Here is a 57671-nt window from a genome sequence, read left to right as displayed (position 1 = left end):
AAACCAGCGTATTTCACTTATAAAGAAAGTTTGGAACCTGTTCGCGTTAATTTGCGAAGCGACCGCTGGAAGGTTTACGAGAGAGAGTCACTGGAAATAGAAGCGTGGCTTTTGAACGATACAGCAAAGGAATATGGGAAGTGCCGAATTGTGGCGACATTGCGAGACGATTCAAGGGACTACGCACATTACGAAATAGCCAGTCCATTACCAATGGCTTCATCGCTGTATGCGGGTTCGATTCGGTTCTCTGTGCCTTCCGTCCATGATAGACAGAAATTGTATGTGGATGCGGAATTGATAGATGAAGACGGGCATGTAATCAACGCGGAACGATTTGCTTTTGAGGCTTTTGCAAGGACGAGAATCCAGAAACCCCAGAAGGTCGTTTTTCTCGATGCAGCGTCAGAGCTGCTCGGTTCACTGCTGGATGTTGCTGGAGAGAGTTATACGGGTGAGGCGCAGGAGGATTGCACACTTGTTGTATCTTCCCCAGAAGCATTCAACACCGAGCGGACAGCTATCCTCTCCAAAGTTCGTCATGGCGCAACCGCTGTATGTATTCTGAAGCACGGTGACAATGGTACATGGGATCTTGATGATACACAAATTCAAACGGTGAAATTACGAGAAGTGTATACGCTTTCTATGCAAGTTGAAGGTCTTAACATGCCTAGCGTAAAACCAGACGATTACGCCTACTTTTACAATTTGACGACAGATCGGCTGGATGGAATGACCAATAGCCATTTGCAGGGCGAGGGAATAGAACCTATTGTTTTTGCCTACCAGGCTCATTCGGAGACACCGGGGAAGCGGAAGCTCCCTGTCGTAGGATTGAAACGTGTGGGCAAAGGTCTCATGTTCTTCATTTGCCTGCCATTAGCTGGCAGAGTCGGATTTAATCCAACACTTGACCGCCTGCTGGTTACCTTGATGAGTGAGAAAGGAGTGAGCCCAGAGTGTTGTACGCCATTGTTAGCCGCAGTCAGAAGCGACGAGCAGAGATAGCAGTCACGCAAGAAGGCTTACAGCTCACTCTTAGATCAGAGGGTGAGCACTCACCCTTCTTCACAGGGCAGCTGGATGAGATGTTTTGTTATTCCACGGGAAAACCGTGGCAGCTGAATACACCGGGGCTTTCCAATGTGGAAGTGACGGAAGAGTCCGGTTTGCTTCAGATCAGCGGTTCATTAGAAGCATTGTACGTTACGCTGAGTCTGACTTTTGACGAGAATGATCTCTTGCGCGTGCATGTGAGTTGGGAGAATCGAAGTGATCATTTAATTAGTGAAACAGCCGTAGGCCTCCTTTTCGCACTTCCGAAGCGAAGCAAGGAAAAGGTGACGATCCCCCACCTGATTTACAATAATAATCCTTCCTCTGATCCGAAGCGGATCGTTCCAAGGCTTGGTGTGGGGCCGGGCAATGGCTATATCTGCGAAGAGCACCGGCTGCCAATTCCCTGCGTGAATGTGGAGTGGGAGGAAGAGGAGACACGATTTTTTTCCTTGTTCTCCATCCCTGACTATGTGGAAACGAAGGATGGAGTTGTGCATTATGGCTCGCTCGGAGCGATTCAAGAGGAAAGTCGCAGCCTAGCAGTCGCGCTAAGCGGCGTTCTCATGTTTAACGGTGAGAAAGATACTTATTTTATAGCTAAAAACATAACGGCACCTTATCCCGAAGGATATATGGATTTCGCACAAGGCAGCACGTTAACCAAAATGTATGCGCTGGATTGGGGAATAGCAGATCGTCCAGGGCATGCGTTTCGTGAAATTGTTCGTAAAAGCATACCGCTTTTCGCGCCAGTGGGGAAGAGTCCGCTATCTCTGGATGAGATGATCAGACTTAAGACGAACGCGATGGATGATCGTTATAGAACCGGGGAGCGGGGTGCCGCAGGCTACGTGAAGTTTACCGATGCCAATCAGAACGGAAATGTCTCCAAGCATCCGCTGCATTATATGTACGGTTGGACGGGGCAGTGCTTGAAGCTGGCTTGGTGCGATGCCAAGTTAGGCATTGAAAGCGGACAGGAAGAACGAGTCCTTAGATGTGTTCGTGCCGTTGATTTTTATGTATCGCAGAGCCGTACCCAAGTGCCGGGTGTGAGACACAGCATGTACCGCCTAGATGAAGGAGTTTGGGACGACTTTTACTGGAACAAGCAGCCTGTTGTCTCAAGCCGGGCTTACGGTGAAACGATCGCTGATTTGGCGGAAATTGCGCTGCTATTTCGTGAAAGCGGTCTAGAAGTTCCGCAAGGCTGGACCCAGGCTCTACGCGAATCCGCAGAATTCTTACTTGGCGGAGCTCTTCCGGCAGGTATCTATCCTTCCGCATGGCTAATGGATGGCCTACCAGCAGATGACATGATAACGGCAGCGGGTCTACCTTGTTTGATCGCTCTCGTGAAAACGTATGGGATCACCATGGAGAAAAAATATTTAGAATTCGCTGGAACGATGATGCAGCGCTATTACGAACTGCATGTCGAGACGTTCGAACGGCCGTTTGCTCGCTCTACTCTTGATGCTAAGTGTGAGGACAAAGAAGCAGGCATGTATTTTTTCCTGGCTGCCTACGAACTGTTTCTTTTGACTAGGGATGAACGGTATCAGGAATGGGCTGAAATCTCTGCGGATTGGCTGTTAACTTTCGTTTATGTGTGGAATCCGGCATACAATCAGGGCTCAGCGTTCCGGAACACGGATTTTAGTGCGGTTGGATGGCCTGGCGTCAGTGTACAAAACCATCATTTGGATGTATTTTTTCCAACCTACGAGTTTTGGAAATTTGGCCGTTTAACAGGCAAGGAGCAATATGAACGGTGGGGAAGAGTGTCACTGGATGCGATGGGACAGGGCATTTGTACGAAGCCGGGCGAATGGGGATTTACGGTTATCGGTGAGCAAGGAGAAGGTTTTTTTCAAACCTACTGGAATCACCGGGGACACAGCAATAAATGGAACCCATCATGGGTCATTGCGCTAGTTTTAAATAACGCTTTGCGTTTCAGGGATACACTCGGTTGAAGGTGAAAGATAGGAGGGCATTTCGATGAGAGAGAAAGAAATTCCGGATTGGGAGAACCTAGAGGTGCTTGGGCGCAGCATGGAGCCTTCCAATACTGGTTACATGCCATATGCAGATGTAGAAACGGCGCTTCTTGGTGAGCGAGCGCTTTCGCCATACTTCCAATCGCTAAATGGGAGCTGGAAATTTCAGTACGCTTTAAGTCCGTCGGAGGCGCCAGAGAACTTCTACGACCCTTCTTACAAGACCGATGATTGGTCGGCCATGCCCGTTCCTGGCAATTGGCAGATGCAGGGAGTTGGACGGCCGCATTATTCCAGCAGCTATTATCCGTTTCCCATTGATCCGCCGCATGTTCCAAACGATAACCCAACTGGCTGCTACCGTAGAAGCTTTCATCTACCGGATACCTGGGAGGATCGGCAAGTGTTCCTCGTGTTTGAAGGTGTTGATTCCGCTTTTCATGTCTGGGTGAATGGGATATTGGCCGGATATGGGCAAGGCAGCCACATGCATAGCGAATTTAGCGTGACTTCAATGCTGAAAGAGGGAGAGAACACGGTTGCCGTACAGGTCTATCAATGGAGCGATGGCAGCTATTTGGAGGATCAGGACAAATGGCGGCTAAGCGGTATTTTCAGAGACGTGTATTTGAAAGCAACACCTGATGTGCATATCCAAGATGTTTCTGTACAGACCAGCTTCAGTGAAAATAAGCAAGATGCAGAACTTAGCCTTCGGATGTCGGTTGCATGTTTTTCAAATCGAGCGGCACACAACCATACAGTAAACGTTTCACTGATGGACGAAAAGCGCCAAATGATTTACACCGGAAAAACCGATGCCTTCTCGCTAACGGATAATAAATTGCTCAACATGCACATTCCCATCACGGCTCCACACAAATGGTCAGCGGAGGTTCCGTATTTATACGCGTTAGTTTTGGTGTTGGAGGACGAGACAGGGGTTTCGCTAGAATCTGTAAGCGTTTCCGTTGGTTTTCGCGATATAGCTATCCGAAGCGGGCGGCTTCTTATCAACGGCACTCCCGTTACGCTCAAAGGAGTAAACCGCAATGAGTTCCACTCCGATCTCGGATATGCCATACCGCTGGAGGCCATGGTCGAGGATATCCGCCTCATGAAGCAGCACAACATGAATGCCGTGCGCACATCGCATTATCCGAATGATACACGATGGCTTGATCTTTGCGACAGTTATGGGCTTTATGTCATCGATGAAGCGGATCTCGAAACCCATGGCTGTCATTTTATTGGCAATGAAAGCCATCTCGCCCAGGATGAACGATGGAAAGAAGCGTTCGTCGACCGTGCCCGCCGCATGGTGGAGAGGGATAAAAATCATCCATCCATCATCATCTGGTCTCTTGGGAATGAATCAGGTTATGGAGCTAATCATGATGCGATGGCTGACTGGGTACGGGCAGCAGATCCGACTCGTCCGATTCATTATGAACGGGCCAAAGATGCTGGGGTCGTAGACATTGTGAGCTGCATGTATCCCTCGCTGGATGCACTGATTGAAGAAGGAGAGAAAACGGAAGATCCAAGACCTTTCCTCATGTGCGAATTTGCGCATGCCATGGGGAATGCATCCGGCAACTTGAAGGAATATTGGGAGGCTATTTATCAATATCCCCGGCTGCTTGGCGGCATGATCTGGGAGTGGGCAGACCTTGCAGTCCGGCAGCAGACAGAGGATGGCAAAGAGTGGTACGCGTATGGCGGCGATTTTGGCGATCATCCGAACAGCGGGCACTTTTGCATTGACGGTCTGGTATTTCCGGATCGAACGATCAAATCATCTCTGATTGAGTTCAAAAAAGTGATTGAGCCTGTGAAGGTTCGTGCGGTCCATATGCAATCTGGCATCGTAAGTATCGAGAATCGCTACGACTTCTTATCACTTGATCATCTGAATGGGACGTGGCAGCTGCTGCATGATGGGGACATTGTGGAGCAGGGAGAGCTTCCGAGAACCGATGTGCCACCGGGAGGAAAAGCCGATATTGCCGTACCTTTCAGTAAGACATATGAGCAATTGAAAGGCGAATGCTGGCTCCGTATTCGGTTTACTTTGCGGCAGGAGACACGGTGGGCGTTGCATGGACATGAAGTGGCGTGGGCGGATTTACCGCTTTCCACTGTACCGAGTGGCGCACCGCTAATGAACGTGAAGCCGATGCACAACTTACGGATGGAAGAGAAGAGCTCAAGCCTGCTAGTACGCGGTAATGATTTTTGTATGGTTTGGGACAAAAACAACGGAACCTTGAACGCATACGAATATAACGGAATTCCGCTTCTGCAGTCTGGCCCGAAAGTCAATGTTTGGCGAGCGCCCATTGATAATGATGGCCGTCAAGCCAAAGAATGGAGAAAAACCGGTTACGATGCCTTGCAACAGCGTGTGAATGAGTTTTCTGTGCTTCCGTTCGGCAACCATGCGGCGCAAATTACGGTGAAAGCGACGCTTGGCGCAGCGGGATTAGGCACCTGTTTTGAGACCTGTCAGGTGTATACGGTTTACGGATCAGGGGATGTTTTCCTGTCAGTCCGTGTGACTCCGCGATCAGGACTCCCTCCATTACCACGTCTGGGCTTGCAGATGGTCATGCCCGGCGCCTTCGATCGATTATCTTGGTTCGGGCTTGGCCCGCACGAATGTTATATCGACCGTAAGGAAAGCGGACGGCTTGGCGTCTACGCGGGAACGGTGCAGGAGCAATACGTTCCCTATATTAAGCCGCAGGAGCATGGGAATAAAGCGGAAGCACGATGGGCGACCGTAACCAACACGCTAGGAACGGGATTGTTTATAGGCGGATTGCCGATGTTCGATGTAAGCGCGAGTCATTATTCCACGGCGAATCTAGCGAGTGCGAAACATACAACCGACTTAGTCCGGTTAAACGAAACGATCGTGAACCTGGATTATCAGCAGGCTCCGATTGGCAATCATAGCTGCGGGGAAGCTCCCCCGTTAGATCAATATTTGCTTCATCCGAAGGAAACGACTTTCCAGTTGCGGCTGAAGCCATTTTCGGCAAGAGACGGATCGCCGATGCAGTTGAGCAAACGGTGGCCGGAGCCAGTTACGTTTGAAGGTATAGACAGCGAAGCAAACATTCCATTAACACTTCAGGGGGCGATTCGATGATTAGCCGGACATTTCCCAAAATTATGTATGGCGGCGACTACAACCCAGAGCAGTTCCCGAAGGACATATGGGATGAGGATATGCGGCTGTTTCAGCTTGCAGGCATTGATATTGCAACAGTTAATGTGTTCTCGTGGGCACTCAACCAACCGGATGAGGAGACGTACGAGTTTGGATGGTTAGACGAGGTCATGAACAAGCTGCACGAGAATGGGATGTATGCCTGTTTAGGAACCGGGACGGCTGCTCATCCGGCCTGGATGGCGAGGAAGTACCCGGATATTCTAACCGTAACCACCGATGGGAAAAAAAGAAAGTTTGGCCGAAGACATAACTCCTGCCCTAATAGCCCTACGTTCCGACATTATGCCGAAGCCTTGGTCCACAAGCTGGCGGAGCGATATAAGGGTCATCCGGCACTGCTTTTATGGCATGTAAACAATGAAATCGGAATTCGCTGCTATTGTGATAACTGTGAGAACGCATTTCGGGAATGGCTGAAAAGCCGTTATGGCACGCTGGAGCGTCTGAACGAGGCCTGGTATACGCGATTCTGGGGCCACACCTTCTATGATTGGGAAGACATCGTCCTTCCCAGTGCCTTAAGCGAGGGACTTTCTGGAGGAAACTCCGACCAAACGGCGTTTCAAGGAATGACGCTCGATTATTACCGATTTAATTCGGACAGCTGGCTGGCCTGTTATCTGATGGAATATAACGCGATTAAATCGTTCATCCCGGATGCGGTCGTCACGACCAATTTCCAGGGGAATGGGACCTATAAGCCGCTTGATTATTTCAAATGGGCGCCTTATCTGGACATCGTCGCTCTTGATATATATCCGGAAAATCAAACACCCGAAAGCTACATGGGGCTTCGTTACGATCTCATGCGGGGCTTGAAAGACGGAGCCCCTTTCATGCTGATGGAGCAGACGCCGAGTGTGCTCAACTGGAAAACGGTCAATCCAGCCAAAAGGCCTGGCGTTATGCGGCTTCGAAGCTACCAAGCCGTGGCACGCGGCGCTGATTCAGTGATGTTCTTCCAGCTGCGCCGTTCGCTAGGCGCCTATGAGAAATTTCATGGAGCCGTAATCGATCATGCAGGGCATGAGCATACGCGTGTGTTCAGGGAATGTACAGAGCTTGGCCAGGAGCTTAAGCAGCTGGGCAATCGATTGCTTGATGCACGAGTGAAGAGCAAGGTAGCTATCCTGTTCGACTGGGATAATTGGTGGGCTGTTGAGCTAGGAGGCGGACCTTCCGCTCATTTGAAATATGTCGATCACATCCAGAAATATTACGATGCTTTCTATGACAATCATATTCAAGTTGATTTCATTCATGTGGAGACAGATCTTACTCCCTATGAACTGGTGGTCGCTCCTGTTTTATATATGGTGAAACCTGGATATGCAGAGAAGCTGGAGCGATATGTGAAGAACGGAGGCACCTTCCTCACAACGTTCTACAGCGGTGTTGCGAACGAAAATGACCTCGTCACAGCAGGCGGTTATCCTGGTGAACTGCGTGAGCTGCTGGGCATCTGGGTGGAAGAGCTTGATGCGCTGCATCCAGATCAAAAAAACAAGCTCGTACTGCAGATGAACTTAGGAGAGCTTCAAGGCACCTACGAGTGCGGCTTGTTGTGCGAGGTGGTTCATCCCGAGGGGGCGGAGATTGTTGCGAGTTTTGGCAGCGATTACTATGCAGATTCACCTGCTTTGACTCGCAACCGCTTTGGCCAAGGAGAAGCTTGGTATGCAGCAACTGACCCTAGCCGTACATTTTTACAGCAATGGATGAGATATTTATGCGCTAGTAAAGGGATCACATCGCTGCTTGAAGCACCGAAAGACGTGGAAATCATTCAGCGTCACAAAGATGAGCTCCTCTTTACTTTTGTGTTGAATCATAGTGATCAGGTGCACAAGATACATGTGGGGACGTGCGAACAAATCGAGCTGCTCAGCGGCACGATCGTTAGCGGAGAAGTTGAACTACTCCCGAAAAGCGTCGCGATATTCCAGCAGATGAAGGAGGCGGAGACTTATGGAAGCGCCCCAGCTTGAGCGATTGCGGAATCATTTTGAGAATCCTCCGAATGCCTACAGATCGCTTCCTTTCTGGGCTTGGAATGACGACTTGAAGGAGGAAGAGCTGAACCGGCAAGTTAAGCAAATGAAGGAACAAGGGATGGGTGGTTTTTTCATTCATTCCCGAGATGGGCTAGAAACCGTCTACATGGGTCAAGAGTGGATGGAGCTGGTGCGCTCCACGGTGGAAACGGCTAAAGCGGAGGATATGCAGGCCTGGCTTTACGATGAAGACCGTTGGCCCTCAGGCTTTGCAGGGGGACTTGTGCAGGCCAGGGGCGGCGACGCATTCCGTGCTAAGGGCCTTACACTAGAGGTACTCTCTCCCCCTTTACTTGGTGAAGACGGTGTCATTGGTTCATTGGACTTTGACGACACCGATACCGACATCGTAGCACTGTTCAGAGCCGTGATAAACGAAAGAGACTTGATTCGCTGTGAGAGGATTCAGGCGGGTGCAAGCCGAGAATTAGGAAATGATGAAGTGCTGCTGCTCTTCCGGGTTGAAATTTCCGAACGGAGTGCCTGGTTCAATAATGAGGCACCTCCGGATCAATTGAATCCGGAATCGGTTGAAGCGTTCATCGACATTACCTACGAGGCTTACAAAAAGGTAGTAGGCGAACATTTTGGCCAAACCGTTCGCGGCGTTTTTACTGACGAGCCGAGCCTTCATGACCGTCATTGTAAATTTACCGAGGGGCGAGGCTGGATTCCCTGGAGCTGGTCTTTCCCAGCCTATTTTCAGGAGAAACGCGGATATGACCTGCTCGATCTAGTTCCCTACTTATATTTCAATGGGGAACGCTCTTCGGAAGCGCGTCACGATTATTGGCGGACGATATCTGAACGATTCAGCGAATCCTACGCAAAGCAAATCGGCCAGTGGTGCGATAACAACGGGCTTGCTTTCACCGGGCATTTTCTCTGGGAAAATAATTTGGGCACAGCCACTCGCGTTTGCGGGGCGGTCATGCCCAATTACCGCTATCAGCACGTGCCGGGCATCGACATGTTGAATGAGCAAACAAACGAATATATAACGGTGAAGCAGTGTACCAGCGTTGCCAACCAATACGGGAGAAAGTTCGTTCTGACCGAAACCTATGGTTGTACGGGCTGGGGTTTCACTTTTGAAGGGCAGAGATGGATTGGAGATTTCCAATTTGTTCTTGGGGTCAATCTGAGGTCGCAGCACTTGTCGCTTTACTCAATCAAAGGCTGTCGGAAGCGGGATTATCCCCCTGTCTTTAATTACAACACCAGCTGGTGGAAATACAATTTAGTAATGGAAAATTATTTTGCCAGATTGTCTGCGGTTTTGACAGAAGGCAGCCCGGTACGCGACGTGTTAGTTCTTCATCCGGCATCCACCGCATGGAGTATGGTAGGCACGGGACCTTACGGGTTTCCTGCCCGAGGCAAGGACCGTGATGTCTCCGATACGAACCGGTATGGGCACGAATTCAACGCTTTTCTTGGTGAGCTGCTGAGGGCGCACTATGATTTCGATCTAGGCGATGAAACCATCATGGCGGAAACCGGAGCTATTCACGGAAGTAAGATCGCTATACATAAGGCCGAGTATCAAGTAGTCGTCATCCCGGAAATTCGGACGATGCTTAGCAGCACTTTCCAGTTGTTAGTGGAGTTCCTTGAAGCTGGCGGCAAAGCTGTCGCTGTCGGACCCCGCCCGGAAATGCTCGAAGGCAGAGCGACGAAACGTCTAGCTGATCTCTATGATCATCCGAACATGGTTCTCGTTAGGGATTCGGCTGGGGCCGTCCAAGCACTAGAACACATACTGACACGCCAAGTCAGCATAATGAGCGCAGAAGCTGAAGAAACCGCTGCCTGCCTGTATATGCTCAGAGATATGGGGGATCGTTATGCACTGTTCGTCGTCAATAACGACCGCGAGCGTGAACATCGCGTTAGGATCGGAGTTGCCTTGGAAGAGCCAGGATACATGGAAGAATGGAAGGCTTTGACAGGTGAAATAAGCGCTGTTGAGACCAGCCATCGTGATGGGTACATCTGTTTCGATGAGGTATTCGGTCCAGCGGATTCCAAATTGTACATATGGCATAAGAATGCTCCCCATGTTGCGAGCAAAGAGGAAGCCAGCGCGCAGGTGTTAGGTCTACAGGCGTTAGGTCCTGTCTGCAAGTTCACGCGGACGATGCCGAATGTGCTAACGCTGGATATGTGCTCATACCGCATCGAAAATAGTGATTGGTCGCAAGAGATGGAGGTATGGCAGGCACAGAAAGCCATTCGAACGTTTTTGGGAATGAGACAGATTTACGGCAATGGTATTGAACAAAGGTATAAATGGATTCACGAGCCCCATCCGGAAGATGGAAAGCCGGTCGCATTCCGATTTTCTTTTCAAGTGACGGAAGTGCCGCAAGAAGCCGTGTATCTGGTTGTGGAGTCTGCGGAACAGTACGAGATCAGCCTTAACGGTGAACCAGTCGCCAATAGGTCTGACGGGTGGTTTCTTGACCGGTCGTTTGATCAAGTGCTTTTGTCCGGCTTGAAAGCTGGAGAGAACGAGTTGATCTTAGCTTGCAACTATGTAAACCACATGGAAGTGGAAGATATTTATTTGATTGGACAGTTTGGCGTAGATGCTTCAAGGAGCATTGTGACCGAGCCCGAGACCTTGGCTTTCGGTGATTGGTGCGAGCAAGGATATCCTCACTACTGCGGCAGCATGATCTATCATTTTGACATTCAGGTGGAAAATAAGGTGGATAGCCGGTTGGTATTGGAGCTTGGCGATTATGCCGCGGTTACCATTGAGGTACGGGTGAACGGGCAAACAGCGGGACATGTGCCTTGGCGGAGCGCAAACCGTCTTGATTTGACGAAGCAGCTTCACGAGGGAGTGAACCGCTTGGAAGTGGAAGTCATGGGAAGCCCGCGCAACATGCTGGGACCTTTCCATCAGGCGTCGGGCGATACACTGACAACTAGTTGGGCGTCTTTCCGCAAAGAAGGTGGGCATTTTACTAGTGACTATAAGCTGAGCCCTTATGGCTTGTTTGGGCGAATTACATTATACACAGAGAGATGGGAACGGAGGTTTGAGCATGAAAATCCATAAGTGGGGGCTAGTTTTATCGTTCTTCCTCTTATGCGCCGCATTATTGCCTGCGACTACAGTCGCCTCGGTGAAATACTCCACGTATACCAAAGACAGCCGGGGGAATTTAATTTATCTTCAGCCGGCGTACTTTCCGCTGGGGGTAATCGGGCAAAATCTGATGGCGCCAGATCCAGGCAACAAAACGGTTCAGGTGGTTTCACCGATGAAAAACCCCAAGGACATCTTTATCGATGCGAAAAGTGAGGTTTATATCGCGGATACAGGCAACAACCGCATCGTGCATATGACAGAATCCGGACAGCTCTTGCGTTATATTACACTGCCGGAGAGTCCTTTTAATAAACCTGAAGGTGTCTTCGTGACCAAGGACGGCAGTATCTATGTTGCTGACACAGGTAATAAAAGAGTGCTTAAGCTGGATGCCAACGGCAAGGTCATGCAAGAGTATAAACGGCCGGAATCGCGGTACATTCCCGATACTTTTGTTTTCGATCCGGCCAAGGTTATGGTCGATGAACGTGAATTTATGTATATCGCCGTGCATGGCAGCTATGAAGGGCTCGTGATGCTTGATCCGAAAGGCAAGTTTCAAGGTTTCTTCGGTGCCAACGGCACGGCGATTTCCCCGTTAGATGCTTTAAAAAGAATGTTATACACCAAGAAAATGTACGCCAATGAGGTCGCCAAAAGGCCAGAGCCGATCAACAGTGTAGCGACGGACAAAAACGGCTATATTTTCACCGTAACAGGTGGAACAGCGACAACGAATCAATTGAAAAAGTTAAATGTAAAAGGCGATAATCTGCTGCGCAGCTCCTCGAAACCGTTCGGTGAAACAGCCCCATGGGACGTTCCGGCGGAGGGGATCATGACGGGTCCTCAACTAAGTGATGTCGCCGTCGATCAAAGCGGCAATATGATTGTCGTGGATCAACAGAACAAATATATTAGCCATTACGATGCATCAGGTAATTTATTGTACTTCTGGGGCGGAGCATCCGCGATCGGTTCCTCGCAAGTCGGACTGCTGAAAAGTCCAGTGGCGCTTGACGTTAATGAAAGGAACGAAATGTTTGTCCTAGACGATCAGGAAAATATTGTACAAGTATTCCGGTTATCGGAATTTGGACAAAAGGTAGACCAAGCCAACCAGCTTACGCTAGCTGGCCGTTATGAGGATAGCGAGCTGCCATGGAAAGAAGTGCTTCGTTTAAATGGACAGTTCGCCCCAGCTTATCTGGGACTTGCGAAGTCAGCCTTTAAGAAAGAACAATATGAGGCAGCCAAAGATTTGTTCAAAGAAGCGGGAGATCAACAAGGGTACTCCGATTCCTTTTGGCAAATCAGAATGCTGTGGCTGCAGAGCAATTTCTCCTGGATAGCGAGTGTCATGCTGCTCTGCGTTATCCTATACACCGCAGCCGATAAACTCACCGCCAAGCGTGAATTTCGGATTAGATGGCGCAATCGACCGAAGAGTCAGAACCGTTTCCTCTCGAATTTAAGGCTTGCGCTGCATGTTTTAAAGCATCCGATTGACGGTTTCTCAGCGATCCACTATGAGAACAAAGGCAGCTACTTGAGCGCCAGTATCGTTCTGCTTGGTGTTTACGTGTCCCTGATCATCAGTCAATTCGCGACTAGCTTTGCTTTTAATCCGAAGACCTTTGTGGATATTTACTCTACGTTCACGCAATTTTTCATCGTATGGATTGCTTGGATTGTCGCTAACTACCTGGTCAGCTCGATTTATCGGGGCGAGGGGCGATTCAAACACATTTTCATCGGCAGCGCTTATGCACTCTTACCTTATATAGCTATTGGCATCCCGCTTGCCTTTGTATCTAATGTAATGACGATGTCCGAGGCATCGATCTATCATTTCGTGGGGAATGCGATGACCGTATGGATTGGATTGCTCATTTTCTGGAAAATTCAGAACGTCCATAATTACACGTTTGGTGAAACGATTATGAATGTTTTCCTCACACTATGTACGATGCTTGTCATCGGTGTGCTGATTTTCATCATTATGGGACTTACCAGCGATCTCGGATCGCTACTTTATCAGATGTATCAGGAGGTGACCTTGAGATGATCCGGATGATCCAAACAAATAAAACAGCCATCATCGTTACCATCCTGATCTTGGCGGCCGCTGTCATCTTCCTGACCCGTGCCAAATTTGAGTTCAAGGATTCGGAACATCGCGTTTCGCAAGCGGTGCAGCAAAATACAACGACTGAAGCAGCGAGTATTCCCGCCAAACTGCCGCTCGATACCGATTTTAAACAGGTAGCGGAGTCCGATACGTTAAGACTGAAAATGGACGAAAAGACGGGACATTTTATTGTCGAAGACAAACGGAATGGTAATGTATACCGCTCCTTCCCAGATCCGAAATATTGGGCGAAAGAGAAGATTTCGGAGACCTGGAAAAAGCATTTGGCCTCACCGCTGATGGTCCAATATGTGGATTTCTCCAAAAATATTTTGCAGGCCAAAGAGACGAATCTGGCGGCGGAAGGCGGCAAAATCAAGGATATTCAAACGATTCCTGGCGGCTTCAAGCTTGCCTATGAATTCCCGGTTACAGGCTTCACGATTCCTGTTCAGGTAACGGTCGATCAGGATTATGTTGAGACGAAAATCATCCAGGAAGGCGTTAAGGAAACCAAAATGGGTCTCGTCTGGGTGAGACCGTATCCGTTCTTAGGAGCGGAGTACACAGATGGTCAAGATGGGTACTTATTTATTCCAGACGGCGCAGGAGCCTTGGTGAAATTCAAAGAGAATCAATTAAATGTCAACAAAATCTATGATGAATTAACATATGGCCAAGATATCGCATTCCCAGGTATCAATAACAACCGAAATAAAGTCATGATGCCGGTCTTCGGTATGAAATCGGGGTCGAAAGGGTTTCTGGCTGTCGTGCACGATGGCGACGAGTATGCCGACGTTGTCGCCGCTCCCGCAGGTGTCCTAAGTAATTACAATTGGATTGGGGCACAAATGAATTATCGTTCCAGCTTCTTGCAGTTTACAACAAGAAATACGAACGTCCCTGATTCGTGGGGATACGTCGATTATGATCGGGATCAGATATTTGGGAGCGATCGTTCTGTTCGTTATTATATGTTGGACGAAAAGAAGACAGATTACGTTGGCATGGCAGAAGCCTACCGCCAATATCTAATGAAGGAAAAAGCAGTCAAGCCGGTTACGGTCAAAGACCCGAATATACCGCTGTATACGAATATCATCGGAGCCGATCGGGAAAAAGGGGTCATCAGTGACCGCTACCTCAATTTGACAACGACGAGCGAAGGTATTCAAATTATCAATTCCCTGCATGACAAGGGAATAAACAATATGTCACTCACGTACACAGGCTGGCAAAAAGGCGGCTACAGCTCCTTTGGCCAAACGTTCCCGGTCGATTCCCGCATTGGCGGAGACTCCGGCATGAAGGCATTCATCGATCACGCACATGGACTTGGTTATCCGGTGTATTTGGAAGCACAGTATTCGCTTAATAATACAAATGGCGGCGGGTTCGATGAGAAGTTTAACGCGATGGTTAACTTAGCGGGCCGGACGCTTATGCAGAGCCCCTTGTTCAACCGAGAGAGAACGCCAGTCGTCAGCGATAAATACATCGAACAGATGGTGGATAACGATTTGCCTACCTATAAAGCCATGGGCGTCGACGGACTTGCTGTTGGATTGCTGGGCCAGAGGCTGTACAACGATTACAACTCAGAGTACGGATCTTCAAGAAATGATGCCCGTAAAATTCAAGAACGGATTTTACAAAAGATCAAGGATACGCTTGGCGGTGTACAGGGAGATAAATCGAATGTCTACGCACTGCCACATATCAATTACATCAGAGGCATGGTTTATGACAATTCCTATGACTTATTCTCCGATGAATCGGTGCCATTCGCCCAGATTGCTACACACGGATTAGTTTCCTATTCATCCGAATATGTAAACAACCGTCAAGAGGATGTGAACGATTTCTTACGGGATATCGAATATGGGGCGGCACCATCCTTCGTATTCACGAAAGCTGAAACGAAAAAATACGTGAACTCCTACGGCTTGCGCTTCTACAACACGTATTACCCAGATTGGGAGAATTTCGCATCCGAACAGTATAAGCGATATAACGAAGCGCTCGGTGATGTGCAGGATCAGTTTATTACCGGACATCAGAAGCTTGCTGAAGGTGTGAAAGAAACAACGTATTCGAACGGAAAAAGAATTATCGTTAACTATAATTTGACAGAATACCGGAGCGGGGATTTGATCGTACCGGCACACAACTTTGTTGTCATTCGAGGAGGGGGAGGCAAATGAATCGTAGAGCGAGAATAAGGTCATCCCTGATCGAATATCTGGAAGGAACGCTGTTCATAGCTCCATGGTTCATCGGTTTTATCTTCTTTATGGCGTTCCCGATTGGCTATTCCTTATTTATGAGCTTCCAGGATGTAAAGATAACCGCAACCAAGACGACGACCCGTTACATCGGATGGACACATTACAAGTACATTCTGTTTGAGAACGGGAGCCTGCTGTACAATCAATTGCTGCCGTTCCTGCGCCAAGCACTTTTTATGATTCCGATCATTGTCATTTTCGCCCTATTAATTGCTATTATTTTGAATCAGAAATTTCCGGGTCGTACATTTTTTCGCGCTATCTTCTTTCTGCCCGTTATTTTGGCGACAGGAGAGGTCGTGAAGGAATTTCTGACGCAGGGCGAAGGCGATCTCGGCTTTATGTCCAAATTTAACATTTCAGGCCTTATCCAGGCTAACTTATCCGCCACTTGGTCAGACCCGCTGATATCCATTCTGAACTCGTTCGTCCTTATTCTGTGGTACTCCGGCGTTCAAATTATGATCTTCCTTGGCGGCAGACAGACGATCTCGAATTCCGCCTATGAAGCAGCCCGCATTGATGGCGCAGGTCCATGGGAGACGTTCTGGAAAATTACGCTCCCTGCCATGACACCGTTTATTTTCCTCAATTTGATTTATACGGTGGTTGATCTGTTTACTTTTCCAACCAATCCGATTTTGTCGAAGGTAAGGGAAAGCGAGTATGGACAATACAGCGCATTGTTTTGGATCTACTTCATGATCATCGCCTTTTTCTTGGCGATCCTATTCATCATTTTCGCCAGAGTGACAAAGTCACATCGCGCTTAACAAGTTTACGACAGGAGGGATGACGCTATGTTTCGTATCAAATTGAAAGAAGAGCAGACAGTCGGCATGCTGCAACTGCTCAGCAAGATCCGCTATGCCGTTATCGGGAGAGAAGCGGATAAAGGTCTGCTGTTTAAGCTGTTCATCTATTTGATCCTACTGGATACGGCTTACATTTATTTGAAACCAATCCTGCATATGATAGCGACCATGGTCAAAAATGCAGACGACTTGCTCGATCCTGCCGTCAACTGGTTCCCGAGAACAATCTATCTCGGGAACCTTCAAGAGGCTTGGGAGTGGATGAATTATCCCAAGGCGCTGGGCATCAGCCTAGGGCTGTCACTTTCGGTCTCGATCTTGCAAACACTCTCGTGCGCAGTAACCGGTTACGCTTTTGCTAGATTGAAAATCCCGTTTAAGCGGGTGCTGTTTTTTTTCCTGATGCTAACCTTTATTGTGCCTATGCAGGTTACGATCTTGCCTAATATTATTTATGCCAGACAGTTAGGTCTCCTGAATACGATTTATCCGATCATTGTTCCTGCCTTTTTCGGTTTGGGGTTAAAAGGAGCGCTGTTCGTCATTATTTACCGCCAATTCTTCTCGACGCAGCCGAAGGAACTGGAAGAAGCGGCCCGTATCGACGGAGCAGGCGTGTTTAAAATCTTTTACAAGGTCATGATGCCGCTTGCCAAACCAGCGATTCTCGTCGTATTTCTGTTTTCCTTCATCTGGACATGGAACGACTTCTACCTGCCGAGCATGTACTTATCTGATATTGAAACAGCGCCTCTATCGCTCGGGATAGAAAAGATTGCATCAGCGCTGCGTCAACAAGCCGAAGCCTACGGACCATCCGTAAACGATGAAGCAATCCGGATGTCTACAACGTTCTTAATGATTATTCCGCCACTTCTCTTGTACACGTTCACGCAGCGATGGTTTGTAGAAGGCGTAGAACGAACAGGCTTAGTGGAATAGAAATGGAGGATAAAAAGAGATGAAACGTCTTCTCGCAATATGCTTAGTTGGCGTCATGATTGCCATGCTGGCGGCGTGTTCGAAATCAACACAGACGACGGCAAGCACGTCTGCCGGCCCGGTCAAAATGCTCTATATCAAACGAGGCGAAGGGACCAATGATCCCTTTGTGGTAAAGCATTTTGAGAAGGTAGGCTATACCGTCATTGATATGGCGGATAACGTATTCAAGTCAGAACTTGTGAATGGTTACGGGGTTGTCTATGTCAGTCCTACTGTCAATTCCTCCAGAATCGATGCTCAGCTTAAAGGCTCTAAGGTGCCTGTTGTCTATGCCAAACCTCAAGTGGCTAGTCTTTCAGCGTTAACGGGGCTGCTTGATTACAATGAGCTCAGCGCGGCGAAAACCGTTCAAATCAAAGACAGCAAACATCCGATGGCTGCTGGATTTAAAGATCAAGTAGCGGTTTACAAAAATGATGGAAAAATTGGATACGCCATACCGGGCAAAGAGGCTGTTACGATCGTAACAGCGCCCGGGGATGATAAGAAAGCGGCTGTTTTTGCCTATGAGAAAGGGGCGAAAAACATTAACAACGAGCCCGTTCCGTCCCGGCAGGTGTTCTTTTATTTGAGTGCAGGGGAAGAAATGAATCAAACCGAGGACGGCTTTAAACTTTTGGATGCAGCTGTTCAGTGGGCAGCTCAGAATGGACAAAAATAAACATTCCTGACAGGGAGGAAGTCCGTCTATGAAAAAAGTAAATGCAGCGATCATGGCCTGTATGGTTTTTACGCTCTCCGCTTGCAGCTCGGTCACTAGTCATCCTGTATCGGTATCCAACCAACCAGCGGCCAGCGCAGCAGCCAAATCGCAGAACAATGGGAAAAGTGTGCTTTTTGTCGGCCAAGAAGGCGGTGGAGACGGGATTGTGATCAAGCGCTTCAAAGAAAAACACGGGATGAACGTTACCGTGGTTTCCGATAAAGAAGTGACCACCGAGAAAGCGAACGGATTCTCTTTAATTTTCGTCAGCGAGTCAGTGAATTCAGGGAAAATTAAAGACAAATTTGTCGCAATTCCGGTGCCTGTCATCTACGACGAACCGCAAATTTCCGGTGATACGGGCATGACGGATGTTGACATGAATGGCCAACTGGAAGGCAACAATGCGGTCAAGACGATTCAAATCCGCAACAGTCAGCACGCACTGGCAGCGGGTCTGCAAAACAATGTGGATGTCTACAAAGATAATGGGAAGATGAGTTGGGCGACGCCAGGCAAAGACGCAATCGTCATAGCTACTGTACCCAATGATGAAATGAAGGCGACCATTTTTGCTTACGACAAAGGCATGACGAATGTGAAAGGGAAAACGGTTGCTGCACGTGAGGTTTTTTATTACATGATGACAGGTGAGGAAATCAATCAAACTGATGATGGATGGAAGCTGTTTGATGCCGCAGTCCGCTGGGTGCAAGAGACAAAATAACGTTAATTCTTGAAGGAGGTAGGGAGTTAATGAAACGGTTGTTTTCCTACTTAATCTTAGTAGCCCTTATTTTTACAAGCGCAGCCTGTTCAGTGCCAACACAGAAAGATGCTGGGAATGGGAATGCAAAAGGGAATGGGAATGAGAAGAAAGTACTTTTTGTCGGCACAGACAGCGCAAACGATCGAATCGTGATGAAGCATTTCAAGGAGCTTGGGTTTGAGGCTACCTTGATGTCCGACAAGGAACTTACGCCGGAACAGCCGGCCAATTTCGGCTTGGTTTTTGTCAGTTCGTTCGCAGGCTCTCATCGCGTTGCTGATAAATTACTCGGATCAACTGCGCCTGTGATTTATGCCAATGGCAAAATATTAGGCCAAGTGGGGCTAGCCAGTAAAGATGACTCGGATTACGGGGACTATTCCGGCCTAGCGATTGCAATCAAAGAGAGTAAACATGAGCTTGCGGCAGGACTACCCGGCAGTGTGGACATTTATAAGTCGGAAGCAAAGATTAGCTATGTAGTACCGCAGGGGGGCGTTATTATCGCCTCTGCGCCGGATAACGACAAACGTGCCGTGATTTGTGCTTTCGAGAAAGGCCAGAAAAATATGAACGGCCAAGTTTTGCCAGCTAAACGCCTGTTTTTCAATTTAACGGGTGGGGAAGAAATCAACCGGACGGAGAATGGATGGAAGCTATTTGATGCTGCTGTTCACTGGGCAGTAGGTAAATCATGATTCAGAATGATGCAACAAACAACCTATAATGTTGGAGAACCCCCCTAATGTAAACGTAAACATTTCGTAATAAAGTTAAAGTATACAAAATTTGAAATAACGATTGGGAGGTTCATAGAGAAAATGAAGAAATTTCTCAAAGCATCTTTAGCGATCACCTCGGCATTTGTCATCCTGACAGGCTGTACGTCCGAGCCTGCGCAAACCGAAACCGAGAAACAGCCCGTTGCCTCAGAAAACAAATCACCGGATAACGAAATATTCATTTATACCGTGTATCCAGCCTTTTATGCCAAAGAAGATATTTGGGAGCAGCAAGTCGGACAATACCTCAAGAAAAAGTTCCCTGATCTGACTTTCAAGCACGTACAGTGGGATAATCCTGGCCGCCAATACAAGGATCTGATTGCAGCCGGTACGGTTCCTGACATTATTATCGATAATGCCCGGATGAATTTGCAACGTAATATTTTGAAGAACGATCTGCAGTATGACATGACGGACTTGATCAAAAAGTACAATTTCGACACGAGTGCATTGAATCCTGCGGCAATGACGCAAATGAAGAACATCACGCCGGAAGGGAAAATTTATGGTCTGCCTTTCCAGTTAAGTGATTTCGTACTTTTCTATAACAAAGATATTTTTGATAAGTTCGGTGTTGATTATCCGAAAGACGGAATGACGTACGATGAAATATATGAATTAGCTAAAAAGCTGACCCGTGTAGAAGGTGAAAACACCTACAAGGGCTATCAACAGCATCCTGGTTTGTATATGTCTTACAATCAGCTTTCACTGTCACCTCTCAGCTTGACGGAAGACAAGGCAGAAATGAATACACCAGGCTGGAAGAAGGAAGTTGACAACTTAAGACGCTTCTACGAAATTCCAGCCAACCAATTTACATCCGTCGATGATTTCCCAAAAGGAAAAATGGCGATGAGTGTTCACGTGACGGAAAAGATCGTTCAGTGGTACGAGCAAAACAAAAACTTGAACTTTGATATCGCTGCTATGCCATCCTTTGCTGATGCGCCAGGCGTCAAAGCTCAGCCAAATCTATACTCAGCGTATATTACGAAACAGTCGACCAAGAAAGACCAAGCTTTCCAAGTCATCCAGTATCTGCTCTCCGAGGAAATGCAAATCAATTTCGCGAAGGAAGGCATTATCGGACCGCTGCAAACGCAGAAAGTACAAGAAGCTTTCGGTAAAAACTTGCCGCAAATGCAAGGCAAGCATACGCAAGCTATCTTCTACGGTAAGAACGCTATGCCGCCGGCGGCTCGCGCTTCAGGCTTAACTTACATTGATGTGCCGGTGCACGGCGTGTTCCAGCCTCTAATCTTCGGGGAATCCAAGGATTCCGTAACCGCTCTGCGTATGATTGAAGAATCTGCAACGAAAGCGATTCAAACTGAGAAAGCTGCCCAATAATTCAGCCATCGGCTCCTTCATCCGATCCTTGGAGGGGCCTTTCATTCCACATTGAAAAAGGAGTGACCCAATCCATGAAACGTTTTCTAATGGTGCTCATTGCCATATTTATGACAATCACCATGAGCGCCTGTTCATCATCAGAGAAAGCGGCTGACCCAGTCGTATCGACATCTCCTACGTCAACAGTAACTACAACTGCAACTGCAACGCCAAGTGCGACTCCAACAGCTACACCGGATGTGGCGAAGGCTACAGAGACTCCCGCAGTTTCATCAACACCAGTTGCAACAACCACACCTGCTGCAACTGTGGAAGCAACGAAAGCAGCTAGTCCTACGGCTGATGCAACGAAGGCGCCAGCAGCCACTAGTTCAACTAAGGCTACTGAAGCCCCAGCCTCGCCTACTGCTGCTCCAGCTGCGAGTCAGCCAGAGGCTGCACAGAAACCAGAAGTTTCACCGAAAGGGAAGAAAGTGCTGCTTGTGGGAAGGGATTCCGAGCCGCTTCCTGCTGAAGATGTTGCGATTGCCAATCGGTTGAAAGGGATGGGATTTAGCGTAGCGCACCTCAGCGATCGTGAACTCACGGCCGATGCGACGAAAGGGTACGATTTAATCTACATTAGTCAAACGACGAATTCGAAATTTTTGAAAACAGGCGCTATGAAGGAAGTTGCTATTCCAACTGTGTATGTGAAAAGCCATGGTATGTTCTATCTCGGACTATCCTCCCAAGAGGAAGGAACGACTGTGAAGAAGCTGAAATCGATTGATATTGTCGATAGTAAGCATCAGATTGCTGGAGGCTTATCGGGGACTGTAGACGTTTATACGGAAACCGGCGATAACTTCGGCGTCAGTTATGGTGTTCCAGGCAAGGAAGCAAAAGTCATTGCTACAGTCCCTGGTGACAAGGCGAAGGCTGCTGTTTATTACTATGACAAAGGTGCAAAAGCTGATAACGGTTATGAAGTGAAAGCACGATTATCCTACTACTATTGGAGTAATGGGATGCAGGATACTTCTACGGATGCTGGCTGGAAGCTCTGGGATAACATTGTCTTGTGGACTTTGCAAAATGGATAACTAATACTTTTCGTTCATGAAGGAGGTAATAATCGTAATGAAACGAGTAAAAGTAAGCCTAGCTCTTGCACTCACGCTTGCGATGGCGGCTGGTTGCACGAACGAGGCAGCTCCAAGTACGAAACCAGGTGGATCTGATGAGAAGAATGTGGCGCAAACCCAGACGTCACCTGATAATGAATTGTTTATTTATACCGTATGGCCAGCCTATTACGTCAAGGAAGATATTTTCCAGAAGCAAATTGGCGACTACATTAAAAAGAAGTTCCCGGATATTACGATCAAACACGTGCATTGGGATAATCCTGGCAGACAGCACAAAGATTTGATTGCAGCCGGAACCATTCCTGACATCATTATTGACGACACAAGGCGTAACGTACAAGGTCAATTGATTAATAACGACCTTCAATATGATATTTCCGATTTGATCAAAAAGTATAACTTCGATACAAGTAAATTAAATCCGGCCCACATGGCGCAAGTGAAAAATTTAACTCCAGATGGCAAAATATACGGGCTGCCGTTCTATAACAACGATTTCGCTTTATTTTATAACAAAGATATTTTCGATAAATTCGGTGTTGATTATCCGAAGGATGGCATGACCTATGACGAGATTTATGAGTTAGCGAAAAAGCTGACACGCGTTGAAGGTGACATCACGTACAAAGGTTTTTCACAAAATCCAGGTCATTATCTCAATTATAATCAGTTGTCGCTTTCTGCATTAAGCAAAACTGAGGATAAAGGGGATATGAGTGACGCGGGTTGGAAGAAGCTAGTAGACAATATGCGTAGGTTCTATGAAATCCCTGCGAATCAGTTTGATACCGTGGAAACATTTGCTTCAAAACCGACTATCGCGATGGGTGTTGCAACAGTAAGCGATCATTTGGTCAAATTCTACGAGGAAAACAAGAATCTGAACTTTGACATTGCCTCTGTGCCTTCTTTGAGCGATGCTCCAAACACGAGATATCAGCCTAACGTCTATTCGATGTACATCACGAAGCAGTCTAAGAAGAAAGACCTTGCCTTCCAGGTGATGGCTGCGCTGCTTTCGGAAGAGCATCAAATCGATCTGGCCAAAGAGGGCGTCATTGGACCTCTTGAGACGGATGCCGTGAAAGCAGCATTTGGTAAGAACCTGCCGCAAATGCAAGGTAAGCATGTGGAATCTATTTTTTATGGTAAAAATGCGATGCCTCCCGCTGCACGTCAGCAAGATTTAGTTTGGTATGATGTCCCTGTCCAAGGTGTATTCCAACCGCTGATCTTCAATGAGTCCAAAGACTCGGTAACAGCGATTCGTATGGTACAAGAACAAGCTACCAAAGCAATTGACACATTGAAGGCAGCGAAAACGGAGATTAATAAGGCAGCGAGCCCAACGAAGTAACCGTTTACCAGCAAACCTGAGATACCTCACAAATCATATTTAGGAAGGTGAATTCACTTGAAAAAATTTGTATTCTCGTTATTATCTATCCTACTCATGTCCTTAACTGTCCTGCCGTTTGCTTTTGCAGCAGACACGGATACGCCAGCCGCAGCAGTCAAAAGTGTTGACGACTTCAAAGATTTGAAGAATTTACCGCAAGCAGATAAGGATAAATTCGATTCACTTATTCAAGATGGCGTTTTTAATGGGTTGACGGAAGATACATTCGGACTTGACGCTCGGATGAATCGGGCACAATTTGCGAAAGTAGCTGCTATTATTTTTGACCTTGAAGTTGACGACACACTAACGGTTTCTTCCTTTAGTGACGTTAGTAGCGATGATCCAGCCAATTCCTATGCGCTTCCTTACATTGAGGCATTGAAGAAGGCAGGACTTACGAATGGTTACGATGAGGAAGGCAAAACGTACAAACCGGCTGGTGAAGTTTCCCGCCAAGAGCTTGCGGCGTTCCTGATTCGCGGATTAGGCTTGGATGCTGATGCTAGCTCGGCTGAGCCAGTTGATGATTCTACCGTAGATGATTGGGCAAAAGGTTATGTCTCACTTGCACTTGAGAAAAACTTGCTAGCGAATCAATCAGCAGATAAGTTCAACGGAAAAACATCCGCTACACGCAAAATGTTGGCTCTTGCAAGCTTTGCAGCGAAACAAATTCTTACTGGCAGTGTGCCAGAAGAAACAGATGAACCAGAAGTTCAGCCGCAGCCTGGAGATGAACAAGATGATCCAGCAGCGCCAGCTGGCGAAGTTTCCGCAGAAGGTAAAAAAATGCTCTTCATCACTCGTCAAAGCTCGCAAATGACACAGCTGAAAGAAAATCCAGATGATGAGAAAATCATTAATCGCATGAAAGATCTTGGTTTTAGAGTGACATGGGTCAATTGTGATAAATTTACGGCTGACAAAGCGGATGGCTACGATATGGTTATTGTCAGCAACACGTTAAACTCCAAATATCTTCGTTCCGGCATTATGAAAGATGTTGCGATTCCAACGGTCTATTTGAAAAATCACGGCATGTACTATCTCGGACTTTCATCACAAGAAGAAAATACAAACGAGTATAATATCACATCTACTACAATTGCAGAACCGAAAGATAAGGCTGCGGCTGGACTCTCAGGAGACGTGGACCTTCTATTAACTACGGATCCAAAAACAGCTATCGCTTATGGCCTTCCAGGCAAGGAAGCTACTGTCGTAGCAACCATCCCAGGAAAACCGAAAGAAGCAACCATTTTCTATTACAACAAAGGAACGCACTCGGATAGCGGCTATGAGGTGCAAGCACGACTTTCCTTCTTCTCTTTTGCCGGTAATTATGATAACTCTACAGAAGATAGTTGGAAGCTTTTGGATGCCCTTGTTTTGTGGACGCTGCAAAACGGCTAATAGCTTTGAATCAACATGTCGAACTCCAGTTTTCGAACTGGAGTTCTTTCTCTAGCCAAATCCGCACATATAGGAGCGTGAGTGGTCATGAATGCACAGCAGCAACAAGCAAGCTCTTCACCTCTTGTTAAGGCCGAAGGTGTTACCCGCATATTTGGACGCGGCTCAGCTGCCGTTCATGCCTTGCGAGGAGCGAGCCTAAGTATTCCGTCTAAGCAGCTTATTGCTCTCAGGGGTCGTTCAGGCTCTGGCAAAACCACATTAATTAATATTTTGGGTGCGCTGGATAAACCGACAGAAGGGCGCGTTTTCTTTGGCGGCAATGAAATCAGCGGATATTCCGAGAGCAAACGTAATGCCCTCCGGCGCAAGGATATGGGGCTTATTTTTCAATCTTTTGGCCTTGTTCCTTTAATGACGGCGTATGAGAATGTAGAGTTTGGCTTGCGTATTGCCGGCGTGAAGTCTGTGAACTTTAAGAGTTACACGGAAAGTGCTCTTGAGTATGTGGGGCTAAAGGCAAGAATGAAGCATAGGCCGTTCGAAATGTCAGGGGGAGAGCAGCAGCGTGTGGCTATTGCAAGAGCGATTGCCCATAAACCGACGTTAATTCTCGCTGACGAGCCGACGGCCGAATTAGACAGCAAGATGGGTGCACAAGTAATGCGGGTATTCAAAGATTTGGTGCAGCATGAGGGAATGACGATCATTCTCACGACACACGATCCCGCCATTATGAGTTATGCCGATCATGTTTACGCATTGGAGGATGGACAAATTGTCGATGCGACTTAAACGCGCCGTATGGCCGATTATCGGCATATGCTGCATGGCGTGGGTGTTAGCGGGATGCGCGCTCCTGCCGGTTGAAGAAGACGAGTTGAAACCGCCGCTTGTGGAGCCGGCGAAGGAAACTTTAAGCCTGTACACGGTGAAACGCAGTAATATTACCCAGCAAATTACGGGTGTCGCTACATTTGCTTCCGATAAAATGGACTATTTATTTTATTCGGAGTCTGGTGGACGTTTGAAGAAAATCAACGTGAAACTGGGTGATCAGGTAAAAGCCGGGGACATACTGGCAACAACAGAAACGTCGGATTTGGAAATGAAGGTTAAACTTCAGCAAATCGCCATTGAGAAATTAAAAATTTCACTCCAGCAAGCGATGGCGGAAAAGGATGGCGATGATCCCGATATCCAAATGAAACTGCTCGACATGGAAAGCGCCCAGCTGCAATTGGAATCGCTGGAGAACCAGGTTCAGAATACAAGACTGACTTCTACGATTGATGGGATCGTGACGTTCATCGATACGCTTCAGCCCGGGGATCAAGTCGTTGCCTACAAACAAGTCATCACACTTTCAGATCAGAAACAGATGAAGCTTGTTTATACGGCATCTAGTACGAATGATTTGGCAGGAGTCGAAGTTGGCATGGAAGTAACGGTGAAAATCAAAGATAAGACCTATCCAGGGAAGGTTGTTCAAACCCCTCTCTCCGCACCGCCGAACAGTAATAAAGCGATTCAGGACAAAAATGCGAAAGCCGTCTACATCCAAGTGACAGGGTTACCTCCGGATGTCGTGATTGGCAATCAGGCTGATATCACGATCGTAACCCAGAAGCGAGATCAGGTGATGGTAATCCCAAGGTCAGGACTTCGCAACTATATGGGGCGCGACTTTGTACAGGTGCTCGATGGTGAGAGCCGCAAGGAAATTGATGTAGAAAAAGGAATCGTTGCGGCAACAGAAGTGGAAATACGCAAAGGGTTAACCGAAGGGCAGCAGATTATCCTGAACAACTAGGAGGCTAAGACATTGGCGTTATTTATCATGATCTTGCGCAAAATGATCAATAATAAATGGCTTGAGCTTAGCTTGTTGTTCGGGCTTGTGCTGTCTGTCGCACTGGCGAGCAGCATGCCGATTTATACGAGTGCCATTTTGCAAAGACTACTCATTCAAGAAATGCAGCAGCTGCAGCTGGGCAGCAATCAATATCCGGGCATTTATTGGCTGTCGGCATCTTTTTCCGCGCAAGAAAAACAACCGAAACATGTCACGATATCAGAAACGGAGCAGTTTTTGAAGGAAAGAGAGGGACGATTCGGCATCCCCGTACAGACTTTCGTTCGCGAAAGAGCGACACAGCGCTACAATTTAATGCCGGCGCAACCAGATAAAATCGATATCAATGTTCAAAGGTCGGCCGATATTTCTGCGATTGATGGCATGGAAAGTCACATCAAGCTAGTGGATGGACGATTACCGGCGAAAGAACCGGTTAACGGCGTGTATGAAGCACTTGTTGCCCCGGAATCGTTAACTGAACTCGGGATGGTGCTGAACACGGTTTTCATTATCAAAGATGCGGGCTTGAAGGAACCCATTTCCATTAAACCTGTTGGCGTGTTTGATCGCAAGGACTATACCGATACATTTTGGTACAACAATACAAGCAGTTATAAGAATAGCTTCCTCATTGACTTTAATCTGTTTGAGAAAGCGTTCACGGTGGACGGCAAGCTGAATGTTCAGTCCAGCTATTGGTACTTCGCACTTGACTACAAGCTGTTGACGCTGGCATCTGCCGACGGATTTCTCTACAACGATCAAGCAATCAATACCTATATGGATGCTCATTATGAGAATCATAATAAAAACGTGCCAGCACTACAAACACTTACTAACTACTATGTAAAAGAAGCGAATTTGCGGAAAATGTTATGGTCACTTAATGTGCCTGTTATGCTGATGCTCGCTTTTTACTTATTCATGGTGGCCAACCTCATCACGGAAAGGCAAAAAACGGAAATTGCCGTGCTGCGAAGCCGGGGAGCTAGCCGCACACAAATTGTTCTTAGTTACGCTGTTGAAGGCGTGGTGCTTGGAGCGATTGCCTTTGCGGTCGGGCCGTATTTCGGTGAGTTAATTACTAGTCTATTAGGAGCATCTAGCGGATTTCTTGAATTTGTTCAGCGCGCTAAGTTAGAAACCGAACTTAATCAGGATGCCTTTCTGTATGCGTTAGTCGCAATCTCGGCATCGCTTGTCATGACGCTTATTCCCGTCATCCTTGCAACAAGAGTAACCATTGTCGGCCACAAACAGCAAACAGCGAGAATGCAGAAACAGTCTTTTTGGCATCGGTTTTTTCTCGATATTGCGATCATCGGTATTTCGTTATACGGATTGCAGAATTACAAAACAAGGGTCAAAGATATCCTCTCACTGGGCTTAAAATCAGGTGATTTAAGAGTAGATCCGCTGTTGTTTCTCATTCCTGCGATGTTTATTTTCGGACTCGGACTGCTTGTGCTGCGCTTGTATCCTTTGTTCATGAAGCTTTTGTACAAAATCGGTAAACGCTGGTGGCCGCCAACGATATACACGACTTTAATCCAGGTGAGCCGTTCGATTATTCAATATCAATTTATCATGGTGTTTCTCATCATTACGATTGCAACTGGACTTTTCAGCGCAAGCGCCACACGAACGATCAATCAGAATACGACGGACAAAATCCGGTATTCCGCTGGCGCCGATATTGTCATGAAGATTCATTGGGAAAATGATGCGCCACCGGCTATCTTGTTTGGTGCAGAGGATTCGGGGGATGACAGCACGTCTTTGGAAACCTCATCGGAAGACGAACCCGTGAGTGCACCTCCAAAGGTTCAATATAGCGAGCCATCTTTCCTGCCATTTACCCAGTTCCCAGGGGTGGAACATGCAGCGAAGGTGTATGTCAGAAAGGATGCATCGTTCACCAAAGGCAAAACGAATGCAACCGTCCAGCTGATGGGTATTGACACGAAAGCATTCGGTGAGACGGCTTGGTTAAGAGATCATTTGCTCGATCATCATATTAACGAGTATTTAAATCTTATTGCCAAAAATCCTTCAGCGGTTTTGATCTCTAAGTCAATTGCAGAAGAATATGGCGTTAAAGTAGGAGACACTCTGTCTGTCGGTTGGCAGAATCTCGAGTCTGCCTCTGTTACCGTCTTTGGGATCATTGATTATTGGCCGTCCTGGAATCCTAATCCTGGAGCAGGCGATACGATTTCGGTTACCACGAAGCAAGGCACGACAACGAAGGTAAAGAAACCGATGCTGATCGTTGGTCATCTTACTTACATTCAGAACAACATTGGGATCGAGCCTTATGAGGTTTGGATGAAACTGAAACCGGAAGCAAGCAGTCAAGCCGTCTATCAGGCCGTGACCCAGCATGGATATGATATCGAGTCGTTGACGGATGCGAAGCAAGCGCAGATCTTGGCTGTCAAAGATCCTTTTCAACTGGCGATTAACGGTGTGATGACCTTAGGGTTCATTATTTCGGTTGTCGTTTGCTTCTTCGGATTCTTACTCTACTGGGTATTATCGTTATCCGCTCGGACGCTGCAGTTCGGGATTTTCAGGGCCATGGGTGTTTCCGTCGCTCAATTGATTGGCATGCTGATTGGTGAACAAGTGATGGTATCAGGAGCAGCGATTCTTATTGGGATGATGACAGGCAACGTCGCAAGTCACTTGTTTGTTCCCTTATTCGAGTTGTCATTCGATCCCAGCACGCAGGTACCTCCGTTTCAAGTTACGTTCGATCCACGCGACCATCAGCGGCTGTATGGGATTGTTACTGTCATGATCTCCATTGGACTTGTGGTGCTTGGACATATCGTCTCGCGTATCCGGATACATCAAGCCGTGAAGCTTGGGGAGGATTAAGATGATACATTGCGATAATCTGGTTAAAATTTACAAAATTGCTGATTTGGAAGTTGTGGCCTTGCAGGGGTTGGATCTGCATGTGGAAGCTGGCGAACTGATGGCCATTATCGGCAACAGCGGCAGCGGCAAATCAACGCTGCTGAATATGCTTGGAGGACTTGACCGTCCTTCCGCAGGGCGTTTGATCGTAGATGGCAAGGACCTGCTAAGTATTCGCGAGAAGGACCTTGTCAAATATAAGCGCGAGTCGGTTGGTTTCGTTTGGCAAAATAATGCGCGCAACTTAATTCCCTATTTGACAGCACAGGAAAATGTGGAGCTGCCCATCCTTCTGCAGGGCAAACGGAAACGGGAGCGTGCGCTTGAGCTGCTTGAAGCTGTGGGGCTTAGCCATCGAAGGAATAACAAATTGAACCAGTTATCCGGTGGTGAGCAGCAGCGCGTAGCGATTGCGATTGCCCTTGCGAATCATCCGAAGCTGCTGCTTGCGGATGAACCCACGGGGTCGGTCGATACACGCATGGCCAACCAGATCCTTGATTTGTTCAGGAAGCTGTCCCGAGAACTGGGACTCACCATCGTAATCGTGACACATGATCCGATGCTTGCTAAGAAAGTGGATCGTGTGGTGGCTATCCGGGACGGAAGAACGTCGTCAGAAATTTTGCGGCGTAAGTCGTATGAGCAAGAACTATTGGATCTAGAAGAAGGCATTGAAGAGCAAGAAGAAGAGTCTCACGTCGAGTATGCGGTGCTTGACCAAGCAGGTCGGCTGCAAATTCCTGCGAGCTATCTGGAGACCATCGGAATGAAAGAAGCGAACAAAGTGAAAGTTACCGTGGAGGATGGCAAGATTGTGCTTATCCCTCCTATCAAAGTATAGCGAAGGAGCAATTGTCGATGATTAGCGAGGAAACGAAACAAATACCGGATACCCTTCTGCTCGAAGAGCGGGCAGGGCACGTGCTTAGCGCCATTATTGGCATGGCGGATGAGGATTTCGGATATATTCCTTTTTTTGCAGCGAATTTAATGGAGAAGCCAGCGTTTTTGACGCATGGGGATTGGGATTACGGCTCCAGTCACGGTCGTTTGGTGGATGCCCTCATCTTGGCTAGGCATATGTCAGGAGACGAGCGGGGACGAGACATTGAGGAGCGTTACAGAGCCAATTTCCTTAGCTTTTTTAAAGAAGATGGACTCAGCTACCGGCAAATCAATCCGAAGGCGCCGTGGGAAACAAACGCTAACTTGATTGACCAACGGGCCGTCATACTCGCGTTGACCTCCTGGTTTATGTCAACAGGCGACCGCAAGATCAAGCATGTTGCTGATAAACATGTGGCTGCGCTCAAACGTATCGCTATTAAAGAGAAAGACGTATGGTACTATCCAGCTTCTGAGTACACCGTGAATGGCTGGCCATCGACGAACGCGGTCCAGCTTCGATTAGCTCCGGACCCAGCTGCTTTCTGCGGTCGTTTGGTCATGCCCTTGCTTAAGTATTATGAGCTGACAGGGAACATGGATGCTTTCGAGCTGTGTCAGTTCTTCTCCGCGCTGATCGTTCATCGCAGCGGCGTTTTCAATCCGGATGGCAGCTTCAACGATTCGCTAGCCTATCGCAGCGGTCATTTCCATACCCGTATTGGTACACTTGATGCGCTCGCGCGGTTTGCTATGCATACCCAGGACGCTTCGATCATCCATTTCGTCAAGAAGAGCTATGATTGGGCGTTAACACGCTGTACAACGTTTGGCTGGACGCCTGGCGATATGCACGAACAAGCATTTGAGCATGAAACCTGCTCGCTTGTTGACTTGATCTCTACGGGAATTACGCTGGCTAGAGTCGGATATGTCGAGTACTGGGGGATCGTCGAACGTTTCCTGCGCAATCACTTAACGGAGTCGCAGCTGCTGACTCTGGATTGGGTTGTAGGAGCTGACAGCAAAGCGAATGACGATGTTGGGATGAAATCTTACTTCAACGTGGCGGAGCGCACGCGTGGCGCGTTCGCCGGATACTCCGCTCCGAACGATTTCTGTTGTAATGTAAGCGGAGGCAGAGGGCATACCAGCGATCTGCAGACCTGCTGTATCGGTTCAGGGACACGCGGTTTATTCATGGGATGGAGCAATACGATTACGGAGCATAACGGGACCATCAGTGTGAACTTTCTGCTCAGCAGAGGCTCCCGTTGGCTTGATGTTTCCAGTCATCTGCCTCACGAGGGCCGTGTGGAATTGGAGATTCATCGCAGCTTACCTAGACTACTCGTTCGTATTCCCGAATGGGCTGGCTATGCGAAGGTAGAGGTTTACCGAGAGCTTGGGGATAGCGTTAGAACACAGTCCGGCAGCGAACCAAGTATGTGGGTGAACCAGCGTTTCCTAGCGTTGGGTCAAGTCCAGGTGGGAGAGAAAATCACGTTGACCTTTCCGCTTAGTGAGCGCCAAACCATAGAGAAAGCGGTTGGCCAGGAGTTTATTACTCGGTGGCGCGGGGATGATGTCATTCATTTGAGCCCGGCTGGGACGCATCATCCCTTTTATAATAACCGGAAAATATTTGAAAAAGCACCACTCCGTACAGGTCAGTATCGCCGATTGCAAGAGGAATTTTATTGGTAAAAGGAGGGGCCAATGAGCAAATATGGGGCATGCCCTGTTCGCAAAGAGGGATTCTCGATCATCCTGTTAACAGACGAAGGAAGCCGTTCCTCCGCGGAACTGCTTCCGGCAATCGGTAATAATCTCTATCGTTTCACATGCGGCGGGTATGAGGTCCTTATGCCTCCTGCGAACTTAGCTTCTCTGCGGCAGGAATCGGATGAGGTGTTTAAATATGGCACCCCCCTTTTATCTCCACCGAACAGGGTGAAGAAGGGTCGATTTACATTCAAGGGGCGTGAGTATCAGCTGCCTCTGAACGAGCCTCCTGACCATCATTTACACGGTGAAATTTGTTCCAAGGCATGGAAAGTGATTGGCTACGGCGCTTCAGAGGAAGAAGGAGCTTGGGTGACCAGCCAATTTCGTTACGCAGAACATCCAGAGATCATGGCCTATTTTCCCCATATGTTAGTCTTCACGATGACATATCGGCTGCGGGATGGACGACTTCATCTGGAAGGAGAGATTGCGAACGAAGGCGTGGAAGAAGCACCGTTCGCATTTGGGTTGCATCCTTACTTTGCAGTTCCGTTCGGGAGTGGAGAAGAGATTGCTCTTCGTATACCTGCGGCTGCGGAATGGCCCGTTACGAATCAGGCATTCGTAATGGGTATGCCGGAGGAATCGGCTTTCAGCCGAGAGCTTCGTGAGGGCGTCCCAATCGAGAACTATCCGCTGCTTGGCTGTTCACTGATATCCATGGGGCAGGCTGCGGATCGTACATGTCGGATCGAAATGATAAATCGGGGCTATACGATTGCTTACCAGTTCGATCAAACCTTTCCTTATGTGGTCCTATTTCGACCCGATTGGGCATCGGCTTATTCTCTGGAGCCTTACACGTATGTTACAGATGCATTCAATCTTCCTTACGAGCACGAGCTGACAGGAGCCCGAGGCATACGGGCAGGTGAACAAGTCCGATTCACGACAGGGATGTGGATGGAGAAAAGAGGAGGCGCAGCGCATGGATAACTTGGATTTGAATATCAGGCCGGAAATGCCGGCACGCAAAGATTTCAGAATCGGCTGCATCGGTTCCGGGTTCATTATGCGAGACTGTCATCTTGTGGCTTATCGTGATGCTGGCTTTAATCCAGTGGCGATTGCATCGCGAACCTACGATAACGCCAAGGCGGTTGCAGAACTGAGGAACATTAGGACTGTGCACAGGACGTGGGAGGAGCTGGTTCAGGACTCGGATATCGAGATACTGGATATCGCTTTTCCACCGGACCGGCAGCTTGAAGTTGTCCGTCTTGCGGTGAAGATGAAGCATATCAAGGGCATTTTGTGTCAAAAACCGCTGGCTATGAATTCTAAGGAAGCTCGGGAAATCGTGGACCTTTGCGAGAATGCGGGTATCAAAATCGCCGTCAATTCCAACATGCGCTACGACCAGTCGATGCGTGCCCTCAAGACGATTCTTGACCAGGGTTATCTAGGGCAGCCGGTACTAGCGACGGTAGAAATGCGCGCAATTCCGCATTGGCAGGACTTCCTGCATAAGTATGAGCATCTTGAGATTCTCAACATGGGAATTCATCATATTGATGTGTTCAGGTATTTGTTCGGCGATCCGCACAAAGTTACAGCCGTTACGCGTAGCGATCCCAGGACCAAATTCCCGCATATAGACGGGATATCGCAATATACGTTCCAGTATGCGAACGAGTTAATGGCGACCAGTCTGGACGACGTCTGGGCATGGCCCGGTGAAGGGACAGAGAAGGATATTTACATCAAATGGCGGGTTGAGGGGTTCAGCGGTATGGCTCAGGGCACGATCGGGTGGCCGGTTTATCCAGAGAGATCGCCAAGCACATTAGAATTTACGACGACACAAGCACCGAATCAGTGGTTCCGGCCAAAATGGGACGAAGTCTGGTTTCCGGATGCTTTCCAAGGCACGATGGCGCAGCTGCTGCGGGCGGTCGAATCAGACAGCGAGCCGGAAATTGGCGGCAGGGACAATTTGAAGTCAATGGCAGCGGTTGACGCTTGTTACAAGTCCATCGCTGAAGGCAGGACGGTCCTATTTTCCGAAGTATCAGATTCCTAATAACAAATTCCTAATAACAAATTTAATTTACTAGGAGGAAATTGCTAATGATCTCAGTCGGTATTTTTAATGGGTACTATCCGTATTCCTTAGAGGAATCCATTTCCCGTATGAAAAGAGACGGGTTCTCCTGTGTGCAACTGGATTTGTCTTTCAAAGACATGGATCTTGCCTACGAAACGCTTACGAAAGAAAAATGCCACCGTATTCGCGATGCCTTCCGTGATGCTAATCTGCCGATTGTCTGCATTTCCGGGTATACGAACATCATTCATCCAGACCCCAAGAAGCGAGAACAGAATTTGTTCGGTTTGCAGACTTTGCTGAAGTTTGCCCGTGATTTGGGGACTCCGTACGTCATCAGTGAGACGGGGACTTACAATACCGAAAGCGATTGGGTGTGGGATCCGAAGAATGGCTCGGAAGAAGCCTATGAGGAGACGTGCAGCCAAATTGAAAATCTAGCTAAATTCGCTTATGACCATGGATCGGTATTCCTTGTGGAAAACTATGTGAATAATGTGATCGGCTCTGTCGACGCGTTAACTCGTTTATTCTCGGATGTCAATCATCCAGGTCTCGGGCTGCTGATGGACCCGACTAACTACTTCACGGACAGCAACATTGGCCACGTCGATGAGACACTGAACTGCATTTTCCATACGCTAGGGGATAAAATAAAAATTGCCCATGCCAAAGACTGCAAACCTGCTGAAGATTTGTCAGAGAAACATGCTGAAATCGACGCGGTCGAATCGCATACCTTCCGGGGGGCAGGCGCCGTTGAGCTCCCAGCTCCCGGCCTTGGCATTCTGAACTATGAATTATATTTGCAAAAGCTGTCTAAGCTGCACCCGAATATTCCGATTATTATCGAGCATCTGGATGAGCAGGATATCCCGCGCGCGAAAAAATTCCTTGACGACAAGCTGAAGACAATCGGCGGTTAATAGGTAAAGGAAGAAGGAGTGACTTGACATGGCCGTAAAAATGAAAAAAAGGGACTACAGCATCACAGGAGCTGAGAATAAACGGGCAATCGATCTCGGGTTAGCGGATGCGGAGTGGTATACGTGCCCAATCCCTCGTCAGCGGATGAAAGAATTGATGAAAAGGAAAGATGGCCCGGCCATTCGCGACACGATCATTTGGATTGGCGGGCTTCTGATTCTGGGATATCTTGCCTACTTGTCGTGGGGAACCTGGTGGGCTATTCCTGCCTTTCTTGCTTATGGCATTCTCTATGCGACGCCAGGCGATTCCAGATGGCACGAGTGCGGGCACGGAACGGCCTTCAAGACACCTTGGATGAACGAGGTCGTGTATCAGTTTGCGTCCTTTCTAGTGCTGCGGTCGGCTACTCCTTGGCGGTGGAGTCATGCCCGCCATCATACAGACACGATCATTGTTGGACGTGATCCAGAAATCATTACAGAACGGCCTCCGATTTGGAAAATCCTTATTATGCAAATTTTCCATCTGTATGGCGGGCCTATTGAGATCAAACGATTTTTTCTCCATACATTCGGCAAGCTGGATGAGCAGGAGAATGCGTATATTCCTTCCTCACAGCACCGGAAAACGTTTCGCGAAGCACGAATTTACATGCTTATTATTCTTGCCGTTCTTGCAGCATGCCTGTATACAGGCAGCCTATTACCCGCAATGTTCGTGTTTCTGCCTTCCTTTTATGGTGGAATCGTTGTCCTCCTGTTTGGTATTACGCAGCATTTAGGTCTCTACGAAGATGTGCTCGACCATCGTTTGAACACTCGGACGGTTTATATGAATCCGATTTGTCGGTTTCTATATTGGAACATGAACTATCACACAGAGCACCATATGTTTCCGATGGTCCCTTATCATGCGCTGCCAATGCTGCATGAGGAGATGAAATCCGATTGCCCTCCAGCGAGGCCGAGTTTATGGGCAGCACTGAAAGAGGTCGTTGGTGCTTTAAGAATGCAAAAGCAAGACCCTGCTTATGTTGTGGTGAAACCACTTCCTAGAACGGCGCGCCCCTATATGTACGGGCCTGCTCATGCGTCGAAAGAAAGGAGCGAATTAGGATGAGTCTCGGAGAGTGGATCGAAGCCTGCCAGGCAGATGAAGTGGAGATGGAAGATGTCATTCGTTTCGATCATCATGATCGGACTTTTGCAATCTATCGCACGGAGAAAGGCGACTACTACGCATCGGATGGTTTTTGTACCCATGGCAAGTTTCATTTGTCCAATGGTTTAGTCATGGGCAATCTTATCGAGTGTCCGAAGCATAATGGCCGTTTTGACATTCCAACGGGTGTCGCGAAACGTGTACCTGCTTGTGTGGATTTGCAGACGTATCCGGTGAAGATAGAAGCGGGAAAAGTATTTATTCAAATTTGAGTGTGTGCGAAAAGTGAAATTAAAACCTGACGGATCAAGTTCCGTCAGGTTTTGGTGTTAGCTCCCCTAGTATTTCTGCAGCATTCAAGCAGCGATAAAATACATATATAGCGTCCCCTCAGTCCGATAGCATTTCGAATTCAGCCGAAATTGGCGGAATAACGGCTTCTGAGTCCGTAACAAAAAATTGGCTACTTGGAAGGGCAGACGGGTGATCGGCTATTGGTGGGACTCGTGGGACTTTTAACTAGTTGGCGACTATTGGTGGTGTTCTTACTCCGACCGCCAGCTTCGTTGTTGTGACTTGGAGCATTAGCCGTCGGTTAACGGACTCAGATAGTTCTATCTGCTGTTAGCTTACCTCCTGCACACTGGTCACCCGCTAACGGACCCAGATAACTCTATTTGCTGTTTTTGGGCTAGGATTAGCATCTAACGGACTCTGGGGCCGCTATTGGCCATGAAATTGCCTCAAGCAGCGATAAAATACATAGATAGCGTCCCCTCAGTCCGATAGCAATTCGAATTCAGCCAAAATTGGCGGAATAACGGCTTCTGAGTCCGTAACAAAAAGTGGCTACTTGGGAGGTCAGACGATTGAGCGGCTATTGGTGGGATTCGTGGTATTTTAACTAGTTGGAAACTAGTGGTAAACAATGCTTTTTCCTCTTGAGTGGGAACTACTGGTTCTTATTCGGCTGCACGATTTGGGAGCCAAGAACGATGGTTTGTATTGTTTTGCATCGTTGCATGGAGTTGACAACATCAGCAGGATGAATAAAACAACCTATAAAATTGCATAAAAGCCCCCATAATACGGTCACGTTTTTGTAATAAAGTTAGTCCATGCAAGAAAATGAGCGAATGAGAGCGGGGCTGATTACATTGAGGCATTAGTTTTGTTTTACACATAATGTAAGCGTTTTATAATGGGGTATCATCTTATAGGGAGGTGCACGAAATGAGGAAAGAACTTGCTCTGTTACTATCATTTATGCTGCTATGTTACTGCTTTGCCCCTTTTGTCAGTGCGGAAGAATCCGCTGCACCAAAAACGCCAGCCACAACAACGGTACCATCACCATCACCATCGCCAAAACAATCACCAAAACCATCAACCAAACCGTCTCCAAAACCGTCTCCAAAACCATCAGCCAAACCATCAGCAACGAAACCGGCTGCTTCTCCAACTGTAACGGCAGATACTTATTTGGCTGACCAACTTAGTGATTTGAAAAGTCTTTCTAAGGATGACAAGAAAAAAATCAACGTTCTCTTGAAAATGGACGCGATTGAGAAGTCGTCTGTGGATACTTTTGGTGTGGATGATGCCATCAATCGAGCTCAGTTAGCAAAAACAGCAACGCTCGTTTTGGGATTGACAATCGACAACGCGGTTACGGGATCAAGCTTCTCAGACGTCCAAACGAATGATACCTCACGTTCATATATTGAGGCGCTAAAGAAAGCGGAACTCACCTATGACGTGGTTGATAACAAGTTCAATCCGACAGCGACCGTATCTCGTCAAGAGCTCGCTATGCTGTTGATCAAAGGACTTGGCTTGGATGATAAAGCGAAAAAGGCAGCTCCAAGTAAAGATGAGACGGTAGACGCTAACTATAAGAGCTATGTCACTTATGCGCTGCAGCAAAAGCTCATGACCAATCAGACAGGCGGCAAATTTGGCGGTAACGTTACCGTGACTCGAAAAATGCTGGCACTTGCTTCCTATGCAGCGCTCCAGCTTCATCTAACTACGGCTAAGCCTGCTAAAGCTTCAATTGCTGAAGTAAAAGTAATCGGCAAGAATAAATTAACCGTAAGGTTAAATCGTGAAGTTGACAGCAATAAGGCTGTTTTGAACGTGACGAAAATGGGTTATCTAGATTCAGACAACAAGCCCGTTAAATTCGAACCGATAACCACTTGGTCCGATGACAGCACGACAGCTACGCTTGAAATGAGTGATGATTTAGAGTTTGCCCAATACCAAGTCGTATTGAGTGGCGTGGATGTTGCCGTCGGGACGATGGGTTTCATGCCAGAGAATGAGCGGGCAGCTAAATTTGAATTCGTTACAACAACAGAGAAGCTGCCATGGTCCAAGGCACTTATTGAATATAAGGCAGTTAACCAATACGGTGAGCCAATGAAGTTATCGGCAAGCAATGTAAATGTTTATGTAAGCGCGCCGAAACAAGTTCAGGCAACGATCCTGGCTGAAAGTAACGCTATTATCTTGGATTTAAGCGATTTGCGGCCAGATAATACGATTGCAGTTAACGTACTGGAAAAGAGCGGTTATCTCAATGTCAACAAAACGTTCACGATTGGTGACATGCCGCAAGTGAAAAAAGTTGACTTAGGAGATCCCAAAAACAATCTGAAGCTCCCCGTTGGTCAACTGGTGTTTCAAGCCGGAGGAAGGGCGTATCTCACCTTTAAGGCTTATGACCAGTATGGCAATCGAATTATAGATCCGAAAATTTTGAACATGGGATTATTCAAATCCTTTACAGGGACTATTGGCAATGTTTTCAAAATGGATGGCCCCAATGATTTCGTTGATTTTGACAACGACGGTTATCCAGAACTGCAATTAGCCGTGTATTCGGATTTGGACAGCAATAAAGAAGTGACTGTAAATTTGATGTTTAATGGTGAAACGGTGTCACAGACTTTCACAGTGGCAGCACCGAAGACAGCTTATTCCATTGTGATCGGCCCCGTTACCACGCCATTCACAGAAGGCGATAAAGATAAATCGATAAGCTTGAAAATTGTCGATTCGTCAAATCAGGAGTTAACTTCAACAGAAATAGCTGAGCTTGAAACAACTGGTAAAATTTCCGTTTATGCTACAGGTGGCCTAGTTGTGGAAGCGAGTCCGAATACTCGTACAGATCCGAAAACAAATATTACACGCAACGTTGCTATAGACCTTAATGGAACTATTCACGTCAAGCAGGTGACGTCCGCAGGACCGGCCACTGTCTATGTCCGAGTGAACGGACTCAATCAAACGGTGAGCCTTCCCTTAATGATCGAACCGGCTCGTAAGCCTAACACCATTAAGCTTGATGAAGGAAATTCAGCGAGAACCATTTTGTTAATTAACACCTTGTCGCAATCGAAAACGAATGGTGTATTCAAAATTTATGATCAGTTCGATCAGGTGTACTCGACGAAGCGCGATGACTACAAGGTCGAGATGAAGCTGGAAAAGCTCAGCGGTGTTACGGGAGCTGTTTATACAGCAGGAGCGGTGACGCTCACTGATGCTACTCCTGTCGTAATGAGGGAGATTACGGATATTGTCAAAGCAAGTGGTGGCGACGGTATATCGATCAACTTCAAAACGGATCCGACCAAAAAGGGCAGTTACAAAGTAACGGCCACGTTAGTTCATCTCGATGGAAACGGGCAGATCCAAGAAAGGCTCAGTACCGATTCGATTATCGTGGATGTCGATGATGTCAATTACCCAAATCTAACGTATTCGCTAGATTTAGGCTCAAGCAGCGATCTCTTAGCAGTAGGAAGAATATTGTATGATGCCGCAAAAGTCAACAGTGTTACGAACGCGACTTACTTGTTCAGTAACTATTCGTCGCTTGCCAGAGGTGTCACCATTTTAACCAAGGATTCTGCAGGTCTGGATACAGGTCTTTCCGTTAAGGTCAGAGCGGTTACTTCCGATAATCCGAAGGCTATGGCTTATAATAACGGCAAAATCATTGGTCTCGACAGTGGAAAATTCAACCTTACCGTCTTCTTTGATACTCCGAGCGGAGTTAAGTCACTTACACAAAGCCTTGGATCAGGTATCGATTCTATGGCCCCGACAGCGATCAAAATATCGAGCGGTAATCCAAAAACGATAAAAGAAGGTGAGAAACTACAGCTAAACGGCCTCTATCTGTGGGATACGCAATTAATGGGGCAGTTACAGGCTGCTACAAACTACGGTACATTCACCAATGTATGTAAGGATAAAGAAAATAAAGCAACAACGTGTGCAAGTGCTGTTACGAATCAAGATCAAATTGGTCCAGCGAATGATTTTATCGGTCTGCAGTCATTTATCGGTGACATTATTTATACAGAGCTCGATCCTGCTAAACAAGATACGGTTTCTGTTAATCCCAATTTTACATTAGCTTATACCCGCAATCCAAATAGCAGCAATCCTGCAACGAACAACATTCAACAATTTAATATTTATCTTGTTGGCGGGACGCAGATTCTTAAGTTCACAGTTATCCTAGGTAAAGTAGGCGCCTAATTTTAAGTACCCTGTCGGGCTACCCGACAGGGTATTTCTATGCCCACCCATCCCCAGACAGGATTGACCTATAATGACAGTCGTTTTCACTAATGGTTTGCCATTCGCAACTTTGTATACTTAACAGTAGAAGCAGGGAGGGATATCATCGTGGCGAAGAAAAAATACGTGATCTGCGGCGTGAGCACGAGGGCAAACGGCATGTTTATTCGTCCTATGCTGGATACTTTTCATCAGCATTGCGAAATTGTCGGCTTGCTGGATGCGGACCCAAGCCGCTTTGCCAATTGCTTTAAGAAATTTCCAGCGCTGACAGGGACACCGGTATATGCTCCGTCTCAGTTTGAGCAGATGATCCAGGAAACGAAACCAGACGCTGTCATCGTCGCAGGCGTGGATTACACCCATGCAGATTATATAGTAGGGGGCTTGCAGCACCATCTGGATGTCATTTCGGAGAAACCGATGGTGACGACAGGTAGCGACTGCAAGCGGGTATTGGATGCTCAGAGTAACAGCAGGGGGAAACTCCACGTCACTTTTAATTATCGGTATTCTCCGATTCATACAAGAATTAAGGAACTGATTCTGGAAGGCAGAGTCGGCCGGGTGACTTCGGTAGATTTGAATTGGTACATCGATACGTATCACGGAGCAAGCTATTTTAAAAGATGGAACCGTAAACGTGGCAACTCCGGAGGGTTGTCGGTGCACAAAAGCACGCACCATTTTGATCTTGTAAACTGGTGGATCGGCCAGAAACCATTGGAAGCGTTCGCATATGGAGCGCTGCACTATTTTGGTCCGGATGGGGAACTCAATCCCGTGAAGGAAGACGGCAGACACTGCGGGACATGCCGAGTCAAACCCTCTTGTTCGTATTTCATGCGATGGTCATCACGGAGCAAAGAGATTGTACCGCCAGACGACCATGTCAATGCGCTCGAAATCAAGCCTGATAATTTCACAGGTTACCGTCCTGACGGGTGCATTTTTGATAGCGAAATTGATATTGAGGACACGTATGCAGCTGTTGTTAAGTATGATAAAGGCGCCATGTTAAGCTACTCCGTCAATTTCTCGGTGCCATACGAAGGTTATCGACTAGCTATCAATGGAACAAAAGGCAGGATTGAAACGAAAGAAATCATGTCCGGGCGCGCAGCTTTCCATGTGCCTGAGCAAACCATCGACTACTTCCCACTGTTCGGAGGCAAAGAAACGATACACGTTGTACCGAAAGCAGGAGGGCATGGCGGGGGTGATCCGCTCATTCTGGAGGACTTATTCCTAGGACCTGATCCGCAGCGTCATTATGACATTATGGCAGGTGCTGAGGCAGGGGCTCTTGCGGTGCTTACTGGGGAAGCTGTTTGGAAATCGGCTGCAGCGAATCAACCTATACGTCTATCCGACCTGCTGGTTGAGTCAGAACTGGCAGAAGTATCAAGAGGAGGAGGATCTCATCGTGTTTGAAAAGTTTGAAAATGTTCAAATCGCCCATTTTGATGTAAAAAGCCAGCTGCCAAGATGGATTTACGAATCCGCCATGCGTGCTGCCGAGAGAGGCGAGCTTGCTCGCGCGTCGATCGGAAATATAACCGATCTATTACAGCGTCAAAAGGAGATTCGTGAAGGGATTATCACGTGTGTGGGCGGCTTGCATGCTTCAGATACGCCGTTAAATCCCCAAATAACAGGTAAGGTCTCAGGGAATGGCTTTCATGTAGAGAAAGTAATCTTTGAACCTAGACCGCTCGTTTATGCTACTGCAAATCTTTATATACCAGATGGAATTACCGAGCCACGTGGCGCTGTGCTTCTACTGTGCGGACATCGCGAGCAGGCTAAACACTGCGACGAGTACCAGACTGTTTGTCACTATTTGGTTCATGCCGGTCTTATCGTAATGTCGCTTGATCCAGTAGGTCAGGGTGAGCGTTTCGGTTTCTATGATCCTGCCACTGGGCAGGCGCCAATGACGAGCGTGACCGAGCATGAAAATGTAGGGCGGCAATGTTTACCGCTTGGCGACAGCTATGCGCGCTATATGCTTCATGATGCGATACGGGCTATTGACTACTTGTGTACGAGAGAAGAAGTTGATCCGCAAAGGATCGGAGTTACCGGTCATTCCGGCGGTGGCACCCAAACAGCCCTGCTTATGATGGCTGACGAGCGCATTGCTGCTGCTGCACCAGGCGGCTTCATCATGAACCGTCCGTATTTTCTACTAACAGGTAAAGCACAAGATGCTGAACAGAAATGGCCTGGCTTTTCTGCGCTAGGCTTCGATCACGAAGATATCGTGCTTGCCATGGCACCTCGACCTGTGCGTGTTCTCGCCACAACCTATGATTCCGTACCGATTGAGGGTCCACGTCATACCGTAGCTGTTAACCGAAGATTTTGGGATATGTATGACAAGGGGGAAAAGCTGGACATTTATGAGGATGAAAATGCTCATCGCTTCTCTATCCCATTGGCCCGTGCCGCAGCAGAGTTCTTCTCGGAACAACTGCTAGGTCGTAAGGTAACTCCGCAGGATGAAGTTATTCAATTACTGCCAGCGGATCAGCTTCATTGCACGCAGAGCGGGCAGGTCATCGGGGAATATCCGAATGCCCGTAATACACACGATGAAACTAACGAACGGTTAAACCAGTTGGAGAAGGCGCGTAGTGAGATGCCGGAAGATTTGCGTAAAAAACAGGCGTTGAAATGGCTGCGAAATGCCGTCTACTTCAACCGCAAGCCATGCGATCTGAATCCTCGTCTTTCCGGAGGCGGAGAGGTGGAGAATCTGTGGGCACTCCGGACAGTATGGTGGAGCCAGCGAGGCTTGCTGAATAACGCACTGCAATTTTTCCCAGCTGAATCAGCGGGCCGCAAGCTGCCAGTTACCATAGCCGTATGGGATGGAGGAACCAAACAAATAAATGCGCATGCCAAATGGATCGAGGAAACCTGTGCTTCCGGACGTATCGCCATGGTACTGAATCCAGTGGGCATCGGCTCGCTATTGCCGCACGTGAACTCACCCGAGGAAAGACCCTACAAACGCTTCGGTATGATGGATCGCTACACAGATGAGTTGATGTGGTTGAGTGACAGTATGGCAGCTGTACGAACCTACGATGTATTGAGGGCTATTGAATTAGCAGGAACGTTGAAAAATATTGATTCTGATGATATCGAGCTTTACGGCTGCGGAAAATACGCCATATACGCCGAGTTGGCGGCTCTGCTCGATTCACGTGTCCAACGGGTATGTCTGGATGACCGAATGAGCAGTCTCGCTGCGTGGATTAAGGAACCTTTTTATGATGAAAATGATTCTTTAAGTTTCATTCTGCCAGGCATGCTCCGCTATTTCGATATTCCTGATGCAGACAATTGGCTCGCGCAAGAAGGCAGATTAGGCACTGCCATTAAGCTTATGAATAACACGGCAAGCTAAAGGAGGAGAAGGCATGGCTACAGTTGTTGCTGTTTATACAGGTCAAGGGTTATCGGATCGGATTGGGCCGCTGTTTCGGGAGGAATTACCGGGCTGCCGCCTCGTCAACATTATCGACGACAGTTTGATCGCCGACGTGATTCAGGCAGGTGGAGTGACTACTGCGGTAGTTCGCCGGTTGGTTCAGTATTATCGACATGCCGAAGACATCGGAGCTGATCTGATCCTCAATACTTGCTCATCGGTAGGTGAAGCAGCGGATCGGGTGCGGTCGTTGTTCAATATTCCAATTGTTAAAATTGATGATGACATGGCGCGTCAGGTTACCAAAAATTTCAATCAAATTGGGGTGCTGGCTACACTGCCTACGACACTTGATCCGACAAGGCAATTGCTGCAAAGAGAAGCCGAACTTCAAAACCGAAAAGTCAGCGTAGTTGACGCTTTGGCGGAAGGGGCTTATCAAGCTTTAGTTTCAGGCCAGCCTGAGGAGCATGATCGTTTGATCTATGAAGCAGCCAAATTAGTAGCTAAAAAGGCGGATGTACTCGTGCTGGCTCAGGGATCAATGGCGAGAATGGAACAAGCGTTAAGTGAGGAAACCGGACTGCCCGTGTATGCTAGCCCGCGACTTGGCATCATGGCCGTTCGTGCCGAATTGGAAAGACAGGGGAAATATCCATGCTGAAGAATGATCAAGTCATTGCAACTTATTGGCTCGAAACTGCATTTTCCCTGGAGAAGGCTTGTGAAATTATCGTCAGTGAGCAATCTACGGGAACGTTTCTGCCCTTGCCGAATGAAACAGACAGCTTGAAGCAAAAACATCGCGCACAGATTATCTCCATTCATGAGCTGGAGAGCTCGCCTTTTCCTTCGCTACCCGGAGCTAAGGTGCCCTCGGGCAGCAAAGGCGTATTCCGCCGTGGCATCGTAAAGATTGCATTCCCATATGTCAACATTGGACCTTCGATCCCGAACGTGCTGGCGACAGTTGCAGGAAATCTGTATGAGTTGGAGGAGCTGTCTGGACTACGACTGCTTGATCTGGATTTGCCACTGTCGTTTCAAGAACGGTACGAAGGCCCGCAGTTCGGTATCTCAGGTACACGGGAGCTAACCGGTGTGCATGGACGGCCGATCATCGGAACGATCATTAAGCCAAACATTGGATTGACGACCGAACAGCTGAGGTTGATCGTGCGTGAACTTGCCTTGTCCGGTATTGATTTTATTAAGGACGATGAGGTACATGGTAATCCGCCATATGCTCCAATTGCTGAGCGCATCAAGGTTGTCATGGAAGAAATAGAGCGAGCTGCGGACCGAACGGGTAAAAAGACGATGTACGCCTTTAATATTACCGACGATATCGATCCAATGAAACGTCATCTAGAAACAGTCGTGAAAGCTGGAGGCAACTGCGTCATGGTCAGCATCAATAGCATTGGATTTGCTGGCCTTGCGCACTTGAGAAAGCATGCCCCCGTTTGTATACATGGGCACCGGAACCAATGGGGTATGATGTCACGATACCCGTATCTTGGCATGTCATTTGCTGCCTATCAGAAACTGTGCCGACTGGCCGGCGTGGATCATCTGCATGTCAACGGGCTCAACAATAAGTTCTATGAAGACAATGCTTCCGTCGTAGATAGCGTGCGTGAGTGCTTGACGCCAATGTTTGATCAGTCTGACACTGCCCTCCCCGTATTGTCATCGAAACAATGGGCGGGGGCGGCGCCTGAAACGTATCGTACGCTTCGAACCGTCGATCTGATGAATATCGCTGGCGGCGGTATCCATGCTCATCCAGACGGTCCCGGAGCAGGTTTCCGCAGTCTTGTGCAAGGGTGGGATGCTGCCTTAGCGGGGATTCCTTTGGATCTGCATGCCGACAAACATCCTGAATTGAAGCAAGCTTTAGCCGCATTCGGCTAGAGCTAACTTCAATTGGGTGGAAAGGGGAGATGAGACCAAATGCGAATCTGCTATTACGGCGACGACTTCACAGGTTCTACGGATGTATTAGAGGCGCTCACGATCGGCGGTTTGCGTACTATTCTGTTTATGGACATTCCGAGCCTGTCAGTTTGGGAGGAGAAATTTAGCCATTATGATGGCTTCGGGGTGGCAGGAGTTAGTCGGACGATGAGTCCAGAAGAGATGGAAATGACGCTTCACCCCGCGCTTACTGCTCTGAAGGCATTCCAAGCGCCAATTGTACACTACAAAATATGTTCCACATTCGATTCATCGCCATTAACGGGCAGCATAGGAACTGTTATCGATATCGGCCGGCGTGTGTTTCCCGAGCAACGATACACGCCTCTATTGGCAGGTTCACCTGCATTAGGGCGGTATACGGTGTTTGGGAACCATTTTGCAGCAAAGGGGAGTGAGATTCTGCGCTTAGATCGGCATCCCAACATGACACAGCACCCGGTTACGCCGATGAAGGAAGCGGATCTTCGGGTTCATTTGGCTGAGCAGACATCGTGCTCGATCAATCTTATGAGCGTTATGGACTTGGAGCAAAGTGAGCTGATGCTGCGAAATCGATTGAACGAAAAGCTCGATCAAGCACCCAACATTTTGCTGTTTGATGTGTTGACGGATGAGCATCTTACCAAAATCGGCGGTTTATTATCGGAGGAGAACAAGAGTGAGCCGATGTTCGTGATTGGCTCATCGGGCGTGGAGTATGCACTAGTCTCCCATTGGCAGCAGAGTGGTTCCCTACCCGCAGCGCCCGAGCGGATGGAGGCAGAACCAGCGGACCGGCTCCTCGTCCTATCAGGTAGTTGTTCTCCAGCGACTTGTGCGCAAATCGAATGGGCAATGGCGCACGGCTATGCAGGCATTCGTGTACCAGCGCCTCTTTTTTTCGAAGAGGATTCGGCATCGGTAGCGGCTCAGAACTTGCTGCTTAGTCAGGCTGAGCATTTGCTCCGGGCTGGGAAGAACGTTATTTTGTATACGGCACTGGGACCGCATGACGAGTCTATTGAGGAGACGCAAGAACGAATGCGAATGCGTGGGCACAAAGTGGCCGTAAGCGGTGAGCGAATTGGCGGACGTTTGGGTGAAATGGCGAGAGCGCTTGTTCAGTCTACAGGAGTCAGAAGAGTTGTCTTGGCCGGGGGGGACACGACAGGTTTTGCGGTCAAGCGAATGAATATGTACGCTCTGGAAATGATAGCTCCTGTTGTTCCCGGGGGGCCGCTTTGCCGGGCATTTTCGCAGGATGAATGGATAGATGGTTTAGAAATCGTTTTGAAAGGCGGTCAAGTCGGGCCACCGGATTTCTTCGATCGGGTGCTTCACGGGTTATCTTGACTGCCATACAGTTGGATGACATCCACTGATGGAAAGAAGGTTTGATAGGATGAAGGACACAAAATCCCATCTCATACGGCGTTATTTTAAATTTTTGAAACCGTACCGTTACATGATCATAACCATTGTTGGGCTTGGTATTCTGCAATTTGTCGTTCCTATGACGGTACCGTGGATGACCAAAGTTCTGATTGACGAAGTACTTCCGCGTAAAGAAAGTTCATGGACATTGTCCAAGGTGATTGGGGTACTTGGAGGTGTTTACGTTTTCGGAACAGCGGTCAATTATGTGCGTCAATGGGTCATGGCCAAAATGGGGAATTCCATGGTCATCGATATCCGTTTTCAGCTTTATGAACATATGCAAAAGCTCTCTCAACGGTTTTATGACAGCCGTCAGGTCGGAAGCATCGTCTCACGAATTCTGAACGATGTGAATGGCGCCCAGAATCTAGTCGGTGCTGGTGTCATTAATCTGGCGATTGATTTCTTTCTGGTGCTGTTCGCTGGATTTATGATTTTTCATATGGAATGGAAACTGGCGCTGTTGTCTCTCTGGCTGCTGCCTGTTTATTATTTAACGTTTACGAACATTAATGTTCATATCCGCTTCGCATGGCGTTCTGTCCATCGACAGATGGAACGAATGTCAGGTGTACTTGTCGAGCGAATTGCCGGGATGAAAGTGGTGCAGGCCTTTAGCCGCGAGCGCATGGAGTTGAACCGATTCAAGAAGCAAGCTTCCGCTCATTTCGGCTACGCGATGACAGCTCAATTTTTATCCAACACGCTAGGTCGTATGAGTCAAACCTTCCAAGATTTGGGCGGATTAATCATTTGGTTCGTTGGGGGGTCAATGGTGATTCAGGGCAAGATGTCGGTAGGGGAACTAATCGCTTTCCAAGCTTATTTATCCCAGATGTACGGCCCTATTCAGCGTTTCTCCGATGTTAACGTTACGATCCAAAATTCGCTTGCCAACGTGGAAAGAATCTTTGAAGTGTTCGATATTGAACCTGAGATTCAGAATAACGACAATCCTATACCCCTGAAAACTTGTAAAGGTGAAATTCAGTTCGACCAAGTCGGGTTTGATTATGTGATTGAAAGGCCTGAAAAGCAGCAAGCTGAAGCAGATCAGAAGGATAAAGATCTGGTCGAGCGCCAAAAACCTGCCAAACGTTTCTATTGGATTCCGCCAAAAATGAGACCGGATCCGCCTCTGATGGTTTTGGAGACGAGGGCAGCACTTAAAGGAATAAGCTTTAAAGCCTGCAGCGGTGATGTGATAGCGCTTGTCGGTCCTAGTGGCGCAGGAAAATCTACCATTATTAATTTGCTGCTCCGTTTTTATGACCCAGATGAAGGTTCCGTATTGCTGGACGGGGTTGATTTGCGTAATTATGATCTATATGACCTGCGAAGCCACATGGCTCTTGTGCTCCAAGATAATATTCTGTTTTCGGGGACGGTTTATGAAAATATTGCTTATGGCAATCCGAAAGCTCCCAAAGAGCAGATTATCGCTGCTGCACAGGCTGCGAATGCGCATGAATTCATTGAAGAGTGGGAGCTTGGATATGAAACCATGATTGGAGAACGCGGCGTGAGGTTGTCTGGAGGACAAAAACAACGGATTGCTATAGCACGAGCGCTTCTCAAGAGTCCTCGCATTTTAATTTTGGATGAAGCTACGTCGGCTCTGGATGCAGAATCCGAACATTTGGTCACAGAAGCGCTGGAGCGACTCATGCAAGGACGTACGACCTTCGTCATTGCGCACCGTCTGGCGACTGTCGTCAGAGCCGATCAAATTCTTGTTATCGACCGGGGACGAATTGTCGAGCGAGGCAAACATCAGGTACTGCTTGCGCAGCACGGGTTATATCGTGAATTATACGAGAAGCAGCTAAAGGCGATGCGGCCGGAAGAGCTAATCGGCTTAGATGCATTGAAACACGAAGCATAGAAAGGAGACTGCTGATGACTAGAATTTGTAAATGTTTCCCGATCCTCATGGCTTTTGCGTTAGTGGTTCTAATCAGCACGTTCATGTCCATATCCGTATTCGCAGAAGGCGGCAATTCAGACGATGCTGCTGCATTCGAACGAATCCAGCTTGGCGATAACAGCTATGCTGAGATTAAGCAGCTAAGACTTCTATCCGATCACAATGGCAATATCGTTACGTTCACACTACATATTTCGAACAAAAGCTCAGAGAGCCTATCTCTGATTGATTATTGGATACGCTTGCTAGGTAAGAATGGTGACCTATTCATCACCAAAATGATGCCGCAGGACAAAGAAAAAATGAAAATTGCTGCGGGTTCATCGCAAGAGTTTGCCTACTATGCCATGATTAATGACGCAACAGCTTTGCAAGATTTGAAGTTTCGTCTGGGGAAATGGGATTTCTCCCGAAGTCCTTTCGAGCGCCAGCTTGGCGAAATCTCAGTGCCTGATGATTTTACACAAGTGGCACCTGCAGGAAGCTCGCAAGAGGTTAAGATGTCAGGAACACTCATGGCAGTAGCCTTATCCGATTTTACCCTTGGCAAAAATGAAAAAAACAGCTTGCCTAACCTAACACTGAATCTGAAAAATTTGGGGAAATACAGCGTAACGGTACCCGACTATCAGTTTATTGTTCGCACTTCGGAGGGATATACCTATCCGCTAATAGCAAAAGGGTTAAACGAACTTCTTATCAATTCCCAGGAAACCAAGGAGATTACTCTTACGGGGAGTGTCCCCGCAGAGGTCTCAACGGAAGGCTGGCAGATCGTGGTTACGCAGTACTTGTCTGATTTGAAGTTGAATGTACCGATTGCCTCCCTGGAAGTGCCGAAGGAATCGGATCAAGAGGTGAAAGGTGCAGGAGAAGAGGCCGCATTTTCGGACGAAAATGGCTTGTACACAGTTAAGATGAACGGCATGTTTCGGTTGCCCTGGGAAGACACGGACATTTTGACTACGGATTTCATGCTGATGAACAAAGGCTCGGATTCGCTGCCCATTCCGGAATTTACTGGTTATTTCTTGTTGGATGGAAAGGTGAGGGTAGAGGCGAAGGTGATCATCCCTTCCAAAGTGCTGGGACTTCCACAAGACAGTTCCGTCGGTATGCAGATGGCGGCTAAAGTGCCTTATACGTATGCATTTTCGAAAATAAAGCTTGTGCTGCAGGAAAAAACATCCGATGAGAAAATAATCGATGTGCTGGATTTCGAGTCTCAGGCTGATTTGTTACATGTGCCGATCCTTGATGCAGCTTCTTCCTTCGAACTGACGGATGCGGGATATCAGTCCAAATTCTCTATTCAAAATGTGATGAGCTATCAAGGGCAATCCACGGTGCAATACACCGTACGGGTGCAGATTGAGAATCAGGAGAAGAGATTCACGAACTTGGCGAAGCTGGTTGCCAGCTTTCGAGCAGCTAGTGGAACCGTTTATCCGGCAAATGTGCTGGATGTGAAAGAGAAAGTGGGACCTGGAGGGAAAGCGCTGTTTATCATTTCAAGCATGATTCCGAAAGGTGTTGATACAAGTGGAATGAATCTTTTGCTTGGAGAAGCTGTTGAGGATGGCGAGTTAATAACGGAAGAACCTGCGAACGATGAAGACGACGATGATGATGACGATGACAAGTCGGGGGACGCCGACATGTATGTGAAGCCATTCGCTTTCTGGCTTCCGCAAGAGAAGAGCGAGGTGAAGACACCGCTGAAAGGGATATCACTTGCACCATATACGCTCTCCATTGATCATCTCAGCACCGCACTGGATAATAACGAACTATCCTTGAAGTTCAATTATGAGATTGTCAAGGATATGAGTACGAGTGTAAACACAGAGGGACGTAAAATTGTCTTTCAGATCAACGATACGAATGGCTTGAGGGCAATTGAATGGTCGGCGGATTTGAGCAGTTTCGAGCCCCGCGCGAATGAAGCTCCAGAGACGCCGCAATCGAAGTTGAAAGTTGGCACGTACAAGGATTTCAAAATTAGTTTGGAAAATGGCGACTTACTTTACAAGTTGTCCTTCCTTAAGTCGTATGATTTTAACATTTATGAAGAGTTTCAAGGTCATCGTCGGTTGGTCGGCACGATGAAAAATGATTGGTTCGTCACTTCGGACTGATCCTTAGCTTTGGGTTCTGCGAATATGAGAGCAACATTTCATAACTCCCCTTGTGTTATAACTATCGTGTTACTATTTGACACAAGAGGAGATTGAAATCATGCGTAGATTACAAGGTAAAGTTGCTTTGGTTACGGGTGCAAGCCGGGGGATTGGACGTGCGATTGCGATGCGTTTAGCGCAGGAAGGAGCATTAGTAGCTGTTCATTATGGCACGAACCGAGCCGCTGCAGAAGAAGTAGTACGAGATATTGAACAAAGTGGAGGGACTGCCTTCACAATTGGTGCGAAACTTGGTTCTATAGAGAGCATACAGACACTTTATCAAACACTAGATGAAGTGTTGAAGGAGCGTACTGGTAACACTCATTTCGATATACTAGTGAACAACGCAGGGATCGCTCTAGTAGCCCCAATAGAAGCTACTACGGAAGAGGCATATGAAGAAATTATGAATATAAATGTCAAAATGCCATTTTTCCTGACGCAACATGCTTTGCCTCGTTTACGTGACAATGGTCGAATTATTAACGTGTCGTCGGCTATAACAAGAATTTCCCTGCCCGCTATTCCTGCATACAGTATGACCAAGGGGGCAATCAACACACTAACACTCTCTCTATCCAACCAACTCGCCTTACGTGGAATTACAATCAATGCCATCCAACCTGGATTCGTTGCCACGGATATGAACGCCGGCATGCTGCAAGATCCTGCCTCGCAACAATATGGTGCTGATTTTTCTATCTTTGGAAGATGGGGGCAACCGGAGGATGTCGCGGATATCGCTGCTTTTCTAGCTTCTTCCGACAGCCGCTGGGTGACCGGGCAATTGATTGATGCCAGTGGCGGCTCTCATTTGTAAATTCGGCAAACGAACACATTTAAAGCCTGACGGGTTATACTCCGTCAGGCTTAAGTGTTAGCTACTTACTAATCCGGCACTATCTCATCATGCACAGCAGCTTGCAAAATCATCATTACCGCTGCACCAAAGGCAGCTCAGCAACATTAGAAATCACTTGCTTGCTGGCAAGCTGATCCCACACAAAGGCCTTCAGCTTATAGCCCGCTGCATGAAGGGGCAGCTGGAAAGTCGCCGTTAGCGCTCTTATCCCTTGACCTTCGACCAAGTCGCTGGAATAGGAATAGTTGACGATATTCTCATCTGCATCATATAACGCGATGACCAACACGCCATTTTTATCAAGCTCCGAACGGTTGCTGAATTGCACGCTGACGGAAGGATCACCGTCATCCTCGTTCAACAGCAAATTCCCGGTGGAGAAGACAGCTCCTGTGATGTTATCTGTACGCAGCTTCGTATTTTCAAACATCGAAGAATTGTAGTAATTAAAGTTGTTGGTACTTTTCGTTGCATCAACGGCCATCCCAATGTAAGCAGGGTTCGGCAGATCAAGCGTGACAGAACCAACCACCTCCCAGTTAGCTCCGCCATCAATGGAAATTAAACCTTTCACTTCATTCCCGTACCGGCTAATTTTCAATAGCGCAGGCAAGGTCACATTTGGCTTCGCCGTGGATACGACCAATTCCCCTCGTGCCGATCTGCTCATAAAATGAATCCGCGATCCGTAGTATTCTTCCTTCTTCACCGTAATCATGGCAAAAGGGGAATCAGCCGTCAGATCCTGGCGGATCATCAGCCCTGATTTTACACCATTATCGTATTCAGAAGGATTCTGGAAGTTAATCGTAGAGCTTAACTCCATATCGCCTGCCATATCACGGTATGTGTATTGAAACGCATCCGAAGATTGGATGCCATCATCGGTCGCACCAATTTCACCCGTACCTTTTACGATGAAAGTACTGCTACCTTCCCCAGTAACGCTTGACGTTCCTGGTAGGGTCACAGTTCCAATGTCTGCGGAAGTCCACGTTCCAATCCCACTTGCATCGTTGACATGAATAACAACCATACTCGATAGCGTTTGAGTGCCTGAGTTGTCAGTCGCCTTGGCATACAAATAATGAGTTCCTTCAGGAGCATTTGTCCATGTGTACGTATATGGTGCAGAAGTAACCGTTCCTAACGGGATCAATTTCATCGCTTTCGTATCGTAGAAGGAGAACTCAACCTTGGATACGGTACCATCACTGTCAGATGCAGTGGCATCAATGACAATATCTTGATTCGCTTGCAGCATCGCATTCGCAGAGGGGCTAGTAATGGCTATAGCAGGATTACTTGAACCATTGCCAAGCAGCGAGTTCAAATATTTCTCCAGATGGGTATATCCATCACCACTATCCGCTTTACCATCTGTTGCGCTATTACCATCAAGACCATTTGCCGTTTCCCAGCTATTGGGGATACCGTCGTGATCGCTATCATAATCGGCAGACAAAGTCGACTCCGTTAACGCCGGAAAACCTCCGTCCCCATCCGGTGTATTGGCGAATTTCCCCATCCCGTTTCTTACATCGTTCACGATACGAGCGTCGAGAGAATCTCTTTTTGGTAAAATCGCTCCTGCATGCTCAAGGACTTTGCCGTAAGTGTCAGTTGCCGAGTCTGTCGTTACGGAAGTATCGACCGTTGTTCCATCGGTGTTTTTGTAAGTAATAGCTACTTGACTCTGCAGGCGGTTGACAGTTCCCAAGCCATACTCGGGTTGGACGCCACCGGCCCAGTTATTTGCGCTAATCCCCGGATAACCGTCCACGTAATTGCCTTCAATATAGTAGTTGCCAGGCTGCTCGGACCAAGGATTAAAAACTCTGTTTTTCACATCGTCAAAGGTAGCAGGACCCGCTTTGTAGTAGTTGTTCACGACATTGACGCCTGTCGCATTTTCACCGCCATATCCGCTATTGGCGCCCCAGTTGTAAAAGACGTTATTTCTCAAATCGAACAGCAGGGGGGCATCTTTTTCAAGTCTAAAATCACGGTCTAATCGAGGATTACGGCTATTGTTGTTCGCGATTAAGTTATGGTGGTACGTCACATTGGTGCCGCCCCAAATACCGCCATACCCGTGTGCTCCCTTATCATGGATCGACATGTTCAGAGAATCGCTAATGATCGACCATTGAACGGTAATGCTGCTTTTATCCTTGGATGACAATACCTCGTCCGTGCTCCAACTAAAAGAGCAGTGGTCAATCATCATTTTCGGAGCGTTGGGTGAGAAGGTGTCGTCCAGCTCAGCGAAACCTCCGCGGAAGCGAATATAACGGATGATAATATTAGATCCGCCTAAGGATACCGAATAGTTGCCAATCGCGATGCCATCCCCAGGTGCTGTCTGGCCAGCAATCGTTAGATTGTAGACATTGGTTTTAATTTTCTCCTTCAAATGAATGGTGCCAGAAACCCGAAATACAATCACAGTCGATTTGGCATTGCTGTTCGCAACTTTAGCAAGCCCGTAGCGCAGCGTTCCGGGAATTGCGGTCTCTGACGAGGTATAATCTTCGAGGCTCGTGACCTCGTAAACATCGCCTCCGCGTCCTCCCGTTATATACATAGCGGCGCCTTCCGCTCCCGGAAAGGCCGTAATTGGTTCCGCTGCAGCCGCCAGCGAAGGGACTAGGCTTGCTACAATAAATAGGAATGATAAGATTGCAATTATTTTTTTCATTGTTGCCTCCTCGTGCCTACTCAATCGTTATACTGTTCGACAGTGGTTTCATAGTTATTAAGTTATCCCAGATAAAAGCTTTCGCTTGATAGCCGGATAGGTTTGAAGGAACCTTGAATCCGGTGTTTAATGTGCGTTGTTCCCCAGCGTGTGCCGTTACAGATGCGGACGTATAGGTAACCAAACGTTGATTGGCGTCGTATAACGCACAGATCACAACAAATGACCGTTGCTCGGCTGTGTTATTCGTAACCTCAACTTTGGCTGTTGCATTCATCCCTGGCGTTAAAGCGGTAATCTTGTTGCCATTCCAGTCCATAAACTCGAAAGAGTTTAACTGAATAGAACGACCCCTAACGAGTATAAAATAACCGTTGCTGTCGGATTGCCCGATTTTGCTCAACGTAACCTGCGAATTCGCTGCAAAGCTCTTCTTGTACAAATCAAACACCTCTGCGCCCTCACTCAGCTCGATGGTATCCGCTGTTTTGGTCCATGTTGACAGCCAAGCTAGGTTGGCTTCCATCGTTTCCCGGCTTACAGCGACAAAAACGTCGGCATCATTCGTAACGGTAAAAGTCGTAAGCACATCGCTGGCTGTATAAGCACCTGATGCATTCGATGTTCGAATCCAATCAATCCCGATATAATTTGAAGGCAACTTGGTTATGGCGCGCTCTAAATCTCCATAGGGAGTACTTCCTACTGCGAGATTGCTTTGCACGGACCAACCAGACATGTTTTTGGTATCGTTTACATAGACGTTTTGGATGACGCTCGTACTGGCGGAATCCAGTGTTGTTCTGGGGCTAGGGGTAACGGCAACGGCTTGTGATAAAGAGAGTGGACTCTCTACTTCCGTGTCGGTGCCTTTTGACAACAGTCTGGTGTTTTGTGTGATTTTTACATAATAGGTTTTCCCGTTCTCAAGTGGAGGGCTGCTGGATGATGTCCCAAGCTTCGTGATAGATACGTAATCGCTCGGCACAAATTTTTTATTATATTTATCCATGACCTTCACATACTCCGAGTCAACGGCGTCAGGTTTGGTAGCCACGTAGACATTATTGGATCTGGCGCTTGCTGAAGGTGCCCATTCTACATAGATTTCTTTATCCCGTGGATAGGCTGTGAGTCCAACAGGAGCTTCTGGAGAAGCGGCAGGCGGCTTCGCAGATACCTTGATTTGGGAAACGTAGAAAGCATTAACCGGATTTGGTGAACCGCCCGCTGTAAGCATTTCAAGCATTGCGATGTTTTGCTTGATTTTCTCGCTCGTAGTGGTGCCTGCGCTCCGAACCTCGACAGTCGGCTGCTTGGAGAAACACAGATTGCCGTCCACATAGACCATGACTTGATCATTGACGATGTCAACAACAAGCTTGATGTTATACCAACGATTGGGTTCGTATGGATACATATTGTCAGGACCCGTTTTGGCATCGAACACGAACTTTGCCTGCGCTGGATCTGCTGTTATTCTAGCGATGTAATCACCGCTGCTGCTTAACAGGTTCAGCACTTTCGCTCTTTCGGACTGCGGCCCAGGTTGCATGAATGAAACCTCAGCTACAACAACACCTTCTTGCTTCTCAAACGTTTTGACAACTCTCGTCGTATTGCGGTAGGCGACGTTGCTGACGGAATTATAGTCATCGTATACATATAGACTGTTGCCTGATTTACCAGGAGCTT

At 47.7% G+C, this 57671-nt stretch carries 37 protein-coding genes (2 of these 37 cut by a window edge); 35 read left to right on the top strand and 2 right to left on the bottom strand.

Annotation, left to right across the window (positions count from 1 at the left end; genetic code table 11):
• The 35 genes from AC58VC_RS04710 to AC58VC_RS04540 form a co-directional block, all read left to right on the top strand.
• Positions 1–1011: the final stretch of a glycosyl hydrolase 2 galactose-binding domain-containing protein gene (locus AC58VC_RS04710; protein WP_497367653.1), read on the top strand. It extends 2070 nt beyond the left edge of the window; only the last 1011 of its 3081 coding nucleotides appear in the window; its start codon lies off the left edge, out of view; its stop codon occupies positions 1009–1011.
• Positions 963–3041, top strand: coding sequence for a hypothetical protein (locus tag AC58VC_RS04705; protein WP_497367652.1), 2079 nt, complete (start codon positions 963–965; stop codon positions 3039–3041). Before AC58VC_RS04710 ends, AC58VC_RS04705 begins: the two co-directional genes overlap by 49 nt.
• A gap of 25 nt (positions 3042–3066) precedes the next feature.
• Positions 3067–6222 carry a beta-galactosidase, LacZ type gene (gene lacZ / locus AC58VC_RS04700; RefSeq protein ID WP_497367651.1) on the top strand — a complete coding sequence of 1052 codons (3156 nt, stop codon included), beginning with the start codon at positions 3067–3069 and terminating at the stop codon, positions 6220–6222.
• Entirely contained in the window at positions 6219–8294 is a 2076-nt protein-coding gene (locus AC58VC_RS04695; RefSeq protein ID WP_497367650.1) for a beta-galactosidase, read from the top strand. The genes lacZ and AC58VC_RS04695 overlap by 4 nt, the downstream gene beginning before the upstream one ends.
• Positions 8275–11430, top strand: a complete 3156-nt coding sequence (locus AC58VC_RS04690; protein WP_497367649.1) for a glycosyl hydrolase — start codon at positions 8275–8277, stop codon at positions 11428–11430. Before AC58VC_RS04695 ends, AC58VC_RS04690 begins: the two co-directional genes overlap by 20 nt.
• Entirely contained in the window at positions 11417–13531 is a 2115-nt protein-coding gene (locus AC58VC_RS04685) for a YIP1 family protein (protein WP_497367648.1), read from the top strand. The genes AC58VC_RS04690 and AC58VC_RS04685 overlap by 14 nt, the downstream gene beginning before the upstream one ends.
• Positions 13528–15801 carry a DUF5696 domain-containing protein gene (locus AC58VC_RS04680; RefSeq protein ID WP_497367647.1) on the top strand — a complete coding sequence of 758 codons (2274 nt, stop codon included), beginning with the start codon at positions 13528–13530 and terminating at the stop codon, positions 15799–15801. The genes AC58VC_RS04685 and AC58VC_RS04680 overlap by 4 nt, the downstream gene beginning before the upstream one ends.
• Entirely contained in the window at positions 15798–16658 is an 861-nt protein-coding gene (locus AC58VC_RS04675) for a carbohydrate ABC transporter permease (RefSeq protein WP_497367646.1), read from the top strand. Before AC58VC_RS04680 ends, AC58VC_RS04675 begins: the two co-directional genes overlap by 4 nt.
• 66 nt (positions 16659–16724) lie before the next feature.
• Entirely contained in the window at positions 16725–17642 is a 918-nt protein-coding gene (locus AC58VC_RS04670) for a carbohydrate ABC transporter permease (protein ID WP_497367908.1), read from the top strand.
• 19 nt (positions 17643–17661) lie between these two features.
• Entirely contained in the window at positions 17662–18366 is a 705-nt protein-coding gene (locus AC58VC_RS04665; protein ID WP_497367645.1) for a hypothetical protein, read from the top strand.
• 28 nt (positions 18367–18394) lie between these two features.
• Positions 18395–19135, top strand: coding sequence for a hypothetical protein (locus AC58VC_RS04660; RefSeq protein ID WP_497367644.1), 741 nt, complete (start codon positions 18395–18397; stop codon positions 19133–19135).
• Positions 19136–19164: 29 nt separating this feature from the next.
• Positions 19165–19875, top strand: coding sequence for a hypothetical protein (locus AC58VC_RS04655; RefSeq protein ID WP_497367643.1), 711 nt, complete (start codon positions 19165–19167; stop codon positions 19873–19875).
• A 123-nt stretch (positions 19876–19998) separates the two neighbouring features.
• Entirely contained in the window at positions 19999–21315 is a 1317-nt protein-coding gene (locus AC58VC_RS04650; protein WP_497367642.1) for an ABC transporter substrate-binding protein, read from the top strand.
• A gap of 74 nt (positions 21316–21389) precedes the next feature.
• The gene (locus AC58VC_RS04645) at positions 21390–22403 is read left to right on the top strand and encodes a hypothetical protein (protein WP_497367641.1); all 1014 of its coding nucleotides are present in this window, start codon (positions 21390–21392) and stop codon (positions 22401–22403) included.
• 37 nt (positions 22404–22440) lie between these two features.
• Positions 22441–23805, top strand: coding sequence for an ABC transporter substrate-binding protein (locus tag AC58VC_RS04640; RefSeq protein WP_497367640.1), 1365 nt, complete (start codon positions 22441–22443; stop codon positions 23803–23805).
• A 57-nt stretch (positions 23806–23862) separates the two neighbouring features.
• Positions 23863–25263 (top strand): S-layer homology domain-containing protein, encoded by a 1401-nt coding sequence (locus AC58VC_RS04635; RefSeq protein WP_497367639.1) that lies wholly within the window; start codon positions 23863–23865, stop codon positions 25261–25263.
• Positions 25264–25350: 87 nt separating this feature from the next.
• Positions 25351–26058 carry an ABC transporter ATP-binding protein gene (locus AC58VC_RS04630; protein ID WP_497367638.1) on the top strand — a complete coding sequence of 236 codons (708 nt, stop codon included), beginning with the start codon at positions 25351–25353 and terminating at the stop codon, positions 26056–26058.
• Entirely contained in the window at positions 26048–27076 is a 1029-nt protein-coding gene (locus tag AC58VC_RS04625; RefSeq protein ID WP_497367907.1) for an efflux RND transporter periplasmic adaptor subunit, read from the top strand. Before AC58VC_RS04630 ends, AC58VC_RS04625 begins: the two co-directional genes overlap by 11 nt.
• A 12-nt stretch (positions 27077–27088) precedes the next feature.
• Positions 27089–30004 carry an ABC transporter permease gene (locus tag AC58VC_RS04620; protein ID WP_497367637.1) on the top strand — a complete coding sequence of 972 codons (2916 nt, stop codon included), beginning with the start codon at positions 27089–27091 and terminating at the stop codon, positions 30002–30004.
• Position 30005: 1 nt separating this feature from the next.
• Positions 30006–30890 (top strand): ABC transporter ATP-binding protein, encoded by an 885-nt coding sequence (locus AC58VC_RS04615; RefSeq protein ID WP_161407307.1) that lies wholly within the window; start codon positions 30006–30008, stop codon positions 30888–30890.
• Positions 30891–30907: 17 nt separating this feature from the next.
• The gene (locus AC58VC_RS04610) at positions 30908–32641 is read left to right on the top strand and encodes a glycoside hydrolase family protein (RefSeq protein WP_497367636.1); all 1734 of its coding nucleotides are present in this window, start codon (positions 30908–30910) and stop codon (positions 32639–32641) included.
• Between the two features lie 12 nt (positions 32642–32653).
• Positions 32654–33658: an aldose 1-epimerase gene (locus AC58VC_RS04605; RefSeq protein WP_497367635.1), complete on the top strand. Its 1005-nt coding sequence runs from the start codon at positions 32654–32656 to the stop codon at positions 33656–33658.
• Complete coding sequence (locus tag AC58VC_RS04600; RefSeq protein WP_497367634.1) at positions 33651–34745, top strand: Gfo/Idh/MocA family protein; 1095 nt, start codon at positions 33651–33653, stop codon at positions 34743–34745. Before AC58VC_RS04605 ends, AC58VC_RS04600 begins: the two co-directional genes overlap by 8 nt.
• 47 nt (positions 34746–34792) lie before the next feature.
• Positions 34793–35695: a sugar phosphate isomerase/epimerase family protein gene (locus tag AC58VC_RS04595; RefSeq protein ID WP_497367633.1), complete on the top strand. Its 903-nt coding sequence runs from the start codon at positions 34793–34795 to the stop codon at positions 35693–35695.
• Between the two features lie 28 nt (positions 35696–35723).
• Positions 35724–36818 (top strand): fatty acid desaturase family protein, encoded by a 1095-nt coding sequence (locus AC58VC_RS04590; RefSeq protein WP_497367632.1) that lies wholly within the window; start codon positions 35724–35726, stop codon positions 36816–36818.
• Positions 36815–37132, top strand: a complete 318-nt coding sequence (locus AC58VC_RS04585) for a MocE family 2Fe-2S type ferredoxin (protein WP_497367631.1) — start codon at positions 36815–36817, stop codon at positions 37130–37132. The genes AC58VC_RS04590 and AC58VC_RS04585 overlap by 4 nt, the downstream gene beginning before the upstream one ends.
• Positions 37133–38093: 961 nt before the next feature.
• Positions 38094–41420, top strand: a complete 3327-nt coding sequence (locus AC58VC_RS04580; protein ID WP_497367630.1) for an S-layer homology domain-containing protein — start codon at positions 38094–38096, stop codon at positions 41418–41420.
• 150 nt (positions 41421–41570) lie between these two features.
• Positions 41571–42896 (top strand): Gfo/Idh/MocA family protein, encoded by a 1326-nt coding sequence (locus AC58VC_RS04575; protein WP_497367629.1) that lies wholly within the window; start codon positions 41571–41573, stop codon positions 42894–42896.
• The gene (locus AC58VC_RS04570; RefSeq protein ID WP_497367628.1) at positions 42889–44880 is read left to right on the top strand and encodes an alpha/beta hydrolase family protein; all 1992 of its coding nucleotides are present in this window, start codon (positions 42889–42891) and stop codon (positions 44878–44880) included. The genes AC58VC_RS04575 and AC58VC_RS04570 overlap by 8 nt, the downstream gene beginning before the upstream one ends.
• Positions 44881–44893: 13 nt before the next feature.
• Positions 44894–45568, top strand: coding sequence for an aspartate/glutamate racemase family protein (locus tag AC58VC_RS04565; RefSeq protein ID WP_497367627.1), 675 nt, complete (start codon positions 44894–44896; stop codon positions 45566–45568).
• A complete protein-coding gene (locus AC58VC_RS04560; RefSeq protein ID WP_497367626.1) occupies positions 45562–46821 on the top strand; it encodes a ribulose-bisphosphate carboxylase large subunit family protein in 1260 nt (419 codons plus the stop codon). Before AC58VC_RS04565 ends, AC58VC_RS04560 begins: the two co-directional genes overlap by 7 nt.
• Before the next feature lie 39 nt (positions 46822–46860).
• A complete protein-coding gene (locus tag AC58VC_RS04555; RefSeq protein WP_497367625.1) occupies positions 46861–48219 on the top strand; it encodes a four-carbon acid sugar kinase family protein in 1359 nt (452 codons plus the stop codon).
• A 49-nt stretch (positions 48220–48268) separates the two neighbouring features.
• Positions 48269–50188, top strand: coding sequence for an ABC transporter ATP-binding protein (locus AC58VC_RS04550; protein ID WP_497367624.1), 1920 nt, complete (start codon positions 48269–48271; stop codon positions 50186–50188).
• Between the two features lie 14 nt (positions 50189–50202).
• Positions 50203–52368, top strand: a complete 2166-nt coding sequence (locus AC58VC_RS04545; RefSeq protein WP_497367623.1) for a hypothetical protein — start codon at positions 50203–50205, stop codon at positions 52366–52368.
• A 100-nt stretch (positions 52369–52468) separates the two neighbouring features.
• The gene (locus AC58VC_RS04540; RefSeq protein WP_497367622.1) at positions 52469–53233 is read left to right on the top strand and encodes an SDR family oxidoreductase; all 765 of its coding nucleotides are present in this window, start codon (positions 52469–52471) and stop codon (positions 53231–53233) included.
• Between the two features lie 115 nt (positions 53234–53348).
• Here AC58VC_RS04540 and AC58VC_RS04535 read toward each other — a convergent pair whose 3' ends face one another.
• Together AC58VC_RS04535 and AC58VC_RS04530 are read right to left on the bottom strand one after the other, a co-directional pair.
• The gene (locus AC58VC_RS04535) at positions 53349–55976 is read right to left on the bottom strand and encodes an Ig-like domain-containing protein (protein ID WP_497367621.1); all 2628 of its coding nucleotides are present in this window, start codon (positions 55974–55976) and stop codon (positions 53349–53351) included.
• 16 nt (positions 55977–55992) lie between these two features.
• Positions 55993–57671 carry the 3' portion of a hypothetical protein gene (locus AC58VC_RS04530; RefSeq protein WP_497367620.1) on the bottom strand. It continues 262 nt past the right edge of the window, so only the last 1679 of its 1941 coding nucleotides appear in the window; the start codon falls outside the window, past its right edge; the stop codon is at positions 55993–55995.

It is taken from the genome of Paenibacillus sp. J22R67, from assembly GCF_059692175.1.
The sequence above is the reverse complement of the archived record's forward strand: the minus strand, read 5'-3'. Positions and strand labels throughout refer to the sequence as shown.

Excerpts from the sequence above, each read along its gene's own strand:
- lacZ (WP_497367651.1), top strand. The coding sequence starts at position 3,067 with ATGAGAGAGAAAGAAATTCCGGATTGGGAGAACCTAGAGGTGCTTGGG.
- AC58VC_RS04695 (WP_497367650.1), top strand. The coding sequence starts at position 6,219 with ATGATTAGCCGGACATTTCCCAAAATTATGTATGGCGGCGACTACAAC.
- AC58VC_RS04690 (WP_497367649.1), top strand. The coding sequence starts at position 8,275 with ATGGAAGCGCCCCAGCTTGAGCGATTGCGGAATCATTTTGAGAATCCT.
- AC58VC_RS04685 (WP_497367648.1), top strand. The coding sequence starts at position 11,417 with ATGAAAATCCATAAGTGGGGGCTAGTTTTATCGTTCTTCCTCTTATGC.
- AC58VC_RS04680 (WP_497367647.1), top strand. The coding sequence starts at position 13,528 with ATGATCCGGATGATCCAAACAAATAAAACAGCCATCATCGTTACCATC.
- AC58VC_RS04675 (WP_497367646.1), top strand. The coding sequence starts at position 15,798 with ATGAATCGTAGAGCGAGAATAAGGTCATCCCTGATCGAATATCTGGAA.
- AC58VC_RS04670 (WP_497367908.1), top strand. The coding sequence starts at position 16,725 with ATGCTGCAACTGCTCAGCAAGATCCGCTATGCCGTTATCGGGAGAGAA.
- AC58VC_RS04665 (WP_497367645.1), top strand. The coding sequence starts at position 17,662 with ATGAAACGTCTTCTCGCAATATGCTTAGTTGGCGTCATGATTGCCATG.
- AC58VC_RS04660 (WP_497367644.1), top strand. The coding sequence starts at position 18,395 with ATGAAAAAAGTAAATGCAGCGATCATGGCCTGTATGGTTTTTACGCTC.
- AC58VC_RS04655 (WP_497367643.1), top strand. The coding sequence starts at position 19,165 with ATGAAACGGTTGTTTTCCTACTTAATCTTAGTAGCCCTTATTTTTACA.
- AC58VC_RS04650 (WP_497367642.1), top strand. The coding sequence starts at position 19,999 with ATGAAGAAATTTCTCAAAGCATCTTTAGCGATCACCTCGGCATTTGTC.
- AC58VC_RS04645 (WP_497367641.1), top strand. The coding sequence starts at position 21,390 with ATGAAACGTTTTCTAATGGTGCTCATTGCCATATTTATGACAATCACC.
- AC58VC_RS04640 (WP_497367640.1), top strand. The coding sequence starts at position 22,441 with ATGAAACGAGTAAAAGTAAGCCTAGCTCTTGCACTCACGCTTGCGATG.
- AC58VC_RS04630 (WP_497367638.1), top strand. The coding sequence starts at position 25,351 with ATGAATGCACAGCAGCAACAAGCAAGCTCTTCACCTCTTGTTAAGGCC.
- AC58VC_RS04625 (WP_497367907.1), top strand. The coding sequence starts at position 26,048 with ATGCGACTTAAACGCGCCGTATGGCCGATTATCGGCATATGCTGCATG.
- AC58VC_RS04615 (WP_161407307.1), top strand. The coding sequence starts at position 30,006 with ATGATACATTGCGATAATCTGGTTAAAATTTACAAAATTGCTGATTTG.
- AC58VC_RS04610 (WP_497367636.1), top strand. The coding sequence starts at position 30,908 with ATGATTAGCGAGGAAACGAAACAAATACCGGATACCCTTCTGCTCGAA.
- AC58VC_RS04605 (WP_497367635.1), top strand. The coding sequence starts at position 32,654 with ATGAGCAAATATGGGGCATGCCCTGTTCGCAAAGAGGGATTCTCGATC.
- AC58VC_RS04600 (WP_497367634.1), top strand. The coding sequence starts at position 33,651 with ATGGATAACTTGGATTTGAATATCAGGCCGGAAATGCCGGCACGCAAA.
- AC58VC_RS04595 (WP_497367633.1), top strand. The coding sequence starts at position 34,793 with ATGATCTCAGTCGGTATTTTTAATGGGTACTATCCGTATTCCTTAGAG.
- AC58VC_RS04590 (WP_497367632.1), top strand. The coding sequence starts at position 35,724 with ATGGCCGTAAAAATGAAAAAAAGGGACTACAGCATCACAGGAGCTGAG.
- AC58VC_RS04585 (WP_497367631.1), top strand. The coding sequence starts at position 36,815 with ATGAGTCTCGGAGAGTGGATCGAAGCCTGCCAGGCAGATGAAGTGGAG.
- AC58VC_RS04580 (WP_497367630.1), top strand. The coding sequence starts at position 38,094 with ATGAGGAAAGAACTTGCTCTGTTACTATCATTTATGCTGCTATGTTAC.
- AC58VC_RS04565 (WP_497367627.1), top strand. The coding sequence starts at position 44,894 with ATGGCTACAGTTGTTGCTGTTTATACAGGTCAAGGGTTATCGGATCGG.
- AC58VC_RS04560 (WP_497367626.1), top strand. The coding sequence starts at position 45,562 with ATGCTGAAGAATGATCAAGTCATTGCAACTTATTGGCTCGAAACTGCA.
- AC58VC_RS04555 (WP_497367625.1), top strand. The coding sequence starts at position 46,861 with ATGCGAATCTGCTATTACGGCGACGACTTCACAGGTTCTACGGATGTA.
- AC58VC_RS04550 (WP_497367624.1), top strand. The coding sequence starts at position 48,269 with ATGAAGGACACAAAATCCCATCTCATACGGCGTTATTTTAAATTTTTG.
- AC58VC_RS04545 (WP_497367623.1), top strand. The coding sequence starts at position 50,203 with ATGACTAGAATTTGTAAATGTTTCCCGATCCTCATGGCTTTTGCGTTA.
- AC58VC_RS04540 (WP_497367622.1), top strand. The coding sequence starts at position 52,469 with ATGCGTAGATTACAAGGTAAAGTTGCTTTGGTTACGGGTGCAAGCCGG.
- AC58VC_RS04535 (WP_497367621.1), bottom strand. The coding sequence starts at position 55,976 with ATGAAAAAAATAATTGCAATCTTATCATTCCTATTTATTGTAGCAAGC.